The 53,568-nt window shown below is 65.3% G+C and carries 63 protein-coding genes and 1 tRNA gene (2 of these 64 cut by a window edge); 33 read left to right on the forward strand and 31 right to left on the reverse strand.

What is annotated here, in order from left to right; genetic code table 11:
- The 6 genes in view from bioB to ACYQ0L_RS00320 are tightly spaced (at most 3 nt apart) and all read left to right on the forward strand, a layout consistent with a single transcriptional unit that may run on beyond the window.
- A protein-coding gene (gene bioB, locus ACYQ0L_RS00295; protein WP_459786928.1) for a biotin synthase BioB crosses the window boundary here: on the forward strand, window positions 1-866 show its 3' portion. It extends 154 nt beyond the left edge of the window; only the last 866 of its 1,020 coding nucleotides appear in the window; its start codon lies beyond the left edge, outside the window; its stop codon occupies window positions 864-866.
- Window positions 863-1,699 carry an alpha/beta hydrolase gene (locus ACYQ0L_RS00300; RefSeq protein WP_459786929.1) on the forward strand — a complete coding sequence of 279 codons (837 nt, stop codon included), beginning with the start codon at window positions 863-865 and terminating at the stop codon, window positions 1,697-1,699. The genes bioB and ACYQ0L_RS00300 overlap by 4 nt, the downstream gene beginning before the upstream one ends.
- Window positions 1,700-1,702: 3 nt before the next feature.
- Entirely contained in the window at window positions 1,703-2,503 is an 801-nt protein-coding gene (locus ACYQ0L_RS00305; RefSeq protein ID WP_459786930.1) for a heme-dependent oxidative N-demethylase family protein, read from the forward strand.
- Window positions 2,500-2,883, forward strand: coding sequence for a lysozyme inhibitor LprI family protein (locus ACYQ0L_RS00310; RefSeq protein WP_459786931.1), 384 nt, complete (start codon window positions 2,500-2,502; stop codon window positions 2,881-2,883). The genes ACYQ0L_RS00305 and ACYQ0L_RS00310 overlap by 4 nt, the downstream gene beginning before the upstream one ends.
- Entirely contained in the window at window positions 2,883-4,919 is a 2,037-nt protein-coding gene (locus ACYQ0L_RS00315; protein ID WP_459786932.1) for an ATP-binding protein, read from the forward strand. Before ACYQ0L_RS00310 ends, ACYQ0L_RS00315 begins: the two co-directional genes overlap by 1 nt.
- Window positions 4,919-5,290 carry a tRNA-binding protein gene (locus ACYQ0L_RS00320; protein ID WP_459786933.1) on the forward strand — a complete coding sequence of 124 codons (372 nt, stop codon included), beginning with the start codon at window positions 4,919-4,921 and terminating at the stop codon, window positions 5,288-5,290. The genes ACYQ0L_RS00315 and ACYQ0L_RS00320 overlap by 1 nt, the downstream gene beginning before the upstream one ends.
- Window positions 5,291-5,319: 29 nt before the next feature.
- On the opposite strand, the gene ACYQ0L_RS00325 is transcribed toward ACYQ0L_RS00320, so the two are convergent.
- The 4 genes from ACYQ0L_RS00325 to ACYQ0L_RS00340 are packed head-to-tail and all read right to left on the reverse strand — an operon-like array spanning window position 5,320 to window position 8,032.
- Window positions 5,320-5,865 (reverse strand): chloramphenicol phosphotransferase CPT family protein, encoded by a 546-nt coding sequence (locus ACYQ0L_RS00325; RefSeq protein WP_459786934.1) that lies wholly within the window; start codon window positions 5,863-5,865, stop codon window positions 5,320-5,322.
- Window positions 5,866-5,871: 6 nt separating this feature from the next.
- The gene (locus ACYQ0L_RS00330) at window positions 5,872-6,342 is read right to left on the reverse strand and encodes a GNAT family N-acetyltransferase (protein ID WP_459786935.1); all 471 of its coding nucleotides are present in this window, start codon (window positions 6,340-6,342) and stop codon (window positions 5,872-5,874) included.
- A complete protein-coding gene (gene aroB, locus ACYQ0L_RS00335; protein WP_459786936.1) occupies window positions 6,342-7,472 on the reverse strand; it encodes a 3-dehydroquinate synthase in 1,131 nt (376 codons plus the stop codon). The genes ACYQ0L_RS00330 and aroB overlap by 1 nt, the downstream gene beginning before the upstream one ends.
- The gene (locus tag ACYQ0L_RS00340) at window positions 7,463-8,032 is read right to left on the reverse strand and encodes a shikimate kinase (protein ID WP_459786937.1); all 570 of its coding nucleotides are present in this window, start codon (window positions 8,030-8,032) and stop codon (window positions 7,463-7,465) included. Before ACYQ0L_RS00340 ends, aroB begins: the two co-directional genes overlap by 10 nt.
- A gap of 55 nt (window positions 8,033-8,087) precedes the next feature.
- On the opposite strand from ACYQ0L_RS00340, the gene ACYQ0L_RS00345 reads away from it, so the two are divergent.
- The 5 genes from ACYQ0L_RS00345 to ACYQ0L_RS00365 all read left to right on the forward strand — a co-directional run bounded on the left by ACYQ0L_RS00345 (window position 8,088) and on the right by ACYQ0L_RS00365 (window position 13,564).
- Window positions 8,088-8,240: a hypothetical protein gene (locus ACYQ0L_RS00345; RefSeq protein ID WP_459786938.1), complete on the forward strand. Its 153-nt coding sequence runs from the start codon at window positions 8,088-8,090 to the stop codon at window positions 8,238-8,240.
- Window positions 8,241-8,248: 8 nt separating this feature from the next.
- Window positions 8,249-10,093: a hypothetical protein gene (locus tag ACYQ0L_RS00350; protein ID WP_459786939.1), complete on the forward strand. Its 1,845-nt coding sequence runs from the start codon at window positions 8,249-8,251 to the stop codon at window positions 10,091-10,093.
- Between the two features lie 19 nt (window positions 10,094-10,112).
- Window positions 10,113-11,027, forward strand: a complete 915-nt coding sequence (locus ACYQ0L_RS00355; protein ID WP_459786940.1) for a tyrosine recombinase — start codon at window positions 10,113-10,115, stop codon at window positions 11,025-11,027.
- A complete protein-coding gene (locus ACYQ0L_RS00360; protein ID WP_459786941.1) occupies window positions 11,021-11,965 on the forward strand; it encodes an acetyl-CoA carboxylase carboxyltransferase subunit alpha in 945 nt (314 codons plus the stop codon). The genes ACYQ0L_RS00355 and ACYQ0L_RS00360 overlap by 7 nt, the downstream gene beginning before the upstream one ends.
- A 120-nt stretch (window positions 11,966-12,085) precedes the next feature.
- Window positions 12,086-13,564: a M48 family metalloprotease gene (locus tag ACYQ0L_RS00365; RefSeq protein WP_459786942.1), complete on the forward strand. Its 1,479-nt coding sequence runs from the start codon at window positions 12,086-12,088 to the stop codon at window positions 13,562-13,564.
- Between the two features lie 93 nt (window positions 13,565-13,657).
- On the opposite strand, the gene ACYQ0L_RS00370 is transcribed toward ACYQ0L_RS00365, so the two are convergent.
- Window positions 13,658-13,840, reverse strand: a complete 183-nt coding sequence (locus tag ACYQ0L_RS00370) for a Flp family type IVb pilin (RefSeq protein ID WP_459786943.1) — start codon at window positions 13,838-13,840, stop codon at window positions 13,658-13,660.
- A 117-nt stretch (window positions 13,841-13,957) separates the two neighbouring features.
- Window positions 13,958-14,140 (reverse strand): Flp family type IVb pilin, encoded by a 183-nt coding sequence (locus tag ACYQ0L_RS00375; RefSeq protein ID WP_459786944.1) that lies wholly within the window; start codon window positions 14,138-14,140, stop codon window positions 13,958-13,960.
- A gap of 106 nt (window positions 14,141-14,246) precedes the next feature.
- Between ACYQ0L_RS00375 and ACYQ0L_RS00380 the strand changes: the two genes are divergently transcribed.
- Together ACYQ0L_RS00380 and ACYQ0L_RS00385 are read left to right on the forward strand one after the other, a co-directional pair.
- Complete coding sequence (locus ACYQ0L_RS00380; RefSeq protein WP_459786945.1) at window positions 14,247-14,708, forward strand: NUDIX domain-containing protein; 462 nt, start codon at window positions 14,247-14,249, stop codon at window positions 14,706-14,708.
- Between the two features lie 87 nt (window positions 14,709-14,795).
- Window positions 14,796-14,872, forward strand: a tRNA-Arg gene (locus ACYQ0L_RS00385).
- Window positions 14,873-15,074: 202 nt separating this feature from the next.
- Here ACYQ0L_RS00385 and ACYQ0L_RS00390 read toward each other — a convergent pair.
- From ACYQ0L_RS00390 to ACYQ0L_RS00415, 6 genes are all read right to left on the reverse strand, one after another.
- A complete protein-coding gene (locus ACYQ0L_RS00390) occupies window positions 15,075-15,863 on the reverse strand; it encodes an NUDIX hydrolase (RefSeq protein WP_459786946.1) in 789 nt (262 codons plus the stop codon).
- Between the two features lie 227 nt (window positions 15,864-16,090).
- Window positions 16,091-16,420 carry a Grx4 family monothiol glutaredoxin gene (grxD, locus tag ACYQ0L_RS00395; protein ID WP_459786947.1) on the reverse strand — a complete coding sequence of 110 codons (330 nt, stop codon included), beginning with the start codon at window positions 16,418-16,420 and terminating at the stop codon, window positions 16,091-16,093.
- 37 nt (window positions 16,421-16,457) lie between these two features.
- Window positions 16,458-16,691: a BolA/IbaG family iron-sulfur metabolism protein gene (locus tag ACYQ0L_RS00400; RefSeq protein ID WP_459786948.1), complete on the reverse strand. Its 234-nt coding sequence runs from the start codon at window positions 16,689-16,691 to the stop codon at window positions 16,458-16,460.
- A 4-nt stretch (window positions 16,692-16,695) separates the two neighbouring features.
- Window positions 16,696-17,019, reverse strand: a complete 324-nt coding sequence (locus tag ACYQ0L_RS00405; RefSeq protein WP_459786949.1) for a DUF1476 domain-containing protein — start codon at window positions 17,017-17,019, stop codon at window positions 16,696-16,698.
- 78 nt (window positions 17,020-17,097) lie between these two features.
- Entirely contained in the window at window positions 17,098-18,099 is a 1,002-nt protein-coding gene (locus ACYQ0L_RS00410; protein ID WP_459786950.1) for an NADPH:quinone oxidoreductase family protein, read from the reverse strand.
- Between the two features lie 47 nt (window positions 18,100-18,146).
- Window positions 18,147-18,329: a hypothetical protein gene (locus ACYQ0L_RS00415; RefSeq protein ID WP_459786951.1), complete on the reverse strand. Its 183-nt coding sequence runs from the start codon at window positions 18,327-18,329 to the stop codon at window positions 18,147-18,149.
- A 119-nt stretch (window positions 18,330-18,448) separates the two neighbouring features.
- Here ACYQ0L_RS00415 and ACYQ0L_RS00420 point away from each other — a divergent pair, with 119 nt between their 5' ends.
- From ACYQ0L_RS00420 to ACYQ0L_RS00435, 4 genes are all read left to right on the forward strand, one after another.
- A complete protein-coding gene (locus tag ACYQ0L_RS00420) occupies window positions 18,449-18,874 on the forward strand; it encodes an acyl-CoA thioesterase (protein WP_459786952.1) in 426 nt (141 codons plus the stop codon).
- A 49-nt stretch (window positions 18,875-18,923) separates the two neighbouring features.
- Window positions 18,924-19,700, forward strand: a complete 777-nt coding sequence (locus tag ACYQ0L_RS00425) for a fatty acid desaturase (RefSeq protein WP_459786953.1) — start codon at window positions 18,924-18,926, stop codon at window positions 19,698-19,700.
- Window positions 19,697-20,215, forward strand: coding sequence for a sterol desaturase family protein (locus ACYQ0L_RS00430; protein WP_459786954.1), 519 nt, complete (start codon window positions 19,697-19,699; stop codon window positions 20,213-20,215). The genes ACYQ0L_RS00425 and ACYQ0L_RS00430 overlap by 4 nt, the downstream gene beginning before the upstream one ends.
- Before the next feature lie 214 nt (window positions 20,216-20,429).
- Complete coding sequence (locus ACYQ0L_RS00435) at window positions 20,430-21,158, forward strand: hypothetical protein (protein ID WP_459786955.1); 729 nt, start codon at window positions 20,430-20,432, stop codon at window positions 21,156-21,158.
- Window positions 21,159-21,168: 10 nt separating this feature from the next.
- Here the strand turns inward: ACYQ0L_RS00435 and ACYQ0L_RS00440 are convergent, their stop codons facing one another.
- From ACYQ0L_RS00440 to ACYQ0L_RS00485, 10 genes are all read right to left on the reverse strand, one after another.
- Window positions 21,169-21,576 carry a SufE family protein gene (locus ACYQ0L_RS00440; protein ID WP_459786956.1) on the reverse strand — a complete coding sequence of 136 codons (408 nt, stop codon included), beginning with the start codon at window positions 21,574-21,576 and terminating at the stop codon, window positions 21,169-21,171.
- A 223-nt stretch (window positions 21,577-21,799) separates the two neighbouring features.
- Window positions 21,800-22,033, reverse strand: coding sequence for a hypothetical protein (locus tag ACYQ0L_RS00445; RefSeq protein WP_459786957.1), 234 nt, complete (start codon window positions 22,031-22,033; stop codon window positions 21,800-21,802).
- 41 nt (window positions 22,034-22,074) lie between these two features.
- Window positions 22,075-22,371, reverse strand: coding sequence for a hypothetical protein (locus tag ACYQ0L_RS00450; RefSeq protein ID WP_459786958.1), 297 nt, complete (start codon window positions 22,369-22,371; stop codon window positions 22,075-22,077).
- On the reverse strand, window positions 22,371-22,676 hold the full coding sequence (locus ACYQ0L_RS00455; RefSeq protein ID WP_459786959.1) for a hypothetical protein: 306 nt from the start codon (window positions 22,674-22,676) through the stop codon (window positions 22,371-22,373). The genes ACYQ0L_RS00450 and ACYQ0L_RS00455 overlap by 1 nt, the downstream gene beginning before the upstream one ends.
- Window positions 22,676-23,020 (reverse strand): hypothetical protein, encoded by a 345-nt coding sequence (locus ACYQ0L_RS00460; RefSeq protein ID WP_459786960.1) that lies wholly within the window; start codon window positions 23,018-23,020, stop codon window positions 22,676-22,678. Before ACYQ0L_RS00460 ends, ACYQ0L_RS00455 begins: the two co-directional genes overlap by 1 nt.
- Window positions 23,017-23,328 (reverse strand): hypothetical protein, encoded by a 312-nt coding sequence (locus ACYQ0L_RS00465; RefSeq protein WP_459786961.1) that lies wholly within the window; start codon window positions 23,326-23,328, stop codon window positions 23,017-23,019. The genes ACYQ0L_RS00460 and ACYQ0L_RS00465 overlap by 4 nt, the downstream gene beginning before the upstream one ends.
- A gap of 27 nt (window positions 23,329-23,355) precedes the next feature.
- Window positions 23,356-23,736, reverse strand: a complete 381-nt coding sequence (pspC, locus tag ACYQ0L_RS00470; RefSeq protein WP_459786962.1) for an envelope stress response membrane protein PspC — start codon at window positions 23,734-23,736, stop codon at window positions 23,356-23,358.
- Window positions 23,733-24,044, reverse strand: coding sequence for an envelope stress response membrane protein PspB (gene pspB / locus ACYQ0L_RS00475; protein ID WP_459786963.1), 312 nt, complete (start codon window positions 24,042-24,044; stop codon window positions 23,733-23,735). The genes pspC and pspB overlap by 4 nt, the downstream gene beginning before the upstream one ends.
- A 3-nt stretch (window positions 24,045-24,047) precedes the next feature.
- A complete protein-coding gene (gene pspA, locus ACYQ0L_RS00480; protein WP_459786964.1) occupies window positions 24,048-24,935 on the reverse strand; it encodes a phage shock protein PspA in 888 nt (295 codons plus the stop codon).
- A complete protein-coding gene (locus ACYQ0L_RS00485; protein WP_459786965.1) occupies window positions 24,932-25,084 on the reverse strand; it encodes a hypothetical protein in 153 nt (50 codons plus the stop codon). Before ACYQ0L_RS00485 ends, pspA begins: the two co-directional genes overlap by 4 nt.
- A gap of 150 nt (window positions 25,085-25,234) precedes the next feature.
- Here ACYQ0L_RS00485 and pspF point away from each other — a divergent pair, with 150 nt between their 5' ends.
- The 4 genes from pspF (at window position 25,235) to ACYQ0L_RS00505 (ending at window position 30,001) form a co-directional block, all read left to right on the forward strand.
- The gene (gene pspF, locus ACYQ0L_RS00490; RefSeq protein WP_459787999.1) at window positions 25,235-26,275 is read left to right on the forward strand and encodes a phage shock protein operon transcriptional activator; all 1,041 of its coding nucleotides are present in this window, start codon (window positions 25,235-25,237) and stop codon (window positions 26,273-26,275) included.
- Between the two features lie 159 nt (window positions 26,276-26,434).
- Entirely contained in the window at window positions 26,435-27,898 is a 1,464-nt protein-coding gene (guaB, locus tag ACYQ0L_RS00495; RefSeq protein WP_459786966.1) for an IMP dehydrogenase, read from the forward strand.
- Between the two features lie 340 nt (window positions 27,899-28,238).
- Window positions 28,239-29,420: an RsmB/NOP family class I SAM-dependent RNA methyltransferase gene (locus ACYQ0L_RS00500; protein WP_459786967.1), complete on the forward strand. Its 1,182-nt coding sequence runs from the start codon at window positions 28,239-28,241 to the stop codon at window positions 29,418-29,420.
- 59 nt (window positions 29,421-29,479) lie between these two features.
- The gene (locus ACYQ0L_RS00505; RefSeq protein ID WP_459786968.1) at window positions 29,480-30,001 is read left to right on the forward strand and encodes a tetratricopeptide repeat protein; all 522 of its coding nucleotides are present in this window, start codon (window positions 29,480-29,482) and stop codon (window positions 29,999-30,001) included.
- A 37-nt stretch (window positions 30,002-30,038) separates the two neighbouring features.
- Here the strand turns inward: ACYQ0L_RS00505 and ACYQ0L_RS00510 are convergent, their stop codons facing one another.
- Window positions 30,039-30,536 (reverse strand): RNA pyrophosphohydrolase, encoded by a 498-nt coding sequence (locus ACYQ0L_RS00510; RefSeq protein WP_459786969.1) that lies wholly within the window; start codon window positions 30,534-30,536, stop codon window positions 30,039-30,041.
- Window positions 30,533-31,504, reverse strand: a complete 972-nt coding sequence (locus ACYQ0L_RS00515) for an alpha/beta hydrolase (RefSeq protein WP_459786970.1) — start codon at window positions 31,502-31,504, stop codon at window positions 30,533-30,535. Before ACYQ0L_RS00515 ends, ACYQ0L_RS00510 begins: the two co-directional genes overlap by 4 nt.
- A gap of 176 nt (window positions 31,505-31,680) precedes the next feature.
- Here ACYQ0L_RS00515 and ACYQ0L_RS00520 point away from each other — a divergent pair, with 176 nt between their 5' ends.
- Window positions 31,681-33,615 (forward strand): 2-oxoacid:acceptor oxidoreductase subunit alpha, encoded by a 1,935-nt coding sequence (locus ACYQ0L_RS00520; RefSeq protein WP_459786971.1) that lies wholly within the window; start codon window positions 31,681-31,683, stop codon window positions 33,613-33,615.
- Window positions 33,615-34,649: a 2-oxoacid:ferredoxin oxidoreductase subunit beta gene (locus tag ACYQ0L_RS00525; protein ID WP_459786972.1), complete on the forward strand. Its 1,035-nt coding sequence runs from the start codon at window positions 33,615-33,617 to the stop codon at window positions 34,647-34,649. Before ACYQ0L_RS00520 ends, ACYQ0L_RS00525 begins: the two co-directional genes overlap by 1 nt.
- Here the strand turns inward: ACYQ0L_RS00525 and ACYQ0L_RS00530 are convergent.
- Entirely contained in the window at window positions 34,646-35,275 is a 630-nt protein-coding gene (locus ACYQ0L_RS00530; RefSeq protein ID WP_459786973.1) for a phosphatase PAP2 family protein, read from the reverse strand. The genes ACYQ0L_RS00525 and ACYQ0L_RS00530 overlap by 4 nt on opposite strands.
- 185 nt (window positions 35,276-35,460) lie before the next feature.
- Here ACYQ0L_RS00530 and ACYQ0L_RS00535 point away from each other — a divergent pair, with 185 nt between their 5' ends.
- The 3 genes from ACYQ0L_RS00535 to ACYQ0L_RS00545 all read left to right on the forward strand — a co-directional run bounded on the left by ACYQ0L_RS00535 (window position 35,461) and on the right by ACYQ0L_RS00545 (window position 39,381).
- Entirely contained in the window at window positions 35,461-36,864 is a 1,404-nt protein-coding gene (locus ACYQ0L_RS00535; RefSeq protein ID WP_459786974.1) for a cryptochrome/photolyase family protein, read from the forward strand.
- A gap of 68 nt (window positions 36,865-36,932) precedes the next feature.
- Window positions 36,933-38,189: a class I SAM-dependent methyltransferase gene (locus tag ACYQ0L_RS00540; protein WP_459786975.1), complete on the forward strand. Its 1,257-nt coding sequence runs from the start codon at window positions 36,933-36,935 to the stop codon at window positions 38,187-38,189.
- Between the two features lies 1 nt (window position 38,190).
- Complete coding sequence (locus tag ACYQ0L_RS00545; protein ID WP_459786976.1) at window positions 38,191-39,381, forward strand: serine hydrolase domain-containing protein; 1,191 nt, start codon at window positions 38,191-38,193, stop codon at window positions 39,379-39,381.
- 4 nt (window positions 39,382-39,385) lie between these two features.
- Here the strand turns inward: ACYQ0L_RS00545 and ACYQ0L_RS00550 are convergent, their stop codons facing one another.
- The 3 genes from ACYQ0L_RS00550 to purF all read right to left on the reverse strand — a co-directional run bounded on the left by ACYQ0L_RS00550 (window position 39,386) and on the right by purF (window position 42,035).
- Window positions 39,386-39,745: a PilZ domain-containing protein gene (locus ACYQ0L_RS00550; protein ID WP_459786977.1), complete on the reverse strand. Its 360-nt coding sequence runs from the start codon at window positions 39,743-39,745 to the stop codon at window positions 39,386-39,388.
- An 87-nt stretch (window positions 39,746-39,832) separates the two neighbouring features.
- Window positions 39,833-40,546: an SDR family NAD(P)-dependent oxidoreductase gene (locus tag ACYQ0L_RS00555; RefSeq protein WP_459786978.1), complete on the reverse strand. Its 714-nt coding sequence runs from the start codon at window positions 40,544-40,546 to the stop codon at window positions 39,833-39,835.
- 1 nt (window position 40,547) lies between these two features.
- A complete protein-coding gene (gene purF, locus ACYQ0L_RS00560; RefSeq protein WP_459786979.1) occupies window positions 40,548-42,035 on the reverse strand; it encodes an amidophosphoribosyltransferase in 1,488 nt (495 codons plus the stop codon).
- 176 nt (window positions 42,036-42,211) lie between these two features.
- Here purF and ACYQ0L_RS00565 point away from each other — a divergent pair, with 176 nt between their 5' ends.
- The 7 genes from ACYQ0L_RS00565 to ACYQ0L_RS00595 all read left to right on the forward strand — a co-directional run bounded on the left by ACYQ0L_RS00565 (window position 42,212) and on the right by ACYQ0L_RS00595 (window position 50,347).
- Window positions 42,212-43,453, forward strand: coding sequence for a lipoprotein-releasing ABC transporter permease subunit (locus ACYQ0L_RS00565; protein ID WP_459786980.1), 1,242 nt, complete (start codon window positions 42,212-42,214; stop codon window positions 43,451-43,453).
- A complete protein-coding gene (locus tag ACYQ0L_RS00570) occupies window positions 43,446-44,144 on the forward strand; it encodes an ABC transporter ATP-binding protein (protein ID WP_459786981.1) in 699 nt (232 codons plus the stop codon). Before ACYQ0L_RS00565 ends, ACYQ0L_RS00570 begins: the two co-directional genes overlap by 8 nt.
- A gap of 64 nt (window positions 44,145-44,208) precedes the next feature.
- Window positions 44,209-44,481, forward strand: coding sequence for a hypothetical protein (locus ACYQ0L_RS00575; protein ID WP_459786982.1), 273 nt, complete (start codon window positions 44,209-44,211; stop codon window positions 44,479-44,481).
- Between the two features lie 33 nt (window positions 44,482-44,514).
- Entirely contained in the window at window positions 44,515-44,865 is a 351-nt protein-coding gene (locus ACYQ0L_RS00580; protein WP_459786983.1) for a hypothetical protein, read from the forward strand.
- A gap of 75 nt (window positions 44,866-44,940) precedes the next feature.
- Complete coding sequence (dnaE, locus tag ACYQ0L_RS00585; RefSeq protein WP_459786984.1) at window positions 44,941-48,411, forward strand: DNA polymerase III subunit alpha; 3,471 nt, start codon at window positions 44,941-44,943, stop codon at window positions 48,409-48,411.
- Window positions 48,412-48,489: 78 nt separating this feature from the next.
- On the forward strand, window positions 48,490-50,121 hold the full coding sequence (locus ACYQ0L_RS00590) for a long-chain fatty acid--CoA ligase (RefSeq protein WP_459786985.1): 1,632 nt from the start codon (window positions 48,490-48,492) through the stop codon (window positions 50,119-50,121).
- Window positions 50,122-50,140: 19 nt separating this feature from the next.
- A complete protein-coding gene (locus ACYQ0L_RS00595; protein WP_459786986.1) occupies window positions 50,141-50,347 on the forward strand; it encodes a hypothetical protein in 207 nt (68 codons plus the stop codon).
- A gap of 319 nt (window positions 50,348-50,666) precedes the next feature.
- Here ACYQ0L_RS00595 and ACYQ0L_RS00600 read toward each other — a convergent pair whose 3' ends face one another.
- The 3 genes from ACYQ0L_RS00600 to moaB all read right to left on the reverse strand — a co-directional run.
- Complete coding sequence (locus tag ACYQ0L_RS00600; RefSeq protein WP_459786987.1) at window positions 50,667-51,743, reverse strand: PA0069 family radical SAM protein; 1,077 nt, start codon at window positions 51,741-51,743, stop codon at window positions 50,667-50,669.
- A 593-nt stretch (window positions 51,744-52,336) separates the two neighbouring features.
- The gene (locus ACYQ0L_RS00605; protein ID WP_459786988.1) at window positions 52,337-53,371 is read right to left on the reverse strand and encodes a sodium:calcium antiporter; all 1,035 of its coding nucleotides are present in this window, start codon (window positions 53,369-53,371) and stop codon (window positions 52,337-52,339) included.
- 30 nt (window positions 53,372-53,401) lie between these two features.
- On the reverse strand, window positions 53,402-53,568 hold the end of the coding sequence (gene moaB / locus ACYQ0L_RS00610; protein ID WP_459786989.1) for a molybdenum cofactor biosynthesis protein B. 361 nt of this gene lie beyond the right edge of the window; 167 of the gene's 528 nt are visible here — the last part of the coding sequence; the start codon falls outside the window, past its right edge; the stop codon is at window positions 53,402-53,404.

Consider the following 53,568-nt stretch of genomic DNA (forward strand, 5'->3'; position numbering starts at 1 on the left):
GCGGGTGTCCGGAGGATTGCGGCTATTGCTCGCAGTCGGTGAAGGCCGATAGCGGCGTCGAGGCGACGAAGCTGATGGATGTGCGCGCCGTGCTGCAAACCGCGGCGCAGGCGAAGGATGCAGGCAGCCAGCGCTTCTGCATGGGTGCCGCATGGCGCAACCCCAAGGACCGCGACATGCCCGCGATTATCGAGATCGTGAAGGGCGTGCGCGAGATGGGGCTTGAGACCTGCATGACGCTGGGCATGCTGACGCCCGAACAGGCGGATATGCTGAAAGAGGCGGGGCTCGATTACTACAACCACAATGTCGACACCGGCCCGGAATATTACGAGCGCGTGATCTCGACCCGCAATTATCAGGACCGGCTCGATACGTTGCAGAACGTGCGCGATGCCGGGATCAACGTGTGTTCCGGCGGGATCGTGGGCATGGGCGAGACGCGCGAGGATCGCGTCGGCTTCGTCCACACGCTCGCCACGCTGGAAAAGCATCCTGAAAGCGTGCCGGTGAATGCGCTGGTCCCGGTCAAGGGCACGGTGCTCGGCGACATGTTGGCCGATACGCCGCTCGCCAAGATCGACGATATCGAATTCGTCCGCACGGTCGCGGTCGCGCGGATCACCATGCCGATGAGCATGGTGCGCCTCAGCGCGGGCCGCGAAAGCATGTCCGAGGCCACGCAGGCGCTGTGCTTCCTCGCGGGCGCGAACTCGATCTTCACCGGCGACAAGCTGCTGACCGCCCCCAATGCGGGCGACGACAGCGACGGCGCGCTGTTCGCAAAGCTCGGCTTGATGCCGTTGCAGGGCGCGGAACCGATGCGGGCCTGCGGACGTGAGCAGGACATGGAGCCTGCCGAATGAAAATGCTGTTCGCCATGATGGTGCTGGCGCTTTCGGCTCCTGCTCTCGCGCAGGAGCCTGCAAGCGCCGAACCGATCACCATCGGGGCGACGCATCTGATCGAATATATCGAAAGCGACCCACGTCAGATCAATGTCTACCTGCCCGATGGCTATGCGGACGGGACAGAGCCGTATCCGGTCCTCTATCTGATAGACGGCGGGCTCGATCAGGATTTCCTGCATGTCGCGGGCACCGCCGCGCTCAATGCTCTGTGGGGCCGCTCCCAGCCCGTGATCGTGGTCGGTATCCAGACCGATGATCGCCGCGCCGAGCTGATCGGCGACGAGGGCAATGCCGAGGAGCGCGAGCGTTTCCCCACCGCGGGTGATGCGGCGAAGTTTCGCGCCTTCATTCGCGACAAGGTAAAGCCGCTGGTCGAGGCGAACTATCGCACCGCCGGCGAAGATGCGGTGATGGGCGAATCGCTCGCCGGGCTGTTCATCGCGGAAACCTGGCTGGTCGAACCCGACCTGTTCGACAAATACGCCGCGATCGACCCGAGCCTGTGGTGGCACGACGTCGCACTCGGCAAATGGGCGGCTGCCGTGGTGAAAGACGGACGCGAGCGGGGACCGATCCTCCTCAGCTTCTCCAACGAAGGCCCGATGACCGAAAAGGGCACGCGGCTGGTGGCAGAGGCTGGCGGGGAGACAGCATGCCTGCTCCCCCGTAGCGACCTGACCCACGCCACCGCCTATCATGTGCTGACCCCGCAGGTGCTCCAATTCCTGTTCCCGACCGGTGCGGAGGTCGACGAGGAGTGGGGCTTCACCGTGGACTGCGCGAGCTAGGAATTGTCGCTTGGCTTCGCCGTCGACGAGTTGCTGCCTCACGCGCGTGGTGGCGGGAAACTCAAGATGGGGCTGGTGAAGCTGGGCGGGAACGAGTGGCTCCAGCCCGATCCCGACCTTGCCGCGCGTGCGGAAGGCTTCGCGGCGTTCCCCGACGGTATTCAGCTGACACCCGAGGGCGAGGCCGCAGGCCGCGAACTGGCCACCGGGCTCGGTGTCTCTGGCGGGCTGGTCGACGCTGCTCACGCGCATCACGAGGACATGTGCCTGCTCACGCGCCGCGATGGGGAGGAGTACTATCGCCTGGTCGGGGCGGCGGTCGCGTGGCCGTCCGACTGGACGCCCGCCGACAAGATCGGGCTCCCCTTGCGCGCGCTCCACGCGCCGATTCAGGGCTACGAGGAACAGCTCGCCAGCGGGGTCGACCGCTTCATGGGAAAGCTGCGGGCAGGGCCGATATATGGCCGCGCGAACTGGTTCATGGCCGCAACGCCCGACATGCGCTGGGTTGCCGAGCCGCCCGAACGGGCCTTCGCGCATGTCACGCAGGGCAATGCGGGGGAGACGCTGTTCGTCCGCTCCGAACGCCAGACGCTGCGCCGCCTGCCGCGCACGGGCGCGATTCTGTTCACCATCGGCATTTATGTCGCGCCGCTCGGCACGCTATCTCCCGCCAATACCGCGCGACTCGCCGATGCCACCGCAAGGCTGATCGCGGGAGAAAGCGAACGGCGGGGCACGGGGGCTTACGCTCATGCGTTAATCGGCTATGCGATGAAACGAAGAGAGGAGGCCGGATCATGATCCTGACCGCTTTGGCGCTGCTGGCCAGCGCGCAAGCCGCCGAGCCCAAGGTCGATTGCGATAACGCGATGACCCAGATGGCTATGAATATCTGCGCCGGTCGCGAGTACCAGGCGAGCGACCGCGAACTCAACGCGGTCTGGAAAAAGGCTGCTTCGCGCGCGAAGGAGACCGACAAGGCAGTTGGCGGGGGCACGCAGCACCGCGAGCTGCTGGCCGCGCAGCGCGCCTGGCTGACCTATCGCGACGCGCATTGTTCGTTCGAGGCCAACCAGTATCGCGGCGGTTCGATCATGCCGCTGATCCGCTCGACCTGCCTCACCGCGCTGACCGAGGCGCGCACCAAGCAACTACGTGAATATCTGGAGTTTCCGGGCTAGTGTTTTCCAAGATCCTGATTGCCAACCGCGGCGAGATTGCCTGCCGCGTCATCCAGACCTGCAAGCGGATGGGGATCGCCACCGTGGCGGTCTATTCCGATGCCGATGCCCGCGCGCCCTTCGTGAAGATGGCGGACGAGGCTTTGCATATCGGCCCCGCGCCGGCGGCCGAAAGCTACCTGCTGGCGGACAAGATCATCGAGGCGTGCAAGCAGACCGGGGCCGAAGCGGTCCATCCGGGCTATGGCTTCCTGTCAGAACGCGCGAGCTTCGTCGAAGCGCTGGACAAAGAAGGCATCGTCTTCATCGGCCCGCCGGCCAAGGCCATCGCCGCCATGGGCGACAAAATCGAATCGAAGAAACTGGCCAAGGAAGCGGGCGTGAACACCGTGCCGGGCTCCAAGGACGCGATCGATACCACCGAGGAAGCGCTCAAGATCTCGAACGAGATCGGCTATCCGGTGATGATGAAGGCGTCCGCCGGCGGCGGCGGCAAGGGCATGCGCCTCGCCTGGAACGACACTGATGTGGAAGAAGGCTTCGAGGCGACCAGGCGCGAAGGGCTTAACTCCTTCGGCGATGACCGCGTGTTTATCGAGAAGTTCATCGAAGACCCGCGCCATATCGAGATCCAGATCCTGGCCGACCGGCAGGGCAACACGCTCTATCTCAATGAGCGCGAATGCTCGATCCAGCGCCGCCACCAGAAGGTGGTCGAGGAAGCGCCGTCACCCTTCGTTACGCCCGAAATGCGCGAGGCGATGGGCGAGCAGGCGGTCGCGCTGTCGCAGGCGGTGGGGTACTTCTCCGCCGGGACGGTCGAACTTATCGTTAGCGGCGCGGACACGACGGGGGAGAGCTTCTACTTCCTCGAAATGAACACCCGCCTGCAGGTGGAACACCCGGTGACCGAGGCGATCACCGGTATCGATCTGGTCGAGTGGATGATCCGCGTGGCGGCGGGCGAGGAACTGCCCTTCAAGCAGGACGATATCGAGATCGACGGCTGGTCGATCGAAACCCGCGTCTATGCCGAAGACCCGTATCGCAATTTCCTGCCTTCGATCGGGCGGCTGGTCCGCTACGAACCGCCGGTTCCCGGCTGGACGGGCAACAGCGGCCCTGCCGGGCGGCGCGGCTACGAGATGGGCGGCGGCGGCATCCGCGTGGATGACGGCGTGTTCGAAGGCGGCGAAGTTTCGATATTCTACGACCCGATGATCGCCAAGCTGATCACCTGGGGGCCGACCCGCGATGCTGCGGCGGACCTGCAGGTCGAAGCGCTCGACGCATTCCGCATCGACGGTCCGGGCCACAATGTGGATTTCCTGTCCGCGATCATGCAGCACCCGCGCTTCCGCTCGGGCGAGCTGACCACCGGCTTCATCGCGGAAGAATATCCCGATGGCTTCCAGGGTGCGGCGGCGGATGAGGACCGGGTGCGGCTGGTCGCAGCGCTGATGGCGGGCGCGCAATGCTCGCTCATGGCGCACGAGGGGAGCATTTCGGGTCGGCTCGATGGCCCCCCCGAGGTGCCGTCCGACTGGGTCGTCAAAATAGACGGTCGCAAGTTCGAGGTGACGCTGGGCGAAGGCGGGGCAACCGTCGATGGCGAGTGGATCGCAGGCAAGACCGACTGGCAGCCGGGCATGGTGCTCGCCGCGGCAAGCGGGAACGGCGAGAATCTCGGCATCCAGCTGCGACGGGAAAGCAGCGCGATCTGGGCGCTGACCACGCGTGGCAAAACTCACAAGGGAATCGCGGTGCCCGCGCGGCTCGCCCCGCTGCTCGATCACATGATCGAGAAGGAACCGCCCGATCTTTCCAAGATGCTGATTTGCCCGATGCCGGGCCTGCTGGTGAAACTGCACGTGGCCGAGGGTGACGAGGTTCAGCCGGGTCAGCCGCTCGCCACGGTCGAGGCGATGAAGATGGAGAACATCCTGCGTGCCGAGAAGGAAGGCACGATTTCCTCGATCAACGCTGCGGAGGGCGACAGCCTTGCCGTGGACGAGGTGATCCTGGAGCTTGAATAGTGCACCTCTCGCATGAACCCGATACGCCTGCGGCTGAGGAAACCAGCTTCGACCAGTTCCTGAAGGTCGATATCCGCGTAGGCACGGTACTGGCGGCACATGAGTTTCCCGAAGCGCGCAAGCCTGCCTACAGGCTGGAGATCGACTTCGGGCCGACGATCGGCGTGAAGAAAACCAGCGCGCAGATCACCGCGAATTACTCCCGCGGGGAACTTGTCGGGCGGCAGGTCGCGGCGGTGGTCAACTTCCCGCCGCGGCAGATCGGCCCGGCGATGTCCGAAGTGCTGACGCTGGGCTTTGCGGACGATGCGGGGGAGGTCGTGCTGTTCTCGCCGGACAAGCCGGTGCCCGACGGGTCGCGGTTGTTTTAGCCACAGTAACGCTCGTAATGGCGGGGCCGCTAGGCAAGCGCGTCGAGGATTGCCTGAGCGCATTGCTCCGCTGAGCGCGCACCCGCATCGACCACCTGATCGTACTCGATCCCATTATGCAGGTGCCCGGCCTGTCCGCGGGCGAGGCCGATCAGGCGATCGCCCCGTTCGCGTTCGCGGCGCTCGATTTCGTCGAGGTGGGCAGTGACTTTCACTACGTGCACGCTGTGCCCCGCGAGCCGCTGCCGATAGTCGGTGATCGCGGGCGCCGTGCAAACCTCGTCTACCACGACATCGAAGCCCTTGTCGGCGAGATCGGCAATGGTCTTGCGCATCGTGGCGAGCAGCTTCGCGCCCAGGGGGCCGCTGGTAATCGCAACCACCGGTCCACCTTCTGCCTCGTCATGCTCGACCGGAAACCAGTCTGGTGCGAACTCGCGACCATCAGGCAGCATGGCAATGAAACCGTCCATCGAAAGATGCAGGAAATCAGCAAGGGCGGTCTTCTGTATCGCTTTCGCCAGAGTGGTCTTGCCCACGCTGCTGACGCCGTTGAGGATGATGACGGTCGCCATTTCCGATCACTCGGGTGATAGGTCGAGGTGCAGGCACTGGTTGAAATCGGTGTTGCTGTAGTCGGCAAATGCCTCGCCATTGCGAAAGCCGCGCGCACGATACAGCGCCAGCGCGGGTTCGAACATCGGCCCTCTGCCGGTTTCCAGGCTGAGCCGCACGATCCCTTCGCCGCGTGCGGTTTCGACAATTGCTTCCAGCAGCGCCCGCGCCAAACCCTGCCGTAAAGCGTCGGGACGGGTACGCATCGACTTAATCTCGGCATGATCGGGGGTGAGACGCTTGAGCGCGCCCATTCCGAGCAGCTCATCGCCGCGCCATGCGCCGAATATTGTGATGGCAGTATCGGCTAGGCCCGACAGGTCGAGCGCGAAGGCCTGCCCAGGCGGCGATCCGGCGCGCATCTGCCGGACGTGATCCAGCGCAAGCGCTCTAACCTGTGCGTTCTCGAGCGAGACTTCGCGAAGCTCGAGCGTCATCAATGCGCCTGCAACTGCTCGTCGAGGAATGCGGCGACCTCGGTCAGATCGACATCGCGCGCGACATAGGCCTCGCCGATGGAGCGCAGCAGGATGAAGGGCACGGTGCTCGCCTCGGCCTTCTTGTCGTTGCGCATGTGGTGGGCGAGGGCGGTGCCGTCGCAATCGAGGTTGAGCGCGGCGATCTCGGTTGGCAGGCCGGCGCGCGCGAGCGCGTCGGCGACCCTCTCGGCATCCCCCAGCGAGATCAGCTCGCGCCGGGCGGAGAAGCGCGCGGCCAGCACCATGCCAAGCGCCACCGCTTCGCCATGCAGCAGCTTGTCGGAAAAGCCCGTTTCCGCCTCCAGCGCATGGCCGAAGGTGTGACCGAGGTTGAGCAGCGCGCGGGCGTCCCTCGTTTCGCGCTCGTCCTCGGCGACGATCCGCGCTTTCATACCCACGCAATGCGCGATCACCGGCTCCAGCATGGCATCGTCGCACGCTATGATCGCACCGCTGGTCTCGTCGACCCGTGCGAAGAAATCCGCATCGCCGAGCAGGCCGTACTTGAACACTTCCGCCAGCCCGGCGCGCATCTCGCGCTGGGGCAGGGTGGCAAGGCAGGCAATGTCGGCCAGCACCAGCGCAGGCTGGTGGAATGCGCCGATCAGGTTCTTGCCCGCGCTCGCATTGATCGCGGTCTTCCCGCCGACGCTTGAATCGACCTGCGCCAGCAGCGTGGTCGGCAGCTGAACGAAGCCGCACCCGCGCTTCAGGATCGCGCAGGCGAAGCCGACCAGATCGCCGACCACCCCGCCGCCCAATGCGAAGACATGGTCCGAGCGGGTAATGCCGCGCTCCAGCAACCAGTCGGTCAGCTTTTCCAGCTCGGCCCAGCTCTTCGATCCTTCGCCCGGCGTCACCTCGTACCAGTCGATCGCATGCCCGGCAGAACGGAAGGATGCCTGCAGGCGTTCGCCCAGCAGCCGCTTCGCATTCGCGTCGGCCACCACAGGGATGGCGCGCTTGGCAAAGGGTTCGATAAAGGCGTGCGCCTCGCAATGTGCGATATCCAGCAATCCTGCGCCGACGCGCACCTGATAGCTGCGCCCGGCGAGCGCGACGTCCACCCTGGTAGGGGCTACAGCCATTGTTCGAGTCCTTCGATAATCGCCCATGCGGTACGTGTATGCGGGCCTTTCTGCCCCTCCACCCGGATCGGTGCCTCGCGGTAGAACGGCGTGCGCTCGCGTATCAGCCTGTCCAGAATCTTTGCGGGATCGCCATCGCGCAGCAGCGGGCGATGATCGCGCCGCCCGGTGCGCTCCACGAGAGTTTCGAGGTCGCAATCGATCCACACCGCAATCGCGCGGTCGAGGATCAGAGCGCGGGTCCCTGGATTTACGAAGGCCCCGCCGCCGGTTGCGATCACCCCGTGGCCTTCCTCTATCAAGCGGGCGATCACGCGGCGTTCACCGTCGCGAAAATAATCCTCGCCGAACTCGCTGAAGATCTCCGCGATGGAAAGCTTGGCCGCGTCTTCGATGGCGTCGTCGGTATCGATGAAGCTGCGCCCAAGGATCGTGGCGAGCCGCCGCCCGACGGTCGATTTGCCCGCCCCCATCAGGCCGACCAGCACGATCGGCCGATCCAGCCGCGCATTGATCGCGGCAAGGCGGGCCTCAGCGGCAGGGGAAGGCACGGGCTCCATTGCTCGGCGGCGTAGAGATGGGCTAGGGCGAAGGCAATAAAGGGTATCGGATCGCGTGCAGATAGAGATTTCAAGACCGGCGCTCCAGCGCATTGCGGTGGGCGTTCTGGTCGTCCTCCTCGTCCTCGCATGGGCGTGGTGGGATGGCGGGGAGGAACCGTTGCGTCCGATGTCGGAAACGATTGCCCTGCCGGAGGTGAGCGAATGAGCGTGCGGATGAAGGCAACTATGCTGGGCGGAGCGGCACTTGCAGTGCTGGCGGCGCCGATCGCCCTGGCGGCGGGCAATCCTGAATCGCTGCTGCCACCCTCCATGCAGGATCCGGCCCCCGCGCCGTCTCCCGCACCTGCGCCGAGCCCGGCCCCCACCGCCACCCCTGCGCCCACCGCATCCCCCGTGGTCCAGGAGACCGGCGATAATTCCGGGGCCGGAGATGCAGGATCGGGCGCGCCCGCGACATCGTCCGGCGGCCGCCTGCCGACGCTCGAAGAACTGGAAGCGCTCGATCCGGACGAACTGGACGAACTGCTCGGCCTCAAGCCCAAGTTCGACATTCCCGCAGCCCAACGCCGGAATACGACGCGGGTGGGCATTCTTGCGGAAGACGAGGGCGGCCTGCCTGCCGCCTCTCTCGCCCGCCAGCCACAGTCGCTGGTCCGCGCCGCGATCGCCGGTACGCAGGGGCGGCTCGTCTCGCGCTGGGGGCACATCGCGCTGCGCCGCGCGCTCGCCAGCCGCCTCGCACCCCCTTCGGGGATGAGCGGGACGGAGTTTGCGGCACTGCGCGCCCAATTGCTCAACCGGATGGGCGAGTTCGGCGCGGCCCGGGCGATCGCGCAGGATGTCGACGTCGACAGCTGGAACACCCGCCTCGCCAATGCGGCGGTCGACGCCTATATCGCGACCGGTGACATTGCCGGGGCATGTCCGCTCGCGGTGCTGCGCGGCGGCTATCGCGACGATACGCAGTGGCGCATGCTGCGCTCCATCTGCAGCGCCTATGGCGGCGAGACCGCGCGTGCCCGCAACGACCTGATCCGCCTGCGCGACCGCCTCGACGGCGAGGAAACGCAGGCCGTCGACGTGCTGCTGGCTCAGCGCTTCGCGGGGGCCGCCGGGCTCGGCAACAGTACGGTGACCATCGAATGGGACGATGTCGACGAGCTGACGCCGTGGCGGTACGGCCTTGCCACCGCGCTCGGCATCGACATCCCCGAACGGCTGATCGACGATGCAGGGCCATACTACCAGCGCGCCGCCGCCGCGCTGCCGTCGCTGCCGCTGTCGCAGCGCCTGACCGGCGCCCGCCGCGCCGCGCGCGAGGGGATATTCTCCTCTGCCGCGCTGATCGATCTCTATTCGCAGGCCTACGCGACGAGTGGGAACGAAGGTGCCATCGGGACCGATGCGAGCCTGCTGCGCACCGCCTATGTCGCCCCCGACGCTGCGGCGCGCCTCGGCGCGATCCGTTCGCTGTGGGGGGAGGGGGCGCAGATCCCCTACGACCGGCAGGTGCTGACCGCCTATGCCGCCGCGCGCATTCCGGCGAGCGATAGTTTTACCGCCGATGCCGGCCCGCTGATCGCCTCCATGCTGACTGCCGGGCTCGATCGCGATGCCGCGCGCTGGAGCGGTATCGTCGACGAAGGCGATGCAGGCTGGGGCCTGCTCGCGGTTGGCCTGCCGGGTGACGAGAATGTCTCCAACGGTGCGATCGATGCCTTCCGCGACAATGATTCGAGCACGGGCGGCCGCCGTACCGGCTTCCTGGTCGCCGGGCTGGCCGGGCTGGGCCGCCTGTCCGACGGGACGCGCAGCAACTGGGATCGTGAGCTGGCCCTCGATCTGGCGCGTGAAACCCGCTGGAGCGCGATGATCTCGCGCGCGGGCGAGGTGAACAATGCCGCGCTCGTGACCTTCCTGATGGGGCTGGGGATGCAGGGCGACGACTGGAACGGGATGACGCCGCGCCATCTCTACCACATCGTATCCGCGCTCCGCCGCAGCGGGATGGAGGCAGAAGCGCGCATGATCGCTGCGGAGGCGGTCGCGCGCGGGTAGCCTCGCCGCGCAATTCGACATGGCCGATGCGGCGATAGAGGATTTCTTGGCAGCACTGGCGGTGGATCGTGGGGCTGCGGAGAACACGCTGGCTGCCTATCGCCGCGATCTGGAAGGCGCTGGGCGAATCGTCGGCCCGCTCTCCGATGCGGCGCGGCACGATCTGGCGAAGCTCGGCCCCGCATGGGCCAGCCTTGCGCCGGCGACCGTTGCCCGCAAAAGCTCCGCCCTGCGGCAGTTCTTCGCCTTTCTTGAGGACGAGGGGGTGCGGTCCGACAATCCATCCGCCGCGCTGCCCAATCCCGCCAGGCGCCGTAACCTGCCCAAGGTGCTCGACCACGCGCAGATCGCCGCGCTGTTCGCGCAGGCCGAGAGCGAAGCGGAGGGCGAGGATCCCACTGCACTGCGACTGCTCGCGATGCTCGAACTGCTCTACGGCTCGGGCCTGCGCGCGACCGAACTGGTCGCCCTGCCGCTGGCCGCCGTGCCGCGCGACGCGCCGTTCCTGACCATTACCGGCAAGGGCGGCAAGGAACGGCTTGTGCCGATGGGCACGCGGGCGCGGGTGGCGGTCTCGCGCTGGCTCGCGGTGCGGCCCGAAGGCTCGCCGTGGCTGTTTCCATCGCGCGCGCGCCATCTCACGCGGATCAGGCTCTACCAGCTGATCAAGGCTCTGGCGGAGCGGGCAGGCGTGCCGCCCGACAGGATCAGCCCGCATGTCCTGCGCCACGCCTTCGCCACGCACCTGCTCGAAGGCGGGGCGGATCTGCGCGCCTTGCAGACGCTGCTGGGCCATGCGGACATCGCCACGACGCAGATCTACACCCATGTCGAGGCGGCGCGGCTGGTTGCGCTTGTCAACGAAAGGCACCCGCTTAGCGCGCAAGGCGACTTGCGCGAGCGGCAACAGCCGGATAGCGCGGACCAATGCTGACTTTTCTCGACTTCGAGAAGCCCGTGGCCCAGCTGCAGGCTCAGATCGCCGAATTGCGCGGTGCGCATGATAGCGACACGATCGACATCGCCGACGAACTGGCCAAGCTGGAGGCCAAGAGCGCAGACATGCTCAAGGGCCTCTACGCTTCGCTTTCGCCATGGCAGAAGACGCAGGTCGCGCGGCACCCGCAGCGGCCGCATTTTCGCGACTATGTTGAGCACGCCTTTACCGATTTCATGCCGCTGGGCGGGGATCGCTATTTCGGCGAGGACGAGGCGATCCTTGGCGGTTTCGCGACTCTGCGCGGCCGGCAGGTGATGCTGATCGGGCACGAGAAGGGGCACGACACGCAAAGTCGCCTCCGGCACAATTTCGGCATGGGCAAGCCCGAAGGCTATCGCAAGGCGATCCGCCTGATGGACCTTGCCGGGCGGTTCGGCCTGCCGGTAGTCACGCTGGTCGATACCTCGGGCGCGTTTCCGGGGATCGAGGCGGAAGAGCGCGGCCAGGCAGAGGCGATCGCCCGCTCGACCGAGGCGTGCCTTGCGCTGCCCGTCCCGATGGTCGCGACCATCGTGGGCGAGGGCGGCTCGGGCGGCGCGGTTGCCCTGGCGAGCGCGGAGCGCGTGCTGATGTTCGAACACGCCGTCTATTCGGTCATCTCGCCCGAAGGCTGTGCCTCGATCCTGTGGCGCACTGCAGAGAAGGCACCCGATGCGGCAGAGGCGATGAAGGTGACCGCGCAAGACCTGAAGGAACTCGGCGTGATCGACCGGATCGTGCCCGAGCCTGTCGGCGGCGCGCATCGCGATCCGCAGGCGGCGATCCGCTATCTTGCCGACACCATCGACGATGAATTGGGCCAGCTGGACGGGCAGGACAGCGTGCGCCTGCAGGAGCGGCGTGCAGAGCGCTACCTCGCCATCGGCGCCTGAGCGCGGCAGCTCTGCGAATCGGGAACCGCGCGCGGTATTGGCCTGTTGAGGGCCCATACCGCGAGTGGTGCATCGATTGCTTCCCCTCGCGCAAAAAACGCATCAGGGGAGTATTTCCGTATGAGCCGCCGCAAGATTCTCGCTTTCGCTTCGCCGCTCGCCCTCGCGCTGAGCCTTTCCGGCTGCGCCGCCGTAGGCGGGGGCAACATCCCGAGTGCGAATACCCCGATCACGCAGAACGAGGCGCAGCAGGGGCGCGAGTACCACTCGCAGATCCTGCAGGAATTCGGCGGCGCGATGCAGGGCAACACCGCCGGCTACGTGCGCGGCGTGGGCCAGAAGATCGCGGTCCAGTCGGGCCTTGCCAGCACGCCGGGCGCGTTCACCGTCTCGCTGCTCAACAGCTCGGTCAACAACGCCTTCGCGACCACTGGCGGGTACGTCTACACCACGCGCCAGTTGGTCACGCTGATGAATAACGAGGCAGAGCTTGCCGCCGTTCTCGGTCATGAGGTCGGCCACGTCGCCGCGCGCCACTCCCAGCGGCGCCAGCAGGCGCAGCAGCAGAACACACTGCTCGGCGCGGCTGGTGCGATCCTGTCTGGCATCCTGCTCGGCGACAGCCAGCTTGGCTCGACGCTGGGGCGCGCCGCGCTGCAAGGGTCGCAGCTGCTTACGCTGGGCTTCTCGCGCGATCAGGAGCGCGAGGCGGACGTCTTGGGTGTGCGCTATCTGTCGCAGGCAGGCTACGATCCGCAGGCGATGAGCACCGTCCTGGAAAGCCTTGCGCGCCAGTCTTCGCTCGACGCGCAGCTGCAGGGGCGCGACAATGCGAGCCTGCCCGAATGGGCGTCCACCCACCCCGATCCAGCAAGCCGCGTGCGCGAGACCGCCACGCTTGCGCAGGGGCGGCCCGGCACCACGCTCAACCGCGAGGTCTTCCTGCGCAATATCGACGGGTTGATCTATGGCGACGATCCCGAGCAGGGCATCGTCGAAGGACGGCAGTTCATTCATCCGCAGCTGCGCTTCGCCTTCACCGCGCCGCAGGGCTTCTATCTCGTCAACGGCACGCAGCAGGTGACGATCAACGGCCAGTCGGGCCAGGCGGAGCTGCGCGTCGCACAGTCGAGCGGCAGCCTGACGCAGTTCGTCAGCCAGGCATTCCAGTCGCTGTCGAGCCAGCAGCAGCGGATCAATCCGCAAATCCAGACCACAACCGTCAACGGCCTGCCTGCCGCGTACGGCACCGCGCGCGCCAATTCGGGCAACGGCCAGGTCGAGGTGATCGTCTTCGCCTATGATATGGGCGGTGGCCAGACCTACTACTACCAAGCGATCGCGCCGGCGGGCCGCGCGTCGGTGTTCACCCCGATGTTCAACTCGTTCCGCCGGATCAGCGCTGCCGAAGCGGACCAAGTCGTGCCGCGCGTGCTCGACGTCGTGACAGTTCAGCGTGGCGATACGGTTTCCTCGCTATCGCGCCGGATGGCCTATTCCAACGGTCAGGAAGCGCGTTTCCGGGTGCTCAACAGCCTCGACAGCAACGAAGGTCTGCAGGCGGGCCAGCAGGTCAAGATCGTGGTGCGCGGCCGATAGCCGTGGCTGCACGGTCTTGCGCACAAACAAAAACGGCGGGGATCGCTCCCCGCCGTTCTCAACTCGTGTAAGGGCTGTAGCCCAAACTAAGCCTTAATCTGTCGGAGCCTGGTTGTCGTTCAGTTCGTTCGACACGCCGTTGAACGTGTTTTCGAGCGAACCGCCGAGGCTGGTCATAGCGGTGATCGCTGCAACAGCGATAAGGGCGGCGATAAGGCCATACTCGATGGCCGTCGCGCCCTGTTCGTCGTTCAGCAGCTGCTTGAGGAATTTCATATTCGGTCTCCTGTTTCGTCTTCGTAACCCGGCTCCGTCCACGTCCCTTTGGAAAGAGCTACCGCCGGTTTAGGCTCCAAGAGTTGAGAATTCCCTAAACGCCGTGGGTGCAAGCCTTCAGGACCGCTCCACCGCTTGCTTCGAAGTCTCGCTTACCTTCTGCCAGACGTCGATAACGTTCTCGGCGAAGATCCCGATCGCGCCCACCATCGCGAGGAAGATGAGCGCAAGGATCAGGCCGTATTCAACGGCCACGGCCCCCGAATTGTCGTTGCAAAGTCTCGTCCAGATGCGTTTCATCGATGCCCCCTCAATTGCGGATCGCGATCCTGCCTCTCATAAGGAGACGCCATCGCGGCCATGTGTGGCCGATCAGGCTTAAGGACGCGTAAAGGCTGAAGTTCGAGTGGAAAATATTCCGACATACCTGCCCGTGGTGGCAGCCGCGATCGGGCCCGACGGCGCGGGGCAGTGGCTGATGCATCGCCGGCCGCAGGGCAAACAGCATGGCGGATTGTGGGAGTTTCCGGGCGGCAAGATCGACCCGGGGGAGGGTGCGCGCAGCGCGCTGGCACGCGAGATCGCGGAGGAATGCGGGATCGTGCTGGATACGGATGCCATGCGCGAAGCGGCCTTCGCTGCGGACGAGGCCTCGACCGCCGGGCTTGGTCGACCGATTCTGCTGCTGCTCTACGCCTGTGCCCGCTGGCAGGGGCAGGCGCGTTCGCTCGAGGGTGGAGAATGGCGCTGGTTCAGTCCTGACGAGATCATGGGGCTCGAAAAGCCCCCGCTCGACGGGCAACTGGCGGCGCAGGTCTTCGCAAAAGTGCACGTGCCGGGGCAGGAGCAGGCTGGGCAAAGCACCTAACTCCGCCATTCGGTGAGAAATCTCCCGGATTTGTCGATAAAGCCATTGCCAAGATTAAATGCCCTGCCTATGTGCGGCGCCTCACAAGCGCCCGTAGCTCAGCTGGATAGAGCACCAGACTACGAATCTGGGGGCCGGAGGTTCGAATCCTTCCGGGCGCGCCATTAAAAAGCCCCGGGCCCTCAAAGGGTGCCGGGGCTTTTTGATTGATGGCTCGCAGGAAACCCTCGGGCACCAAGCCGGGCGCAGCAGATTGGCCGCCCGCGCGCTCCCCCGCAGCTATTGAGGTCCCGCTATCGGGGCAGATCGCGGCATTGCGAACACAGGATTGGCGCGCGCTACGCCCGATGGTGTCTCTGGGCCCCGCTAGCCGCGTTTCGCGTCGTCCAGCAGCACGGAGGTGATCGGGTAGCCGCAGTCGTCCGGGATGCACAGGCTGCGCCCCACGGGCCGCTCCTCGATCCATGGCACGATCATGCGCACCGGAGTCTCTTCTGCATGCGTGCGTGCGGCGTCGAACGTCTCGAACTGCGCCAGCCTTTCGAGGTTGCGCAGGGTTGGGAAGATCACCTTGATCTCGCCGCGTTCCGACGCCGCGATGGCGTCCGCGGCGCCGATCCAGAAAAGCCGTGTGTTCTCGCCCGCATCGACTGCGATATCGACCGCGCCCGTGCCGAGATCGGCGAGATAGAAGCGCGTGTCGAAGATGCGGGGCAGCCGCTCTTTCTTGGGAAACCAGCGCGCGAAGGGTGTCAGATCGTCCAGCGCGAGCGTCCAGCCCATCCGGGCGAGCACCGGGGCCAGCGCTTCCTCGTGGAGCAGGATCTCGCGGGCCTCGGCGGCGCGCTGCGCGTCGATATCTCCGCGCAGACCGAGCGCGAGACCGGTTTCTTCGAGCGTTTCACGGATCGCGGCGACGCGATGGGCGGCCTCGTCGATGTCCGGCACATCCAGACACGCTGCGAGTTCGCGGTCGCCCGGATCGACCCGGCCGCCGGGGAACACCGCCATGCCGCCTGCAAAGGCAAGCGAGCGATTGCGGACCTGCATTAAAATCTGGGAAGGGCCGCCATCGGGTGCGTGGCGGAAAATGACGACCGTGGCGGCGGGAATACCCTCGCGGTGATCGTCCTCATGCTGTTCGTACGCCGTCATGCCGATCGACCTGGCCTGCTGTCGGGAATTTTTACAACGGCGAAAGGGCGCCCCCGGCTGTTAACCAGACCGAGGCGCGCAGTCCGGTCGTTCCGCAAAACTGGCACGGGGGATGCATGGAAGTCTGCGTCCCTGACTTTCGTCAAGAGGCGGAGCCAAAAGGTCTCCTGGCTCCGCCTCCCCGAAAGTTTTTCAAACCGGCGCAACGTCCCACCCGCGTCGGTCGATCAGTCGGCGGTCTTCACGCCTTTGTCGGTGAACATCTGCTGGAGTTCGCCCGCTTCGAACATCTCGGTCATAATGTCCGAACCGCCGACGAATTCACCCTTCACGTAAAGCTGGGGGATGGTCGGCCAGTCGGAAAAAGCCTTGATGCCCTGACGAACCTCCATGTCCTGCAGCACGTCGACGCTTTCATAGGTCACGCCGCAATGGTCGAGGATGTGAACCGCCCGGCTGGAAAAGCCGCACTGCGGGAAAAGCGGGGTGCCCTTCATGAACAGGACGACCTCGTTTTCGCCGACGATGCCGGAAATGCGTTCTTTGGTATCTGCCATTTTGAATAAACCGCCGTTTGCTTTTAGCTCTTCAAGGTCACTTGGGAGCCTCGGTGGTAAGTTGCAAGGCGTGCAGCACGCCGCCCATCTTCCCGTCGAGCGCTTCGTACACCATCTTGTGCTGCTGAACGCGGCTCTTTCCTGCGAATTGTGGGGCGCTGACCTTGGCAGCCCAGTGGTCGTTGTCCCCCGCGAGATCGCGCATTTCGACCTCGGCCCCGGGCAGGGCCTCCTTGATCATCGCCTCGATTTCTTCTGCCTTCATCGGCATGGAATTATGCCCCGCCGATGAGCTGGCGACGAGCCTCGATCTCGCATTCGGCAAGCTTGGCCCGCACTGCGGCTTCGTCCACATCGCAGCTGGCGGCGGTGAGATCGCCCAGCACCTTGCGGATCACGTCCTCGTCGCCCGCTTCCTCGAAATCGGCCTGGACCACCGCCTTGCGGTAGCTGTCGGTCTCTTCTTCGGTCAGGTTCATGAGGTCTGCCGCCCATTCGCCGAGCAGGCGATTGCGCCGCGCTGCCACCTTGAAAGCGGTCTCCTCGTCGAACGCGTACTTTGCTTCTTCGCCCCGTTCGCGGTCCTTGAAGCTGGTCATATCGGTTGCTGCCTTTCGAATGCGCTGGATTTGTGCACCGCAGATAGGGCGGTCGGCCCCATGCGGCAAGCGAGGTGCCTACTTGTCCATCTTCACCACCAGCTTGCCCACCGCCTGGCGTTTCTCCAGCTTCTCGATCGCGGTGTGGGCCTCGTCGATGCCGAAGGTTTCGCTGATCTGCGGGCCGATCTTGCCGTCCTTCCAGAACTCGAACAGCTCGGCGATGTTCTGCGCATTGCGCTGCGGTTCGCGCGCGGCGAAGGCGCCCCAGAAGACGCCGCGAATATCGCAGCTTTTCAGCAGCGTGAGGTTGAGCGGCATCTTGGCGATTCCGGCCGGGAAGCCGATCACCAGGAAGCGGCCTTCCCACGCGATGGAGCGCAGGGCGGGTTCGGAATAGTCGCCGCCGACGATATCGACCACGATGTCTGCCCCGTTGGAGCCGACGGCGGCCTTGAAATCGCCTGCCAGCGTCTTGGACTGGTCCTTGTCGAAGGGCGCGCGCGGATAGACCACCGTCTCGTCCGCGCCCGCTTCCTTCGCGACCTTCGCCTTCTCCTCGCTGGAGACTGCCGCGACGACCTTCGCGCCATAGGCCCTGGCGAGCTCGATCGAGGCGAGGCCGACGCCGCCCGCCGCGCCCAGCACCAGCACCGTGTCGCCGGGCTTGATGTCCCCGCGATCCTTGAGCGCGTGAATCATCGTGCCGTAGGTCATCAGCAGGGCGGAGGATTCGACAAGGTCGATCCCCTCGGGCACCTTGAACAGCTTGCCGGCCTCGACCGTCACCTGCTCGCGCAGGCCACCGCTGCCGATCCCGGCCAGCACGCGGTCACCGACCTTCCAGCCGTCCACGCCGTCTCCGATGGCGGAAATCGTGCCCGAAATCTCGCCGCCGGGCGAATAGGGTCGCTCTGGCTTGAACTGGTAGAGATCGCGAATCATCAGCGTGTCGGGGAAGTTGATCGCGCAGGCGGCCACATCCACCACCACTTCGCCCGTGCCGGGGCTCGGCGCATCGATCTGTTCCACCACGAGCGTTTCGGGCCCGCCCACTTCCTTGGTCAGCACGGCTTTCATCGGGCTAGTCTCCCACTTGTTTTGTGTGTTGTCGGTTGGTTTTCGTATCAGTCCGTCTGCGGGTCTTCGCCCGAGGGGATCGGGGGCAGCTGCCTGGGCTCGTCCTTGTCGGTATCGACCGACTTGCGACGCTTGCCTGCGTAGAGAAGGGCTGCGGCAATGGCGGCCGAGCCGATGGCTGCGCCGGTCGCGATGGCGACTCCGGAAAGGGTGGTCTTGTTCTTGCTCATGCCTGTTCTAGTGCATGGCGCGCGAAATCGTTGCAAGATGGTGCGGGTTGCGAGGGAAAATCGTGCCGAGCCCGCGAACGGTCATGGAATTGTAAGAGCTTCGGTGCTAACTTACACACATGTCAGCTAAACCTTTTGCGCATCCGATCGATATCCAGCCCGACGATATCGACTTCATGGGGCACGTGAACAACGCGCGCTACCTGGGCTGGGTTCAGGACGCGGTGCTGGCGCACTGGAAGAAGTTCGCCCCGGCAGAAGCGGTGGCCGAGCGCGCTTGGGTCGCGCTCAAGCACGAGATTACCTACCGCAAGCCCGCCTTTCTCGAAGACGCGATCATCGCCCGCACGGTGCTGGAGAGCACCAGGGGCGCACGTGCCTTCTATCACACGGTGATCGAGCGGGGCGGCGAAGTGCTGGCCGAGGTGAAATCGAGCTGGTGCTGCATCGATGCGACCAGCCTGCGCCCTGCGCGGATCGGCGAGGAAATCGCGAAGCATTTCTTCGCCCGTCCCGACGAGCGGAGCGCAGCGGGCGAGGATTGATCGCGCGAGCCGCTTTCACTGGCCCCCGGCGCGGTCTACACTGGTAGCCATGTCGCGCCCCGCCGATTCAATCTTTCAGCCGCTGGTCGGCCTGAGCCTTGCTGCGGCCATCCTTGCCGGATGGCTCGGCCTGCTGGGTTTTGCGCTGTTCGTGTTCGAGCTGGACTGGGCCACGTTCCCGCTCGCTCTCGCGATGGTGGCGGCGCTGTGCTGGCTGCAGGTCGGCATGTTCATCGTCAGCCACGATGCCATGCACGGCTCGCTCGTGCCCGGCGTGCCGCGGGCGAACGCCCTCGTGGGAACGGTGCTGCTGTTCCTCTATGCCGGTTTTTCCTATGATAAGCTGCGCGCGGCGCACTTCGCGCACCACAAGGCGCCGGGCACCGCACATGACCCGGATTTCGCGGCCGATCATCCGCGCGCCTTCCTGCGCTGGTACGGCGTGTTCCTCGCGCGCTATTTCGGCCCGCTCTCTTTCGTCTATGTGCTTTCCATGGTGACCGCGCTCACGTTTGTGTTGGGCGCGCCCTACGGCAAGGTCCTGCTGTTCTATGCCCTGCCGGCGATCGCATCCTCGCTGCAGCTGTTCTATTTCGGCACCTACCGGCCGCATCGCCATGCGGCGGACGCCTTTGCCGACCGGCATAATGCCCGCAGTGACGATTTCGGCACGCTGGCGAGCTTTCTCACCTGCTTCCATTTCGGCTATCACCTAGAACATCACCATCATCCCCACCTGCCGTGGTGGGCACTGCCCACCGCCCGCAGGTCGGCAAGGGCAAGCGCGCACGAGGCGCGTAAAATCGAGGAAGGAGCCGGGGCATGAGCCTGTGGCAGATCGTCGCCATCATCGCCGCGACATTCATCGGCATGGAATTCTACGCCTGGGCGATGCACAAATACGTGATGCACGGCTTCGGCTGGGGCTGGCATCGCGACCATCACGAACCGCATGACAACCGGTTCGAGAAGAACGACCTCTACGCACTGGTCGGCGCGGCCATCAGCATCGCGCTGTTCACGATCGGCAGTCCCTATGTCATGGGCGACGCCGCGTGGGAGCCGGCGTTCTGGATCGGCCTCGGCGTGATGCTGTACGGGGTGATTTACTCGCTGATCCACGACGGGCTGATCCACCAGCGCTACTTCCGATGGGTGCCCAAGCGCGGTTATGCCAAGCGGCTGGTGCAGGCGCACAAGCTCCACCACGCGACCATCGGGAAAGAGGGTGGGGTGAGCTTCGGCTTCGTGTGGGCGCACGATCCCGCCAAGCTGAAGGCGGAGCTGAAGCGCCAGCGCGAGGCGGGCATCGCCGTGGTACGCGAGAGCGCTGGGGCCTAGGCTGGCCTGAGCCGCTGCGATCCGCGCGGCGCGCTGACCCAATCGTGCAAGCACGCCTGCGCGGCTTGCCCCACCGGCGCAGCGAACCTATCCCATAAACTCCGGCTCGCGGCTTGCGCCCGCACCACTTGCCCGAGGCCCGTTGCCCCAAGCAGAGTCCCTTCACGATCGCTCTTTGTTGCAGCCCTCTCGTAGCGAGCGCGGACGGCGGCTTGTGGGGCTTGTCGCTGCGCTGCTGATCGAGGCGATCCTGCTGATCGTTCTCCTGACACTGAATATCCGGAACGATCCCCCGGCAGTACCGGGCAGCCTCACCGTGGTCGATCTGAAGGCGCGGAACGAGCCTGCGGAAGAACCTGAGCAGGCCGAGCCGGAGCCCAGCGACACCGCACAACCGGTCGAGCAGCAACAGGACACGCCCGATCCGCAGATCGACCGTTCGGAGGCTGTGCCGCCCGATCTCGTGCAGCCACCACCACCGGCGACACAGCCGCTGCCGCAACCCATCATCGAGACGCCGTTCGAGCTGCCTTCGTCGAGGAGCCCTGCGCCGGCGCCGCAGCCTCAGGCTCCCAAGCAGGTCTACGGCCCGGTCGACACCGGATCGCGTTCGCGCGTCGCGGATTCCGAAGTGGTCGGCACCGCGCCCGACGGCCAGCCGCTTTACGCGGCGCGCTGGTACCGAGAACCCGGCAAGAGCGAGCTTGCGGGCTATCTTTCTACCGCAAACGGTCCGGGGTGGGGCCTGATCGCGTGCAAGACCGCGCCGCAGTTCCGTGTGGTCGATTGCGTGCCGATCGCCGAATATCCGCAAGGGTCGATGATGAACCGCGCGATTCTGGCTGCCGCCTGGCAGTTCCGCGTTCGCCCGCCTTCGTTAGGCGGCAAGCCACAGGTCGGCAGCTGGGTGCGGATCAGGATCGACTATACGAGCCAGCGGTAACCCTGGCGGACTAGCCGCGCGCGATCCGGGCGGCGTGTTCCTTCACCAGCGCGATCATGTTGGGCACGCCTTGGGTGCGATTGCTGGAAAGCTGGTTCTTCAGATCGAAGGGTTCGAGGGCGCCCACCACATCCATCTGCGCCACGTCTTCGGCGGGCCGGTCCTGCACGGCGGCGATGACCAGCGCGACGATGCCCTTGGTAATTGCGGCGTTGCTGTCGGCGAGGAAGTGGAGCTTCTCGCCTTCTCCGGTCGGGTAGACCCACACCGCCGCCGAGCAGCCGCGAACCAGCGTGGCGTCGGTCTTGAGCGCGTCGGGCATGTCTTCAAGCTCGCGCCCCAGCTCGATCAGCAGGCGATAGCGTTCGTCGCCTTCGAGGAATTCGTATTCTTCGCGGATATCATCGAGTGTGCGCATGGTCGCGATGTAGCACCAAACCTTCTCCCCTCAAGGGGAGAGGGGCAACTCGACCCGAGAGCCCGCCCTCGCGCGTCAAGGTCATAGTAGATCACGTAGAACCACGAGAGAAAGCCGTGGACGATCGCTCAGACGATCAAGTGGTGCTGCGACCATGAAATCGCGACGGCAATGGCGCTGCCAAGTCCGATGCCGGCTTGCGCCGCCTGGCTGCGCGCACCGCTCACAGATCGACACCGTTGGCGATGGCTTCCAGCTTGCGGATGCGTTCGCGCAGGTCCGCCATGGCGATGCGACCTGTGCCGCGCGTCTCCTCGCTGTCATTCCGGCCGTTGGACAGCGCTTCGAGTTCGCGCCGCTTGAAGGCCAGCCAGCCTTCCCACGCGCGCAGCAGCGCGGCGGCGACCAGCGCGAGGCCGAGAAGCGATGTGGCGGCAATGACGAGTGTCGGCTCCATAACTATCGGTCTCCCCTTTGCGTGGGCCCGTCTTCGGGCGATCAGTCCCGATCTTCGCGCAGGGCGTCGATCTCGGCGGAAATACGTGCCCGTTCCTGGGCGGACGTGGTGTTCTTGTCGTAGGCGATGCGTTCGAGCACGGCGATCCGCTCCTTCAGCGCTTCGATCTCGCGTTCGGCCTCGGCGTCGCGCTTGGGTTCTGGATCGGGCTGCGGGGGAAGGGCGCGTCCGGCGGGCCGGCCATCATCCTCGACCCGCTCCGAACCGAAGCGCCCGCGGAGCAAGCTGGCCGCCGCCACGATCAGCACGATCAGGACGAGGGCATTCCAGAAGCTCATCAGTTGGGCTCCTGCTTCTCGCGCAGGGTCTCGATCTCGTGGGTCAGGCTGTAGCCGCTATCGGTCACGATCCGCTCGACATTGCCGAGCCGGTCCTTGATCGATCCCAGTTCGGCGCGCAGCTGCGCGTTTTCCTGCATCAGCAGCTTCACGCGCTCCTTGTCCTCGCTGGGATAGAGCGCCTTGCCCCAGCCGCTTTCGAGCGGGTAGCCGTGCTTGATCCGCATCCAGGTGGTGAGCACCCAGCCTGCCACGCCGGCGAGGCCGACGAGGGCGATCACTTCCGAAGTCATTTCGAACGGCATCACACGGTTTCCTTTTTACCAGTATCGATCGGCATGCCGCTGCTTTCATCGCGGCGCAGCGCCTGGATCTCGTCCGACAGCGAATAGCGGCGCTCGGTCACGATTCTCTCGAGGACCTTCAGCCGGTCGGCGTGATCGTCGAGGCGCTGCACCAGGCTGGCGTTCTCCGCCCGGAGCGCTTCGGTCTCGGCGGACTTGTCGGCGCGGCTGGTCTTGCCGCCCCATTCGTCTTCGAGGTCGTAACCGTGCTTGGCGCGGATCCAGTTGTTGATCAGCCAGCCTGCGGTGCAGATCGCGATGATGGCGACAATCATGCCGGGCCCGCTTAGGAAGTCTTCCATCATGCACGCTCCCGCGAGCCGGAGGTCAGCGGAACGCCGCTGTCGCGATCCTCTATCGAGCGCGTGTCACGCAGCGCTTCGATCTGGGTGGCGACGTCGTATCCGCGATCGGTCACGATCCGTTCGAGCACCTGGACCCGGTCTTCGAGCCGCTGGATCTGGCTGGCGTACTGCGCGGCCTTTTCGGCTGTGTTCGCGGCGGTCGTTTCCAACCCCATCTCGGCCAGCTTCTGCTGGTGCTTCGTCCAGATCGCGACGATCGGGATCAAGAGCGCGAAGATCGGGATCAATAGGGCAAGTATGCCTTCCATCGTAAATTCTCCCCTCGTGTTTCGGTATCAGCGCAGGCGTTCGATCTCGGCGTCGAGGCGCGGGTTGGAGCTGACATAGTGCTCCTCCACATTCGCCAGTCTGCGGTCGATCTCGCGCAGCTTGCCGCGGATTTCCCGCGCGGTGCGCTTCGGATTGGCCCGTACGCCCTGCCAGTATTTCTGCTCGCGCTTGTCTTCGGTGTAGAGGTGCGATGGCTTCTTGTTCAGCAGCATCCCCATGATGAAATAGGCAGGCAGGATCAGGCCGCCGGTCATCCAGATCGCGAACAGCGCGCCCAGTCGCCACCAGAGAACCTCGATCCCGGTATAGTCGGCGAGGCCTGCGCACACGCCCATCAGCTTGCCGTTCTGCTCGTCCTTGTAGAGCGTGGTGCGGGGCGTGTTCATGCGCGGGTTTCCTTCTTCTTCTGGGCGAGCAGGGCTTCCAGCTCTGCCAGTTCCTCGTTGTCGGCCTTGTTGTCGGCGATCAGGCGGGCGGGTTTGAAATCGGCGTGGTCGTGGGCGACCAGCCGCTCGACCGTGTCCATGCGGTCGTCTAGGCGCTTGGTGAGCGCATAAAGTTCTTCGAGCAGGGCTTCGTCATCGCTGGTGATGCCGCCGCCGGCGGTTTTCCACTTAGTGACGTAGTGGAAGATAAGCCACGGCAGACCGATGAACAGAATGCCAACGACAAGAACTGCTACCATCTCTTCCATGGCTTATTCCCCCTTCTTCGCGTCGTCGGCTCCCCTGCCGAGCGCGCGTTTCATTTCTTCCAGTTCCTCGTCGACCTTGTCCGATCCTGCGAGGGCGGCGATTTCGTCGGACAGCGACAGCTTGCCGCTCGCGCTTTCCATCTTGAGCTGGTCGGCACGCCCTTCGGCGTAATCGACCCGGCGTTCGAGCGCATCAAAGCGGGTGAGCGCTTCGTCGACCCGTTCGGTCGTCATCAGGCTGCGCAGCTTCACGCGGTTTTCCGCGCTTTCGAGGCGGGCGGCGATCTGCGACTGGCGGCTGCGCGCTTCGCGCAGGCGGCTCTGCAGCTTGTGGATGTCTTCCTCGTAGGCCCGTAGCGAATCGTCGAGCACGCTGATTTCCGCCTTGAGCTGCTCGCTCATGTCGGCGGCCTTCTTCTTCTCGACCAGCGCGCCGCGGGCCAGGTCCTCGCGGTCCTTGGACAGCGCCAGCTGCGCCTTTTCGGCCCAGTCGGCCTGCAGCTTGTCGAGCTTGACCGTGTGGCGGTGCATTTCCTTCTGGTCGGCAATGGTGCGCGCGGCACTGGCGCGGACCTCGACCAGGGTTTCCTCCATCTCGAGGATGATCATCCGGATCATCTTCGAAGGGTCGTCCGCCTTGTCGAGCATCTCGTTGAAATTGGCCGCGATGATGTCGCGGGTGCGGCTGAAAATTCCCATCAAGGGTGCTCCATAGGTAATGAAATCGTTGAGCTTCTCGTTGACCTTATCAGGGTTCGCCCACTCGGCGGCGCGTTTTGCGCCCGTCGGGTCGCTCTGCGTCGGGGTCGGGCTGCGCCGCAGCCGTTCGACCTCGTTGTCGAGGCGCGAGAGGCGGCTGTTGCGGCCGGGTGTGTTGCTATGGTCGGTCATGCGATTTCGGTTACCTGTAGCATAATCGGGCTATCCGATTGAGCGCCATCGGCAGACAGCGGATTCATTGCGACGAGCGCACCCAGAGCGAGGATCGTGACCAGCACGGCCTTGCTGAAAAGGCGCTTGGGATAGGCTTGATCGTGCATCGTTTTCCTCCTCGTTCGTTCTTGCCCTCAACATTGCAACCCGCGTGCCAAACTGGAAGAATGCAGGTTTTCCGCGGGTTTGGAGAAATTCGACCAACTGCATGTTGGGAATAATTGCCAAGGCTTGGGGTGCAGTCCTATATTCCGGGTATGGAGCGGGACAATCAGTTCGTCGGGCAATCGCTCGCCTTCCTCGACGCGGTCGAGCGGACCAGCCGTGCAGCGGCCTTACAGCGCCCTGTGCTCGTCATCGGGGAGCGGGGAACGGGCAAGGAACTGATTGCCGAACGTCTCCATCGCCTGTCCCCCCGCTGGGGCGAGCCGCTGATCACCATGAACTGCGCCGCGCTGCCCGAGACCCTGATCGAGGCGGAACTGTTCGGGCACGAGGCGGGCGCCTTTACCGGCGCGACCCGCACGCGCGAGGGGCGGTTCGAGGAGGCCGATGGCGGCACGCTGTTTCTTGACGAACTCGCGACGCTGTCGATGGCCGCGCAGGAGCGGCTGCTGCGCGCGGTCGAATATGGCGAGGTCACCCGAATCGGATCCAGCCGCCCGATGCGGGTCGATTGCCGGATCGTGGCTGCCACCAACGAGGATTTGCCCGCCAAGGCGGAGCGGGGCGAGTTCCGGTCCGACCTGCTCGACCGGCTGAGCTTCGAGGTCATCACCCTCCCGCCCCTGCGCGCGCGCGAGGGCGATATCGAGGTGCTGGTCGACTATTTCGGGCGTCGCATGGCCGCCGAGCTGGGATGGTCTGCATGGCCCGGCTTTGCCGAGCATGTCGCGACGCAGCTGGAGGAATATGCCTGGCCGGGCAATGTGCGCGAACTGCGCAATGTGATCGAGCGGGCGATCTACCGCTGGGACGACCCGGAGCGGCCCATCGGCCATATCGTGTTCGACCCGTTCGACAGCCCTTGGAAACCCGAAAGCGCACCGGGCCGCCCGACCGGCGGTAACAGTGGGCAGAAGGCCGAAGGCCAGAGCGCCGCGCCCGCGCAGCGGCTCGATTTCGAGGATGTCGCGGACCTGCGCGCTGCGGTCGACAGTCACGAACGGGCGATCGTGGAGCATGCGCTGGGCAAGCACCGCTGGAACCAGCGGCAGACCGCCAAGGCGCTTGGATTAAGCTACGACCAGCTGCGCCACTGCATCAAGAAACACGGCCTGATGGAAGAGGGCGCCTGATCGAAGGGGAATAGCGTGCCACACCCTCTGGCGGAGCGGGCCGAGGCTCGCTAAGGGCCGCCTGCAAGACAGTGGTTTCAATCGACCGCGGTTGTCCGAGTCGCACGGTGAACACCTGGCTGGAAAATCGCGAACCCTCTTGCTGAAAGGTGCCCCCCCGTGGCCTTCAAGGAAATCCCCCTCGCTCTCACCTTCGACGACGTTCTGCTGCGCCCCGCGGACAGCGAAGTGCTGCCCAGCATGGCCGACACGCGCACACGCCTGACGCGGGAAATCGCGCTCAACATACCGATCATTTCGGCGGCGATGGACACGGTGACCGAGGCGGACATGGCCATCGCGATGGCGCAGCTGGGCGGCATCGGCGTGCTTCACCGCAACCTCGATGTGGAAGAACAGGTCGCCGCGGTGCGCGCGGTGAAGCGCTATGAAAGCGGGATGGTGGTCAACCCCATCACCATCGGCCCCGATGCGACTCTGGGCGAGGCGCAGGAGCTGATGACAGCCAACCGGATCAGCGGCATTCCCGTTACCGATCGCGGCGGTAAGCTGGTCGGCATCCTGACCAACCGCGATGTCCGCTTCGCCGAAAATCCGCGCCAACCGGTGCGCGAACTGATGACGACCGACAATCTCGCCACCGTGCCGCTGGGTACGGGCGAGGAAGAGGCGCGGCGGATGCTCCACCAGCGGCGGATAGAGAAGCTGCTCGTGGTGGACGAGGATTTCCGCTGCATCGGCCTGATCACGGTCAAGGACATCGAAAAGGCGGTCAACCATCCCACCGCGACCAAGGATGCTGCGGGACGCCTCCGCGTGGCTGCCGCCACGACCACTGGCGACAAGGGCTTCGACCGGACCCGGGCACTGATCGACGCGGAAGTCGATGTCGTCATCATCGATACCGCGCATGGCCATAACCGCGATGTGCTCAAGGCCGTGGAGCGCGCGAAGACCATTTCCAATTCGGTGCAGGTCATCGCGGGCAACGTGGCGACCGCCGAGGCGACCCGTGCATTGATCGATGCCGGGGCAGACGCCGTGAAGGTTGGCATCGGGCCGGGCTCGATCTGCACCACCCGCGTCGTGGCGGGCGTTGGCGTGCCGCAGCTGACCGCGATCATGGACGCGGCCGAAGAGGCCGAGAAGTCGGGCGTTCCGGTAATTGGCGACGGCGGCCTGCGGACCAGCGGCGACGCGGCGAAGGCACTGGCGGCAGGCGCGAGCTGCGTGATGGTCGGTTCGATGCTCGCCGGCACCGAGGAAGCGCCGGGCGAAACCTTCATCTACCAGGGCCGCAGCTTCAAAAGCTATCGCGGCATGGGCTCGGTCAGCGCAATGGCGCGCGGCAGCGCGGATCGCTATTTCCAGCAGGACGTGTCCGCGATGAAACTGGTGCCCGAGGGGATCGAGGGACAGGTGCCGTTCAAGGGCCCGGCCAGCGCGGTGATCCACCAGCTCGTCGGCGGGATCAAGGCGGCGATGGGCTATACCGGCAGCCCGACGATCGAGGATCTGCGTAAAGGCGCACAGTTCGTCCGCATCACCAATGCCGGGCTGACCGAAAGCCACGTCCACGACGTCGCGATCACGCGCGAGGCGCCCAACTACCCCTCGCGGTAAGAGGGGGCGGCACCCTTTCTTCAAATCGTCATCCCCGCGAAGGCCGGGATCCAGATGCCATATCCGGTCCGGCCCTCGGACGCCATCTGGGCCCCTGCCTGCGCAGGGGCGACGGAGTGCAGTGACGAGGGAGCGCGATTCCCGCCCGCGTGGGAATGACGGGGGGCTGCGTGACGAGAGCGGTTTCCTACACGGCGTCCGCGTGCCATGCCGCGCGCATGAAATTCCTCTCGAACATCCCCCATCCGCACCGCGAAAACCCCCTTCGCGGCCCCGGCGATCTTTCTCTCCTGGACACTGTGTCAGGTGTGTCAGGCGAAGCGCGCCAAGGGGTCCGGACGTGAAGCCCGCGGCGCGCGTTCAGGCCGCGATCGGGATCCTCGATCGCGTGATCGAAGCGGCGAAGGGGCAGGGCGCGCCGGCGGACCGGATCATCGCCGACTGGGCCAAGGCGAACCGCTATGCCGGATCGAAGGACCGGCGCGCGGTGCGCGAGCTGGCTTACGAGGCGATCCGCCATTGTGGCGAAGTGCCTGCCTCGGGCCGCGCGGCGATGCTCGCGCTGGCGCAGGGGGACGAGGCTCTGGCCGCGCTGTTCGACGGATCGCAATACGGGCCGGAGCCGGTGAGCGCGGGCGAGCCCGTCGCCGAATCGGGACTTGCGCCCGAATGGCTGGTCGAACAGCTGGCGGCCGCCGGTGTCGAGGGAGAGGAAGCCGCCGCCCTCATGGGCCGCGCCCCGCTCGATATCCGTGTCAATGCGCTGAAGGCGGATCGTGCCAGCCTCGACCTGCCCGTACAGGGCGAGCCGCTCGCCGCGCCGCACGCGCTGCGGTTCGAGGGTGGAACGCAGGCCGACCAGTGGGATGCCTACCGCGAAGGCCGGATCGAAGTGCAGGACCATGGCAGCCAGCTGGTGTGTCTTGCCGCAGCCGTGCGCCCGGGCGAGACGGTAATCGACCTGTGCGCGGGCGCAGGCGGCAAGACGCTGGCTCTGGCGGCGGCGATGGAGAATCGCGGCCGCCTGATCGCCTCGGATACGGACAAGCGCCGCCTGTCGCAGTTGGCTCCGCGCGCCGAGCGGGCGGGGGTGACGATCGTGGATCAGCGCCTGCTCGACCCGGGGCGGGAAATGGAGGCGCTCGGCGCTCTCGAAGCGCAGGCCGACTGCGTGCTGATCGACGCGCCATGTTCGGGCGTCGGCACCTGGCGCCGCAAGCCCGAGGCCAAGTGGCGGCTGACCGCAGAGCGGCTGGCGCGCTTCGCCGCCACGCAGGAATACCTGCTGTCGCTCGGCGCCCGGCTGGTGAAGCCCGGCGGGCGGCTGGTCTTCGTCACTTGCTCGTTGCTGGATGAGGAAGGGGCGGATCGCTTCTCGCGCTTCCTAGAACACAATGCGGGCTGGCAGGCCGACAGGCCCGAACTGCCGCTGGGCAGGGCGCGCGGGCAGGGGGTCCGTCTCTCGCCGTTTCACGACGGTACGGACGGATTTTTCGTCGCGCGTGGTCGTTTGCCGTGTTAGCCTGAACCCCTATGGACGTTTCGGCCCAAAACCTCCTGGCTTCCTCGAAGGACATGATCATGCGTTTCGCTCCCGCCGCCGCCGCCCTTTCGCTGCTGGTCGCGGTCTCGTCGAGCGTGGGATCGGCGCAGGACGCTCCGGTCGATCCGCGGGCCGGCACTCTGATCGCGCAGGGCGACGCGGCGCTCGAAGCAGGCCAGCCGCAGCGCGCGATCGATGCGTTCGAGGCGGCCTTCGCGATCGATCCGCAATACACGCCGATCCTGCTGTCGCTGGCCGAGGCCGCGCGGCGCGAGGGATTGCAGGGCAAGGCGATCCGTTACTACCGTGAAGCGTTGACGCGCGATCCCGGCAATTACGCAGCGATCGCGGGCGAAGGCGCGGCGCTGGTCGAAAGGGGCGCGGTCGAGCGTGCGCGGCGCAATCTGGCGCAGCTGGAGTCGCTGTGCGGCTCGAACTGCGCCGAAACCCGCTCGCTCGCGGTGGCGATCGATCAGGGGCCGCGCAACGACAACGTGATGACCGCCGAAGCGGTGATGCCCGATGCCGTTGTGACGCAGAACCTCTCCGACCAGAACTGAGGGTTGCGATTGAGCGGCTCCCCGCTCAACTACAACCTCAGATGAGGTCGGCGAACTCGGCGACGACCGAACGGTAGACCCGCTTCTTGAACGGCACGATCAGGTCGGGCACGGTGCTGGCGGTGACCCAGCGGAATTCGCAGAATTCGGGGACTTCGTGCGCTTCGAGGTTCACGTCCGCGTCGGTCCCTTCGAAGCGGGCGAGGAACCAGTCCTGCTCCTGCCCACGGTAGTTGCCGCCCCAAAGCTTGCCGATCAGTTCTTCCGGCAGGTCGTAGCGCAGCGGTTCGGCGGTCTGGCCGATGACCGCGACCTTGTCTGCGGTGATGCCCGTCTCTTCCCGCAACTCACGCAGCGCCGCGTCCTTGGGGTCTTCGCCGGGATCGATGCCACCCTGCGGCATCTGCCAGAAGTCGCCTTCCTTGTTGTCGATCCGCCGCCCGACGAACACCTCGCCCGCGTGGTTGACCAGCATTACGCCGACGCAGGGGCGGTAGCCGAGTCCGCTGATGTCACGATCCTTGGTCATGGTCATTTCTGTCGTTCCAATGCTGCCCCCACCGCATCGATGAAGGTTTCGACGTCGGCCTGCCCACTTGGAATGGCTTTCCGCATGGTGAAGAACCCGTGAATAATGCCCGGAAACTCAAGATAGGTAACCTCGGTTCCATCCTTCACTATAGACGCTGCATAGCTGCGACCGGAATCGCGCAGCGGGTCCAGCCCGGCGGTGCAAAGGACGGTCGGCGGCGCGTTGCTGCAATCCCCCAGCATCGGCAGGTTGCGCGGGCTCTGCGGGTCCGCCGCGTAGCTCTTGGTGAACCACGCCATGGTGTCACCGGTCAGGAAATAGCCGTCCTTGAACTGGCGGAAACTCTCATGCTGCCCGGCCTCGTCCGCCACCGGATAGATCGGTGCCTGCACCAGGACCGGGACATCCGCCGGCTCGTCGCGCAGCGCATTGGTGATGACGATCGTCAGATTGCCGCCCGCACTGTCGCCAGTGACGACCAGCCCGGTGACCTCGCGCCCCAGCTCTTGGGGCGACGACGCGAGCCAGCGCGCCGCTGCCTCGCAGTCGTCGGGCGCGGCGGGGAAGGGGTGTTCGGGCGCCAGCCGATAATCGACCGAGAGCACCGGAAGATCGAGCCGATGAGCGAACTCGGTACACAGCGAATGGTACACTTCGAGATCGCCGATGACGAAGCCACCGCCATGGAGGAACAGCACCGCCGGTCCGGCCTCGCGCGACTCGCGCGTGTCGTAGAAGCGACAGGGAATATCGCCTGCCGGGCCGGGTACGCTCACGTCCTTCACGACCGCCATCTCGCGCGCCTGCGCTTCGCCGATGTGCGCCATCGCGCGCATGCCTTCGCGTCCTGCGACCGCACCCGCTTCCTCCACCGGAGGTCGGTTCATCGCCTTCAGCATGTCGAGCAGGGCGCGCGTGTCGGGCCGCACGAAAGGTTCGCCATCGGCATGGGTGCTGGGAGCGTCGGCCATGGTCGTATCCTTCGATCAATCGGGCCGGGCTGGATAGGCTTTCGCACATGAACCTGTCCACCGATCTGCTTACCCCGGACTAGAAAAACTTGATTGCTCGGCTGCGGACGGCCACGTAGGCGGCGGTTCAAGGCGCGTCTCCAAAGCGCCACGAAGACCCGAAGGATTGTTAGATAATGGCGACTCAAGCGCCTCCCGCTTCCACCCCCACGCAAACCGACGCTCCCGATGCGATCGTGGTCCGCTTCGCCGGCGACTCCGGCGATGGCATGCAGCTCACCGGCGGACAGTTCACGCTGTCGACCGCGCTGGCGGGCAACGACCTTGCGACCTTCCCGGACTTCCCGGCGGAGATCCGCGCGCCGCAGGGCACGCTGTTCGGCGTCTCCGCCTTTCAGATCAATTTCGGCAGTCGTGCGATCAACACCGCCGGCGACGCGCCGGATGTTCTGGTCGCGATGAACCCGGCGGCGCTCAAGGTGAACCTTGCGGCGCTGAAGCCCGGCGGGCTGGTGATTGCGGACACGGGCGAGTTCACGAAGCGGAATCTCGACAAGGCGAAGTACGATGCGAACCCGCTCGAGGACGATAGCCTCGCGCCGTTCGATGTACTGGCATTCGACATCAGCGCGCGTACGCTGGAAGCTGTGGAGCCCTTCGGCCTCGGCAAGAAGGATGGCCTGCGCTGCAAGAACATGTGGACGCTTGGCCTCGCGCTGTGGATGTTCGATCGTCCGCGCGAACCGCTGCACGACTGGCTGAACAAGAAGTTCGCCAAGGCCCCAGATATCGCGGCGGCCAACATCGCCGCGCTGGACGCAGGACACGCCTATGGCGAAACCGCCGAGCTTTCGGCACCGCTCAAGCAGGTCCATCTGCCGCCGGCGCCTTCGGAGCCGGGGCTGTATCGCACGATTACCGGTGCTGAAGCGATCTCGCTCGGCCTCGTGGCGGGCGCGCAGTTGGCGGAACTGCCGATGTTCTTCGGCGGCTACCCGATCACGCCTGCCTCGGCGATCCTGCATCACCTCGCGCGGCTCAAGGAATACGGCGTTACCACCTTCCAGGCGGAAGACGAGATTGCCGCCGTGTGCGCCGCGATCGGTGCAAGCTACGCGGGCCAGCTGGGCGTAACCTCGTCCTCCGGCCCCGGCATCGCGCTCAAGACAGAGGCGCTGGGCCTCGGCATAATGACCGAACTGCCGCTGGTGGTGGTCAATTCGCAGCGCGGTGGCCCGTCCACCGGCCTGCCGACCAAGACCGAGCAGAGCGACCTCTATCAGGCGGTCTATGGCCGCAACGGCGATGCACCGATGCCGGTGATCGCCGCACGCTCGCCTGCCGACGCCTTCGAGGTCGCCATCGAGGCCTGTCGCATCGCGACGCAGTACATGACGCCGGTGATGCTGCTGACCGATGGCTACATCGCCAATGCGGCCGAGCCGTGGAAGGTGCCGGATCCGGAAGGCTTCACGCCGTTCCCCGCCAAATTCCTGGAAGAACCGCGCGGCGAAGAACTGCTGCCTTACAAGCGTGACGAGAAGGGTTCGCGCCCGTGGATCAAGCCCGGCACGCCCGGCATGATGCACCGCATCGGCGGGATCGAGAAGGACGCCAATACCGGCAACATCTCTTACGATCCGGCCAACCACCAGCACATGACCGATACGCGCAAGAACAAGATCGCGAATATCGAGGTGCCCGATCAGGAAGTTGCGTGGGGCGAGCAGACCGGCAAGCTGGCGGTGGTCGGTTGGGGTTCGACCTACGGCCCGATCAAGCAAGCGGTGCGCCGCAGCATCGACAAGGGCTGCTCGGTCTCGCACATCCACATCCGTCACATCTGGCCGCTGCCCAAGAACCTCGGCGAGCTGCTCAGCGGGTTCGAGCGCGTGCTGGTGCCCGAGATGAACACCGGCCAGCTCAAGACCGTGCTGCGCGACCAGCTGCTGGTCGATGCGGAAAGCCTGACCAAGACCAGCGGCCAGCCGTTCCAGATTGCCGAACTTGAAGAGGCGATCTGCGCCTATTTCGATGGTGTCCAAGGCAACGAGGGCGGCGAAGTGCAGGCAAACGACCAACAGCTGCCGAGCCCGGTGGAGAGCGAATAATGAACGCACCCGTTAAAATCGAAACCACGCTCAAGGACTGGGAAACCGACCAGGAGGTTCGCTGGTGCCCGGGTTGCGGGGACTATGCGATCCTGAAGGCTGTGCAGCGCACGCTGCCGCAGTTGGGCTCCGATCCAGCGAACACCGTGTTCATCTCCGGCATCGGCTGCTCCAGCCGTTTCCCCTATTATATCGAGAGCTACGGCTTCCACACGATCCACGGCCGCGCGCCCGCGGTGGCGACGGGTGTGAAGCTCGCCAATCCGGACCTCGACGTCTGGCTGGTCACCGGCGATGGCGATGGCCTGTCGATCGGTGGCAACCACATGATGCATGTGCTTCGCCGCAACGTGAACATGCAGATCATGCTGTTCAACAACGAGATCTACGGCCTCACCAAGGGCCAGTACTCGCCCACCAGCCGCGAAGGCACGCGGACGCCGACCAGTCCGATCGGATCGGTCGACCATCCCGCCAACCCGTGCGCCTTCGCGCTGGGCAGCGGCGCGCGCTTCGTCGGGCGCGGAATCGACGTGTCGAAGAACCTGCCCGATGTCCTCAAGGCGGCGCACGCCCACCAGGGCGCGGCGTTCGTCGAGATTTTCCAGAACTGCATCGTCTACAACAAGGACGTGTTCGACGCCTTTGCTGCGCCCAAGGGTGCGGAAGGCCAGCAGTTATGGCTCGCCGATGGAGAGCCGATGCTGTTCGACAAGGGTACTAAGGGCCTCGCGTTCGATCCTGAAAAGCTCACCTTCACCGTGGTCGATGTCGTCGATGGCGACTGGCAGGCGGCGGGGGTGCGTGTCCACGACGTCAAAAACCGCGTCATGGCACACATGCTGGCCGAGTTGCCCTTCGACCCGTTCCCGATGCCGCTCGGTGTGCTCTACGACGATCCGGCGCCGACCTATGAAAGCGCGGTGATTGCGGAGCGTGAAGCTTCGGTCAGCGGCAAGGAAGCGAACCTCGCCAAACTGCTTAGCGGTGGCCAGACGTGGACTGTCGACGGGTCGGCGCAAGACCCGGTCTAGCGGTGTTCCAGCGGATCGAGCCGGTGCGCGGTTTGGCTGTCGGCCGCGCGTTTGGCAGGCTCGTATAGCAGCGCGGCGGCGGTGAAGGCCCACGCCGCGCCTCCGCTCCACCCGGCGACCACGTCGCTGGGGAAGTGCACCCCCAGCATCACCCGGCTCCACGCGATCATGATCGAGATGACGATCGCACTGCCGATCAGCGTGTAGCGAACCGTGTGCCTGCTGCTGAGCGAAGCAAAGGCAAGCGCCATGCCTATATAGATCATCGCCGAGGTGAAGCTGTGCCCGCTCGGGAAGCTGTAGCCCGCTGCCTCGGTCAGGTGAGGGACGAGAGTAGGGCGCTCGCGCCCGACCAGCAGCTTCATGACCGCGTTGAGACCCCAGCCGAGCAATACGGTTATCGTGAAGAGCATCGCCTCGCGGCGCAGGCGCAGGAAGACGAGTGCGATTACCGCAGCGCCTGCCGCTAGCGTCGAGAGAAGAAACCCGCCCAGTGCTGTAATATCGCGCACGGCTTCTTGCAGCATGTTCCCGCCCAGAGGATGGAAGTCCACTCCCGATCGGTAGAGCAGCAGGCCGGATTCATCGAAGCTTTGTGAATGGTCCTGCGTAACGAGCCAGATCATTCCCCCCCAGATTGCCCATAGCACGCCCGCGGCGACGAGCGCCTTTCCCCGATCGATCGTGAACCCGCGAGCGGGAAGCGAGATGGTTTCGGCGGGAAGGGGGGCTTTGGGCTCGGTTGTGTCCGTGCCGCGTGTTTGGTCCATGCAATTCGGAACAGCCCGTTTCGAATGAGGTTCCTTAGCGCATGGCGTCTCCTCAAATAGTATGGCTCCGGCGCGATCTGCGGCTGGCCGATAATCCCGCTCTTTATGCCGCCGCGCAGGCAGGGCCGATCATCCCCGTTTTCATCCTCGACGACGAACGGCCAGGGAACCGCACATATGGCGGTGCGTCGCGCTGGTGGCTGCACCACTCCCTCGAAAGCCTCGCCACGAGCTTCGGACGCCATAACGCGACGCTGATCCTGCGGCGCGGCGACAGCGCGGCCATCCTCGCCGATCTCGCCGCGAAGACCGGCGCGAGCGCGGTTCACGCCAACCGCCATTACGAACCGTGGTGGCGCCAGGCGCAGGGCGATCTGAAGAAGGCAGTGCCCGAAGGCTGCGAGCTGGAGCTGCATGACGGCAATTACCTCATGCCGCCGGGCACCGCGACCACGGGCTCGGGCGACCCTTACAAGATATACACGCCATTTTCCCGCACGATACGCGACCTGATGCCGGCGCGTGACGAACTGCCCGCGCCCGAGACGATTTCCCAGCCCGGCGACTTGCCGCCGAGCGACGATCTCGCCGATTGGGGCCTGCTGCCCACCAAGCCCGACTGGTCCACGAAGATGGCGAAGTTCTGGGAGATTGGAGAAGAGGCTGCACACGAACGTCTCGGCTGGTGGGCGGATCACGTCGCCGAGTACGAGGACGGGCGCAACCTGCCGAGCGAGGATCAGACCTCGCAGATGTCGCCCCACCTCCACTGGGGCGAGATTTCCCCGATCCAGATCTGGCATCGCATGAAGGACAAGCGCAGCGATGGCTGGCGGACCTTCGAGGGCGAGCTGATCTGGCGCGATTATGCGCAGAACATCCTCTGCCAGTTCCCCCGTTACCCCGAGGAGACCTACCGCGACGCGATCGACGACGCGAAGCTGTGGCGCAATCCCAATCGCGGGCATGTGATCGAGGAAGAGCTGGAGGCCTGGCAGATGGGCCGTACCGGTTACCCCATCGTCGATGCCGGTATGCGGCAGCTGTGGGCGATCGGCTGGATGCACAATCGCGTGCGGATGATCGCCGCCAGCTTTCTCATCAAGCACCTGCTGATCGACTGGCGCCATGGCGAGCGCTGGTTCTGGGATACGCTGGTCGATGCCGACTACGCCAGCAACGGCACCAACTGGCAGTGGGTCGCCGGCACGGGGGTGGACAGCAACATGTTTCCCCGGATCATGGCTCCGCTCAGCCAGTCGGAGAAATTCGATGCGGCGGGCTATATCCGCGAATGGGTGCCTGAACTGGCCGACCTCCCGGATGACGAGATCCACGATCCGTCGGATACATGTCGCCCCGCCGACTACCCGGAGAAGATGATCGGCCACAAGGAAGCGCGCGAGCGGGCGCTGGCAGCCTATCGCGAGATGAAAGACGGCTGACGGCTGGCGCGCACGGTCGCTGGCGGGGGGTTGTCCGGGCCAGGTCCGCGCGCCATAAGCGAGCCCGCATGGGGGTGACCGGCCAATCTCGCGGCGGCGATCTGTTAGCCGCATCCGAGCGCTTCGCGCGTCATCGAGGCCTGTTTTCCCGCCTGCTCGCCCCCGGTTTCCACAAACTGCTCGACCGGCTCGATTCCGGGATCGTCAAAGGCTCGGTGCGCGCTCGCCTGCCCGACGGAAGCACGCGCCTGCTCGGCGGGCAGGGCCCCGGGTTCGAGGCCGAGGTTACGGTGCACAACTGGCGCGCGCTGGTGCGGATGGCGACCGGTGGATCGGTCGGCTGGTATCAGGCATGGGAAGCCGGCGAATGGAGCAGTCCCGATCCGGTGCCGCTGTTTGCGGTCTGCATGGACAATGCGCAGACACTCGGCGATTCGGCGCGGGCCAAGGGCGGGTGGAAGCGCGCTCTGCGGGCAGCGCATAACCGGCATCGCAACACAAAAGCCGGTGCGGCGAAGAACATCGCCGCGCATTACGACCTCGGCAATGATTTCTACGCCACCTGGCTCGGCGAGACGATGAGCTATTCTTCCGCGCTGTTCGATCAGTCCGATGCTCCGCCGACCCTCGATATGGCACAGCGCGCCAAGATGGCGGCGATCCTCGATCGGCTGGAGCTGTCGCCCGGCGACAGCCTGCTGGAGATCGGCTGCGGGTGGGGCACGCTCGCCAGTGCGGCGGCGGATCGCGGGGCGCAGGTCGATGCGATCAGCCTGTCCGAACAGCAGCTTGCCTGGGCCCGCCGTCAGGGCGAGGGCGATGCCCGTTTCCTGAAGCAGGATTATCGCGACACGAGCGGTCAGTACGACGCGATCGCGAGCGTCGAGATGGTCGAGGCCTTGGGCCGCGAATACTGGCCGACCTTCATGGATTGTGTCGCGCGCAACCTGAAACCCGGCGGGCGCGCGGCGATCCAGTTTATCTCGATGCGCGACGAATTGTTCGACGCCTATGCCGAGAGCGCGGACTTCATCCAGGCGTACGTGTTCCCGGGCGGCCTGCTGATCCGCGCGTCCGAATTCCGCAGCCTTGCCGAGCAGCGTGGCCTCGCATGGCATGATGAGAAGCGGTTCGGGCTGGACTACGCCGAGACGCTTAAAATCTGGCGGCAGAACTTCGAACGCGCAGTGCGCGACGGGCTGTTGCCGGCCGGTTTCGACGCGCGGTTCAAGGCGCTCTGGCGCTATTACCTGATGTATTGCGAGGGCGGTTTCAGGGGGGGCGGCATAGACGTCCACCAGGTGACCCTCATCAAGGAGACGTGATGTGAAGACCTGTCTTGCCCTGCTGGGTGCACTTGCCTTGCCGCTGGCCGGGTGCGCGACTGCTCCGGCCGAAGATACGCCCGGTGTAACCGCCAGCATGCCGAGCGATCCGCTGCCGGTGGTGGGGGCGGAGGTGCTTTTCTGGGACGACGCCACCCGATCGGCCCGTTTCCGCTCGATGGAAACCTTCTTCCCCGGACAGGAGGTCGCTCCGCCGCAAAGCCCGCGTGCATTGCCCGCGGGCAAACCGCTGCCCGATGCGCTGCAGGCCTCGATCCGCAGCTACATGGCGTCGCAGCACGCCGCGGGCGTGATCGTCCTGCAGGACGGGCGGGTCCGGTTCGAGGAATATGCGCTGGGTTTCGGGCCCGAGCAGCGCTGGACCAGCTTCTCGGTCGCCAAGAGCTTCACCTCCACGCTGCTCGGCGCGGCGATCAGGGATGGTCATATCGACAGCCTCGGCGATCCCGTGTCGAAATACATCCCCGGTCTCGCGGGCAGCGCGTACGACGATGTCACGGTCGAACAGCTCGCGACCATGACCTCGGGCGTCAAATGGAACGAGGACTACACCGATCCCAATTCGGACGTGGCGAAGATGTTCAACGTCACCCCCGAACCCGGGCAGGACCAGGTTGTCGAATATATGAAGACCCTCCCGCGCGAGGCACCTGCGGGCGACAAGTGGGTGTACAAGACGGGTGAGACCAACCTGATCGGCGTCTTGGTCGAAAATGCGGTTGGCGAAACGCTGGCCGAATATGCCAAGCGCAAGATCGTCGATCCGGCCGGGTTTGCGCAGCCTCTGTTCTGGCAGACCGATCTTTCCCAGCGCAGTGTGGGCGGCTGCTGTCTTTCGGTATCGCTTCCCGACTATGCGCGCTTCGGCCAGTTCGTGCTGGAAGGCGGCAGAGGCGTCGTGCCGGAGGGGTGGTTTGGCGACGCGGGCTCCCCCCAGGTCGAGTTCGGCAATGGCTTTGGCTACGGCTACCAGTGGTGGACCTATCCCAACACCGCGCCCGGTCCGGTCGCGGGTCCGTTCGGCGCGCAAGGCATTTTCGGGCAGTCGATCACGCTGGCGCCCGAGAAGGATCTGGTCGTTGCGATCGTATCCAACTGGCCCAAGGCCACGGGGTCCGATCTCACCGGCCCGCGCTTCAAGCTCTTTACGCAGATTTACGCCGGGCTTTAGCGCGTCACAGCAGGCAGGAGCGCGTGACCCCTCCGCCGAGCGGGCTTTCCCACTTGGCGAGCAGATCGTCGAGCACGCGCTGTTCGATGAGAGTGTCGAACGCCGCCCCTGCGATGGAGCGATCCCACCAGACCACCCGGCTCGCGATCGGCTGGAGGCCCGGAAGGGTCAGCCAGCAGACCCGGCCGGCGTTGAGTCGCCCGATCGACGACGCGCTGAAGCCGGCGATCGACAGGTCGTGGACTACCGTCTTGAAAGTACCGCCTTCGCTGATCCGCAACTGGGCGGGAATCACGATTTTCGTGCGCGGCACGCAGCGGCTTTCCTGCGCCGCATTGGCGTAGGACGTCTGGGTTTTGAGCATCAATTGCGATCCCGTCCGAGTCATTTGACGGGACGATAATCGCTTGTCGCGGCTTGCCCGGACATGACCGGGAATGCCTAAGCGCGATTAACCAATTCTTTCGCGGTGGCCGCTCTCGAAATCCTCGCCCAGCAAAGCCGCGATACGGGTCGCAACCTCTTCCGGCGGCTTGACCGTCTGCGGGTCTTCGCCGGGATAGGCCTTGGCGCGCATCTGCGTGCGGGTCGCGCCGGGATCGACGATGGCGACCCGGATGGATCCGGTATTGGCAACCTCCAGCGCATAGCATTCGAGCAGATTGTCGAACGCGGCCTTGGTCGATGCATAGGCAGACCAGTAGGCCCGCGGGCTCTCGCCCACGCTGCTCGTCAGGCCGACGACCCGGGCAGCATCGGCGCGCTTGAGCAGCGGGTGCAGGCCGGCGATCAGCGCCTGCGTCGCCAGCAGATTGATCGTAACCGCGGTGTTGAATTGCTTGGAGTCGATCTGCGTCACCGGGGTCAGCGTCGGCAGGTAGGCTGCGCTCATAACGAGGAAGTCGAGCGCATCCCAGCGGCTGGCAATCGCCTGCGCGAGGCGGGCGACCCCGTCGTTCTCGGTCAGATCGACCGGTGCGATGGTCGCGGTGCCGCCGGCCTGGTGAATTTCGTCCTCGACACGCTCGAGCGCGGCATCGTCGCGCGCGGTCAGGATGACATGCGCACCCTTGGCTGCGAGCGCCTTCGCGATTGCCGCGCCGATACCGCGCGAAGCTCCGGTGACAAGGGCAACGCGCCCTTCGAATGGCTTGGTTTCCGACATATCAGGCAGGCTCGTCGACGGTCTTGTTGACTGGGAAGGACAGCTGTGCGGAGCTTTGCTCGCGCCGCGAGAAATCGGTCAGGCGCGTGGGGTAGTCCCCGGTGAAGCAGGCATCGCAGAACTGCGGGCAGTTTTTCTCGCGCGCCTCCTGGCCGACGGCGCGATAGAGGCCGTCGATCGACACGAAGGCGAGGCTGTCCGCCTTGATGAACTCGCGCATCGGTTCGAGCTCCATGCGCGCGGCGAGCAGCTTCGAACGCTCGGGCGTATCGACCCCGTAGTAGCAGCTATGCGCAGTCGGCGGGCTGGCGACGCGGAAGTGCACTTCGGTCGCGCCGGCATCGCGCATCATCTCCACGATCTTCATGCTGGTCGTCCCGCGCACGATCGAATCGTCGATCAGCACGATCCGCTTGCCTTCGACCAGGCCGCGATTGGCGTTGTGCTTGCGACGGACGCCCGAGTGGCGCGCGCCGTCCGATGGCTGGATGAATGTGCGGCCGACATAGTGGCTGCGGATGATGCCCAGTTCGAAAGGCAGACCCGATTCCTGAGCATAACCGATCGCGGCAGGCACCCCGCTGTCGGGCACGGGCACGACGAGATCCGCCTCGCACGGCGCCTCGATCGCAAGCTGGGTGCCGATCGACTTGCGCGCTTCGTAGACCGAACGGCCGCCGAAAATCGAATCGGGGCGGCTGAAATAGACGTGTTCGAAGATGCACGGCCGCGCCGGGGCGTTGCCGAAGGGACGGTGCGAGCGGATCGTGCCGTCGAAATCGACCTCGATCAGCTCGCCGGGCTCGACCTCGCGTTCGAACTGGGCGCCGACCACGTCGAAGGCGACCGTTTCGCTGGCGAAAACAACCGCATCGCCCATCCTGCCCATCTGCAATGGACGAATGCCGAGGGGATCGCGGCACGCAGCCATGCCGCGTGGCGTCATCACGATGATCGCGTAGGCCCCTTCGACCAGCCGCAGCGCGTCGGTCAGCTTGTCCAGCATCGTGGGATAGCGGCTGGTGGCGACCAGATGGATGATGACTTCTGTATCGCTGGTCGACTGGAAGATCGCGCCCTTGCCGACGAGCTCTTCGCGCAGCGTGGCCGCGTTGGACATGTTGCCGTTGTGCGCGATGGAGAAGCCGCCGGTCGAAAGCTCGGCATACAGGGGCTGCACGTTGCGCAGGCCCGAACCGCCGGTGGTGGAGTAGCGCACGTGGCCCGAGGCCATGAAGCCGGGCAGCTCGGCGATGCTCTCCGCGCTGGAGAAATTCTCCGCGACATGGCCGAGGCCGCGACGCGTATAGAACTGCGTGCCGTCAAAACTGGTGATACCGGCGGCCTCCTGGCCGCGGTGCTGGAGGGCATGCAGGCCGAGAGCGGTGGTTGCCGCCGCTTCGCTGCCTGCGTTGATCGCGCCGAACACGCCGCACTCTTCGTGCAGTGTGTCGCCGTTCTCGTCTTCGAAAGGATGGAGAAGGTTCATGGGGTGGGGCGCCCGGCTAGCTCTGGGGGAGTCGGATGCCCCATTGGCGGTGTGACAGATGAATTACAAGGGTTGAGGGGGCGCCCGGGTGGTTTGAAGGTCCGCGCGCTTTTCATTGCGCAGCAAGGCTCGGCCCCCTAACGCGCGGCACCGGGAATTCAAAAATGGACCGCTCCTTGTTTCTCAGCCCTTTCGAATGGACTATCGCGAAGCGTTATCTCTGGCCCGGCAAGGGCGAGGGGTTCATCAAGCTGGTTGCAGGAATTTCCATCGGCGTTGTCATGCTCTCGGTCGCCATGCTGGTGATTGTGATGAGCGTGATGAACGGCTTCCGCGCCGAACTGCTCGACAAGATCGTGGGGCTCAACGGCCATGCGGTCGTCCAGGCCTATGGCGGCAAGCTCGACAATTGGGAGAGCATACTCGCCGAGATTAAGGAGACGCCCGGTGTCGTCGACGCATCGCCCCTGATCGATAAGCCGCTGCTGGTCACCTTCAACGGCCGGGTCGAGGGGGTGATCGTACGCGGCAATACGCAGGCCGATATTGATGCCCTGTCCGAACAGGTCGTGGCGGGCGATATCTCGGCGCTCAAGCCCGGGGCCGACCAGGTGGCCATCGGCGCCCGGCTGGCCGAGAATATCGGAGCGCGGCTGGGCGATACCATCACCATCGTCAATCCGGCCGGGCGCACGACCCCCTTCGGCACGATGTATCGCGAGGTCGGCTACGAGGTCGGCGCGATCTTCGAAATCGGCCTGTACGATTACGACGGTGCCTTCGTCGTCATGCCGATCCCGCAGGCGCAGACCCTGCTGCTGACCGGTGACACCATCGAGATGATCGAGGTGACGACCGAGGACGCCGACCGCGCCGCAGAGATCATGGCCCCGATCGAGCAGCGGTTGCGAGGCATTGCCGTGGTCAACACCTGGCAGCAGATGAATGCGTCGATCTTCGAAGCCCTGCAGGTGGAGCGGGTGGCGATGTTCTTCGCGCTCAGCTTCATGGTGCTGGTCGCCGCGTTCAACATCCTGTCCAGCCTCGTGATGCTGGTGCGCGCCAAGACCCGCGACATCGCGATCATGCGCACGATGGGCGCGGGGCGGCAGTCGATCCTCAAGATCTTCGTCACCACAGGCTTCACGGTCGGCGCGATCGGCACGCTTGCCGGCCTCGCGCTGGGCGGCCTCGTGCTGACCTTCCGCCAGCCGATCCTCGGGGTGATCAGCTGGGCGACCGGGCAGGACCTGTGGAACCCGGAGGTGCGCTTCCTGACCGAACTGCCCTCCAAGACCGACCCGTGGGAAATCTTCGGCATCGTCGCGCTGGCTCTGATCCTCAGCTTCCTCGCGACGCTCTATCCCGCATTCAAGGCGGCCAATACCGATCCCGTGCAGGTGCTTCGCTATGAATAGTGCTCCCCAGCCAAATGGTGTGCAGCCGGTCGTCGAGCTGCGCGGCGTCACCCGCAGTTTCGAACAGGGCGGGGTGCGGATCGACGTTCTGCGCGGTGTCGACCTGAAGGTCATGCCGGGAGAGATCGTGGCGCTGCTCGGCCCGTCGGGTTCGGGCAAGTCGACCATGCTCCAGGCGGTCGGCTTGCTCGAAGGCGGGTTCGGCGGCACGATCGTGATCGCCGGGCAGGCAGCGGAGAAATCGGACAGCCAGCAGCGAACCGCCCTGCGGCGCGAGCATCTGGGCTTCGTGTACCAGTTCCACCACCTGCTGCCCGATTTCAACGCGGTCGAAAACGTCGTCCTCCCGCAACTCGTCGGCGGAGTCGCGCGCGATACGGCGGAAGAACGCGCGAAAGACCTGCTCGGCGCGCTCGGCCTCGAACATCGGCTGGAGCACCGACCGAGCCAGCTTTCGGGTGGGGAGCAACAGCGCGTGGCCGTGGCCCGGGCGCTCGCCAACAATCCCAAGCTGGTCCTCGCGGACGAGCCGACGGGCAATCTCGACGAAGCGACGTCGGAACGGGTGCTGGCCCAGTTTCTCGAGCTCGTGCGCGGGCAGGGCAGCGCCGCGCTGATCGCGACCCATAACGAGCGGCTGGCCGCGAAGATGGACCGCGTCCACCGCCTGCGCGACGGTGTACTGGAATAACCGCACCGACCGCGGACCCGCCTGCGTGGTCCTGCGTTGAAGGGCAAAGACTAGGAGCAAGAACATGAGCGACCATCCCACGACCTACAATGCCGAGGAAGCAGAAGGCGGGATCGCATGGGACGACCGTGCGGAAATCCACATCAAGGACGACGGCCGCGGCCTGCTCGACGGGTCGAAGGGCATCCACGACGGCACCTTCCTCGAAATGGTCCGGCTGATGATGGCGATGGATCCGGAAAAGCGCCACGACCATGTTATCCAGAAGCTGGGCGACCGGATGTTTCCCGCCAGCGAAGTGGAAGCCATCGCCGCACGCTCGGATTATCCGGGCTGAGCCGCATAGCGAACCGGGCGGTCATGGTGCGCGATGCTTGAATCGATCAACGAATGGATTCTCGCCCAGGGCGCGCAGTACAACGTCAATCCGTACATCTTCGTCGCGATCTATGTCGGCGCGATTCCCTTCTTCTTCGCGTCGATCGCATGGCTGGTGAAGCGCGCGCGGGCCGGACGCTCGACCGTGCTGCCGACGATGCTGGCGGGCTTCTTCTTCGTGTCGGCCTATCTCTACCTCGCGCTGTTCGGGCAGGATATTCCGGTCTGGGTGTGGATCTTCCTCGCCGCGCTGATCGTGTACGGGGCGTGGTCGCAGGTGCGCGAAACGCGCCGGAAGATCGCGGCGGCGAAGGCGGAGGAGGGCGCGCCGCCCGCGCTTTGAAATCGTCCACCGCTTTTCCCCGCCGGGATGTCCGCGCTCGCTTGAACGGACCACGCGCGTTGCTAGCTTGATCCCATGGCCTTCGCCCCCTTCGTACCGTTGCGCGTCCTGTCCGCCTATTCGATGCTCGAAGGGGCGATCGAACCCAAGGCGATCGCCAAGCTGGCGACCGAACGCGGCTTCCCCGCCATCGCGATGTGCGACCGCAATGGCCTCTACGGCAGCGTGCCTTTCGCCAATGCCTGCATCGATAACGGCGTCCAGCCGATCGTCGGCGCGCTGTTGGGCGTGGCGCGGCCCGGGAGCGAGGCGATCGACCACCTGCCGCTGTTCGTGCAGGATGATGCGGGCTGGCTAAACCTGTGCAAGCTCGTCAGCGCGGCGCACCTCGACCGCCCGCTGGAGCAGATCCCGCACGTCGCGCTCGATGCGCTGGACGGGCATACGGATGGGCTGATCGCGCTGACCGGCGCGAGCGAGGGGGCGGTCACGCAACTCCTCGCCGAAGGACAGCGCGACCATGCGGAACGCTATCTCGACCGGCTCGAAGGGCTTTTCCCGGACCGGCTCTATATCGAGCTTGCCCGGCGCGGCGAAGCGACCGAGGTCGCGGCGGAAGAGGCGCTGATCGACCTTGCCTTTGCGCGCGATCTACCGCTGGTCGCGACCAATCCCGCCAATTTCGCCGAGCCCCATTTCTACAAGGCGCACGATGCGATGCTGTGCATCGCGAACAGCCGCAAGCTGTGGGAAGAGGATCGTCCGCGCTCGGCCAAGGCGGCTTACGTCAAGTCCGCGCCGATGATGCAGGAGCTGTTCGCGGACCTGCCCGAAGCGCTTTCCAACACGCTCGTCATCGCGCGGCGCTGCGCCTTTGCGCCGCCCGAACGCGCGCCCATCCTGCCCAGTCTCGCCGGCGATATCGAGGGCGAGGTGCGCATGCTGGCCGATGATGCACGGCGCGGCCTCGATGCGCGGCTGTCGGTTTATGAAGATCTCTCCGAAGAGGACCGGCAGGTCTATTACGACCGGCTCGACAAGGAAGTCGGGATCATCACCAACATGGGCTTTCCCGGCTACTTCCTGATCGTTGCCGACTTCATCAAGTGGGCCAAGGATCAGGGCATTCCGGTGGGGCCGGGGCGCGGTTCGGGCGCAGGCTCGCTCGTCGCGTGGGCGCTGACGATCACCGATCTCGACCCCATCCGGCTCGGCCTGCTCTTCGAACGCTTCCTCAACCCGGAACGCGTTTCGATGCCCGACTTCGATATCGACTTCTGCGAAACCCGGCGCGGCGAAGTGATCCGCTATGTCCAGCGCAAGTACGGGGCCGACAAGGTCGCGCAGATCATCACCTTCGGCAAGATGAAGGCCCGCGCCGTGCTGCGCGATTGCGGGCGCATCCTCGACATGAGCTACGGCCAGGTCGACCGGCTGTGCAAGATGGTGCCCAACCATCCGACCGACCCGTGGAGCCTGCCCCGCGCGCTCAATGGCGCGGCCGAGTTCAAGGGCGAATACGCCAACGACAACGAGGTGAAGACCCTCGTCGACCTCGCGATGCAGCTCGAGGGCCTGCCGCGCAATTCCTCAACCCATGCCGCGGGTGTGGTGATCGGCGACCGCCCGCTGGCGGAGCTGGTGCCGCTCTATCGCGATCCGCGCTCGGACATGCCGGTGACGCAGTTCGACATGAAGGTGGTCGAAGGCGCGGGGCTGGTGAAGTTCGACTTCCTCGGCCTGAAGACCCTGTCGGTGCTGCAGAAGGCGGTCGACCTGCTGGGCAAGCGCGGCATCCAGTGCGATCTCGGCACGATAAGCTGGGACGACAAGGCGGTCTACGACCTCATGCAGCGGGGCGACACGGTCGGCGTGTTCCAGCTGGAATCGGAAGGCATGCGCCGGACGCTGACCGCGGTGAAGCCGACCAAGTTCGAAGACATCATCGCGCTCGTCTCGCTCTATCGGCCTGGCCCGATGGACAACATCCCGCTGTTCGGGAAGCGCAAGGCGGGGATCGAGCCGATCGAGTACCCGCATCCGAAGCTCGCGGAGATCCTGGAAGAGACTTACGGCATCTTCGTCTACCAGGAACAGGTGATGCAGGCCGCGCAAATCTTGGCGGGCTACAGCCTCGGTGACGCCGACTTGCTGCGCCGCGCGATGGGCAAGAAGGTCCAGGCGGAGATGGACAAGCAGCGCGGACGCTTTGTCGAAGGTTGCAAGAAGGTCTCCGACATCGAGGCGCAGCAGGCGAACGAACTGTTCGACTTGATCGACAAGTTCGCCGGCTACGGCTTCAACAAGTCGCACGCTGCCGCTTATGCGCTGCTCGCCTACCAGACCGCGTGGCTGAAGGCGCATTATCCGGAAGAATTCTACGCTGCCGCGATGTGCTTCGACATGGACCAGTCGGAAAAGCTGGCGCTGTTCGTGGACGATGCGCGCCGCAACGAGATCGAGGTGGCGCCGCCCGATCTCAACCGCTCCGTAGCCGAGTTCACGGTGGAGCGGACGGACGAAGGCTATGCCGTACGCTACGGCCTCGCTGGGCTGCGCAATGTGGGCGAAAAGGCGATGGAAGCGGTCGTCGCCGAGCGCGAGGCGCATGGCTGGTTCGAAAGCCTCGACGATTTCTTCGGCCGCCTGCCGAAGGGGGCGATGAATTCGCGCCAGCTCGAAGCGCTGATCGCGGCGGGCGCGTTCGACCATCTCGAGCCCAATCGCGGCAAGCTTACAGAGAATGTGGATCTGCTGCTGGCAGTGGCGGATGCTGCCATCCGCGAACGCAGCAGCGGGCAGGAGGGCCTGTTCGGCGGAGACGATACGCCGGGCGAGCGCATGCGAATGAAGGAGGCGGACGACTGGCCGCGCGCCGAACGCATGGCGAAGGAGCGCGAGACCTTTGGCTTCTACTTTTCCGCCCACCCGATCGAAGGCTTCCGCGACGTCGCCAGCGCCAATGGCGCGCGCAGCTATGCATCGCTGATGGAGGGCGGCGGACCGGCCGGCGAGGGGCGCAGCCGCGCTGTGATCGCCGCCATGGTCGAAGGCGCGAAGCGGGGCCAGACCCGCCGGGGCAAGGATTTCATCCGGGCGGACTTTTCCGATACGTCGGGCCAATTCAGCGCCGCGTGTTTCGAGGAAAGCCTCGTCTCCCAGTTCACCAAGTGGGCGCAGGAAAGCACCTGCGTGCTGCTGACCGTAGAGCTGGATTCGCCTTCGCCGGACGAGCCGCCACGCATTACCATCCGCGGCGCACGCCCGCTCGCCCAGATCGAGGGCGGGCAGCGGATGCTCCTGACGCTCGATGTCGAGACAGAAGCTGCACTGGGCGAACTCGCACTCGCTCTTCAGCCGGGGCCGCCCGGGCACGGCGAAGTGCGTGTCGCGCTCGATCTCGGCACGCAGGAGCGTCCGGTCCTGCGGCTAGGCCATGATTACAAGGTCGATGGCAAACTTGCCGAGGCGCTCTCCCGGATAGAGGGGCTCTACAATATCGCCCTCGTCCCGAAGACCGGCCCGAAGCTGCACCGCGCGGCCTGATTTTTCCCCCTCCGCACTTGCGGCGAGGGCTCAACCTGCGCATTCTCTCCGCAAAAGACACGATAAGAGAGAGGATTTATGCTCGGAGCGATGCAAGACTGGGATCTGCTGGTCACCCATGTGATCGACCATGCGGCCCGCGAAACGCCCAATCGCGAAATCGTAACCCATTGGGCGGACGGCAGCGAAACCCGGACCGACTGGGCAGGCATTCGCCGCGATGCGCTCAAGATGGCCCAGGCGCTCGAAGCGCTCGGCATCAAGAAGGGCGACCGGGTGGCAAGCCTTGCGATGAACCACGCGCGCCATCTGGTCAGCTGGTACGGTGTCGCCGGGATGGGCGGCGTGCTGCACACGATCAACCCGCGCCTGTTCGAGGACCAGCTGGAATTCATCGCGAACCACGCCGAGGATCGCGTGCTGATCTACGATGCAGCCTTCCAGCCGATCGTCGACCAGATGAAGGACCGCTGGACCAGTATCGAGCACTACATCTGCTATGACCCGGCCGAAGGCGCGGATGTGCAGAGCTTCGAGGACTGGATCGGCGCGCAAAGCGGCGATTACCAGTGGGCCAGCGTCGATGAGCGTGACCCGTGCATGCTGTGCTACACCAGCGGGACGACCGGCAATCCCAAGGGCGTGCTGTACGAACACCGCTCCACCGTCCTGCACGCGATGGCAGCGATCCAGCCGCCCGCGTTCAACTTCGACGCAAGTTCGGTCATGCTGCCGGTGGTCCCGATGTTCCATGCGGCCAGCTGGGGCCTGCCCTTCGCGGGCGGCATGGCGGGCATCAAGTTCGTGTTCTCCGCGATCAACGATCCTGGCGTGCTGTGCGATCTGATGGATCGCGAGGGCGTGACCGACAGCGCCGGCGTGCCCACCGTCTGGCTCGCGACCTTCCAGCACTGCGACGCGAACGACCGGCCGCTGCCCAAGCTGCGTGCGGCGACCATCGGCGGATCGGCCGCGCCCAAGTTCATGATCCGGCGCCTGATGGAGGCGGGAATCCGGGTGCAACATGCCTGGGGCATGACCGAAACCTCGCCCATCGGCACGCTCGGCGGGCCGACCTGGGACTGGGACAGCCTCACGCTCGACCAGAAGGTGGACAAGGCCGCGATGCAGGGCCGCCCCGTGTTCGGGGTGGAGCTGCGCACGGTCGACCTCGACGATCCGGCCAAGGTCCTGCCGCGCGACGGCGAAGCCTCGGGCGCGCTCCAGATCCGCGGTCCGTGGGTCATCCGCCGCTACTTCAAGGCGGAGGAGGACGCCCTGACCGCCGACGGCTGGTTCAACACCGGCGACGTCGCGATCCTGCACCCCGATGGCACGATGCAGATTACCGACCGCACGAAGGACGTCATCAAGTCGGGCGGCGAATGGATCAGCTCGGTCGAGCTGGAGAATGCGGCTGCGGGCCATCCCGCGATCGCCGAGGCTGCGGCGATCGGCATGTACCATCCCAAGTGGGACGAGCGCCCGGTACTCTTCTGCATCCGGAAGGAAGGGCATGATTGCACCGCGCAGGACGTGATCGACTACCTGGAGGATCACGTCGCTAAGTGGTGGCTGCCCGATGCAGTCGAGTTCGTCGACGACATCCCGCACACCGCCACCGGCAAGATCAGCAAGAAAGACCTGCGCGACCGCTTCGCCGATTACCAATTGCCCGAAGCGCAGGGCGTGCTGGCGTCGGCATCCTGAAGCGGGCAGGGGCGGGGGCGTGACGCTGCGGCACGGATTTGCGATCATGATCGGGATCGGCCTCGCGATGGCCGTGTTCCTGATCATGACGCTGGCGTTGACCGCAGTGCGCGGCTCCGACTTCCTCTCCCCCACCGTGATGAGCATCGTCGGGCTCGGCTGCCTGCTGATGGTCGCGCGGCCCGCATGGGCGATCGCCGGACGATTCTTCCCCGACGGGGAGTGACGTCGGAACGGCCGATGTCACTCCGAGCTGCTAGGAGCGCGCAGGATCGAGCTTCCGCTGAGCGGATCACGCGCTGCCCTGACACACCTGACACACTGTCTAAGGCTTAAAAGGCTCCGGCCGGGAAACGCGAAAAACGGCGACAACCGACACTGTCAAAGAGCGGGTCGGGTTATAGCCGGCCCGCGCTCTGTAGGACAGCGTGCCAAGCTCTTGGAAACCGGCGCTTCGCAACCTGCCAAAGTCGATAGCTGTTCTGCATGCACGCTGCACGGACGGCCGCGACCAGTTGTCGCGATGCCCTGTCGAGCCAACCAGCCTATAACAGCCGCATCTGCCCATCCACCATCGGCGCCCGGAACTGCGAGCAGTCGAGTTCGAACTTCGCCTTGCCATCGCCGATCCCGGCACGCTTGCAGGCCACGCGAAAGCGGGCCCGGAACAGGTCCGCCCACACGCCGCTGGGTCTCAGACGACTGAAAAAGCCGGGGTCGTTATCCTTCCCGTCGCGGATCGAGCGGACGATGGACATCACCTTGTCCTTGCGATCGGGGAAATGGGTGTCGAGCCATTCGCGGAACAGCGGCGCGACCTCGTGCGGCAGGCGCAGTGGGATCCACCCGGCGGAGGTCACGCCCAGCTCAGCCGCGCGCGCAACGATGCCTTCCATCGCGTCGTCGGTGATCGCGGGGATGACCGGCGCGATCGAGCAATGGGTCGGCACGCCGGCATGCGTGAGCGTACCCAGCGCGGCGAGCCGCTTGGTCGGGGAAGGCGCGCGCGGTTCGACCAGGCGGGACAGTGCCGGGTCGAGTGAGGTGACCGAAATCGCCACTGCAATCAGGTCTTTACGCGCCATTTCTTCGAGAATGTCGAGATCGGCCAGCACCCGGTCGGACTTGGTGGTGATGGTCACCGGATGGCGCGCATCGAGGCACACTTCCAGCATCGCGCGGGTGATGCGGTACTGGCCCTCGATCGGCTGATAGGGATCGGTGTTGGTCCCCATCGCGATCGGGCGTGGCTGGTAGCCTGGCTTGGCCAGCGTTTCGGCAAGCAGCTTCGCCGCGTCCGGCTTGGCAAACAGCTTGCTCTCGAAATCGAGCCCGGGGGAAAGGTCGAGGTAAGCGTGTGTGGGTCGCGCGAAGCAGTAAATGCAGCCATGCTCGCATCCCCGGTAGGCGTTGACCGATCGGTCGAAGCCGATGTCGGGCGACTGGTTGAAGCTGAGGATCGAGCGCGGATGCTCCACGGTCACTTCGGTGCGCAGCTTGGGGGCAGGGCCATCGAGCGTTTCGGCCACATCGCGCCAGTCGCCATCCGCCTCACGCACGGCGAGGCCGAAGCGGGCGGATACGTCGCCGCTCTGTGCCCCTCTGCCTTTGACCCGTTCCATACGCAGGAACATAGAGGGAACAGATGCGCAAGTCGACCCGGATTTTTGATGGCTTCCGCAATCTGCGGGTCACGCGTCAGCTCCCAGGCTTTCGCGTGAGTCGGTTCGATGTCTCACTTTGGGTGGCAAGCGGACATCGGTTGAGTCCCGTCACACGCCCCCGCCCGACATGACCACGAACCATACAAAAGCAAGAAGGACGGCTAACATCCATGCTGTGGAAGCTTGGACAGCCCAGCCTAAACGGCGGAAAACGAAAAGGGCTACTCCGGGCAAGACCGCCCCAACCACAAAAAAGCCGAGAGATCCGTATCTATACCAAAGCTCTTGTTCGGCACAGGAATACGGTCCCTGCCCAAAGCTTAGTGCGAGAAGACCCATGAGCAGAGCGTTGACGCCAAGCGACAACCAAGCGCAGCCAATGTTGTGCGCGAGGTTCTGCTCATTTGCTTCCTTAGGGGTCATTCGCTGAGACTGATCGAAATCTCGAACGTCCGCAACGGGGTCGTGAGCGTACTGGCAGCTTTCGGGGCGAGCTGCCTCATAACCAGACTCTCGAAAAACGCCCGCAAGCCCAAACCATCGCGGGCAATTCAGCCCAGCGCCACCTGCAGGCTCGCCGCGCCCAGCCACAGCGCCAGCAGGAGGACCGATTCCCAACCGATCCCGCCGGGGCCCTGCTTCTCGCGGCGCAGCAGGCCCAGCAGCAGTACGCCGGTCATCAGGCAGACCAGCGCCATCCAGAACAGTGTGCGCTCTCCGATCGCGTGATAGATCGAGCCGTCGCGGTAGGCGATATCGCTAGCGGAGACGAACAGCGCATCGAACATGTTGCCGCCGATGATACCGCCGATCGCAAGTTGCAGCGCGCCGCGCCGCACGGCTGCGATGGTGGTCACCAGTTCGGGAAGCGAGGTGACGATCGCGGTGCCCAGCGCACCGACCACGCCCTGCGAAATGCCCAGCTCGCTGCTCAGCGCCAGGCCGCTTTCGCCGACCACCCAGCCGCATGCGCCCACGATCAGCACCAGTCCGGCGAACAGGCTGGCGAGCAGCGGGGTGGAGCGCGGGTCGTTCTCGATATCGTCGGCCTCGACGCGCAGGCCCGGCGTTTCCTTGGGCTGCCACATCGGTTCCTGCCGGATCGAATGCGCGTTGTGCAGGCCGATCAGATAGACCGCGATCATCATCGGGCTGACCGGGTGAATGCCGAAAAACGCGACCTGCGGCGCGGCGTAGGCCATGATCGGCATGACCGAGAGGATGATGAGCACGGTCGCCTGACCAAGGTTCACCGTGCTTGCGCCCGCGTGCTCCAGATTGATATGGCGATAGAATATGTCCGCCAGCGCTAGGAACATCGTCTGCGCGGCGATCCCTCCCATGGCGTTGGACACCGCAAGCTCGGGCGCGCCGCCTGCTGCGGTGGTGATCGAGGTGACGATGCCCGAAATGCTCGTGCCCGCGCCCAGCAGGACCGCGCCGATCAACGCTTCGCCGAGGCCCGTGCGATCGGCCAGCACGTCTGCGATGGCGGCCATCTTGCTGCCGAAATACGCGATAAACAGCGCGCTCGCGACGAACAGAGCGCCGAGCCACGGGAGGGGGAGGGTCTGGATATCGGGCATGGGGCTTGTCTGAAGAGCGCCCCCTTGCGCCTATCGTTCCAGCAGGCGCGGCATCAGCTCGACGAAGTTGCAGGGCCGGTGACGGCTGTCGAGCTGGTCCTTGAGGATCTTGTCCCACCCGTCCTTCACCGCGCCATTGCTGCCGGGCAGGGCGAAGATGAAGGTGTCGCCCGCGAGCACCGCGCAGGCGCGGCTCT

The sequence above is a fragment of the Alteriqipengyuania triglochinis genome (genome assembly GCF_054655655.1).

Bases quoted from the DNA above. Each gene is read 5' to 3' on its own strand.
- ACYQ0L_RS00390 (WP_459786946.1), bottom strand. From the start codon at position 15,863: ATGACGGCGTACGAACAGCATGAGGACGATCACCGCGAGGGTATTCCC.
- ACYQ0L_RS00515 (WP_459786970.1), bottom strand. From the start codon at position 31,504: ATGGCCGACGCTCCCAGCACCCATGCCGATGGCGAACCTTTCGTGCGG.
- grxD (WP_459786947.1), bottom strand. From the start codon at position 16,420: ATGGCAGATACCAAAGAACGCATTTCCGGCATCGTCGGCGAAAACGAG.
- ACYQ0L_RS00445 (WP_459786957.1), bottom strand. From the start codon at position 22,033: ATGGAGCCGACACTCGTCATTGCCGCCACATCGCTTCTCGGCCTCGCG.
- ACYQ0L_RS00540 (WP_459786975.1), top strand. From the start codon at position 36,933: ATGGGGGTGACCGGCCAATCTCGCGGCGGCGATCTGTTAGCCGCATCC.
- ACYQ0L_RS00310 (WP_459786931.1), top strand. From the start codon at position 2,500: ATGATCCTGACCGCTTTGGCGCTGCTGGCCAGCGCGCAAGCCGCCGAG.
- ACYQ0L_RS00510 (WP_459786969.1), bottom strand. From the start codon at position 30,536: ATGACCATGACCAAGGATCGTGACATCAGCGGACTCGGCTACCGCCCC.
- ACYQ0L_RS00375 (WP_459786944.1), bottom strand. From the start codon at position 14,140: ATGAAACGCATCTGGACGAGACTTTGCAACGACAATTCGGGGGCCGTG.
- ACYQ0L_RS00450 (WP_459786958.1), bottom strand. From the start codon at position 22,371: ATGAGCTTCTGGAATGCCCTCGTCCTGATCGTGCTGATCGTGGCGGCG.
- ACYQ0L_RS00580 (WP_459786983.1), top strand. From the start codon at position 44,515: ATGCTTGAATCGATCAACGAATGGATTCTCGCCCAGGGCGCGCAGTAC.
- ACYQ0L_RS00350 (WP_459786939.1), top strand. From the start codon at position 8,249: ATGAAGGCAACTATGCTGGGCGGAGCGGCACTTGCAGTGCTGGCGGCG.
- ACYQ0L_RS00300 (WP_459786929.1), top strand. From the start codon at position 863: ATGAAAATGCTGTTCGCCATGATGGTGCTGGCGCTTTCGGCTCCTGCT.
- ACYQ0L_RS00455 (WP_459786959.1), bottom strand. From the start codon at position 22,676: ATGCCGTTCGAAATGACTTCGGAAGTGATCGCCCTCGTCGGCCTCGCC.
- ACYQ0L_RS00355 (WP_459786940.1), top strand. From the start codon at position 10,113: ATGGCCGATGCGGCGATAGAGGATTTCTTGGCAGCACTGGCGGTGGAT.
- ACYQ0L_RS00600 (WP_459786987.1), bottom strand. From the start codon at position 51,743: ATGGAACGGGTCAAAGGCAGAGGGGCACAGAGCGGCGACGTATCCGCC.
- ACYQ0L_RS00325 (WP_459786934.1), bottom strand. From the start codon at position 5,865: ATGGCGACCGTCATCATCCTCAACGGCGTCAGCAGCGTGGGCAAGACC.
- ACYQ0L_RS00550 (WP_459786977.1), bottom strand. From the start codon at position 39,745: ATGCTCAAAACCCAGACGTCCTACGCCAATGCGGCGCAGGAAAGCCGC.
- ACYQ0L_RS00370 (WP_459786943.1), bottom strand. From the start codon at position 13,840: ATGAAATTCCTCAAGCAGCTGCTGAACGACGAACAGGGCGCGACGGCC.
- ACYQ0L_RS00400 (WP_459786948.1), bottom strand. From the start codon at position 16,691: ATGCCGATGAAGGCAGAAGAAATCGAGGCGATGATCAAGGAGGCCCTG.
- ACYQ0L_RS00430 (WP_459786954.1), top strand. From the start codon at position 19,697: ATGAGCCTGTGGCAGATCGTCGCCATCATCGCCGCGACATTCATCGGC.
- ACYQ0L_RS00530 (WP_459786973.1), bottom strand. From the start codon at position 35,275: ATGATCTGGCTCGTTACGCAGGACCATTCACAAAGCTTCGATGAATCC.
- ACYQ0L_RS00535 (WP_459786974.1), top strand. From the start codon at position 35,461: ATGGCGTCTCCTCAAATAGTATGGCTCCGGCGCGATCTGCGGCTGGCC.
- ACYQ0L_RS00425 (WP_459786953.1), top strand. From the start codon at position 18,924: ATGTCGCGCCCCGCCGATTCAATCTTTCAGCCGCTGGTCGGCCTGAGC.
- ACYQ0L_RS00420 (WP_459786952.1), top strand. From the start codon at position 18,449: ATGTCAGCTAAACCTTTTGCGCATCCGATCGATATCCAGCCCGACGAT.
- ACYQ0L_RS00465 (WP_459786961.1), bottom strand. From the start codon at position 23,328: ATGGAAGGCATACTTGCCCTATTGATCCCGATCTTCGCGCTCTTGATC.
- ACYQ0L_RS00460 (WP_459786960.1), bottom strand. From the start codon at position 23,020: ATGATGGAAGACTTCCTAAGCGGGCCCGGCATGATTGTCGCCATCATC.
- ACYQ0L_RS00485 (WP_459786965.1), bottom strand. From the start codon at position 25,084: ATGCACGATCAAGCCTATCCCAAGCGCCTTTTCAGCAAGGCCGTGCTG.
- ACYQ0L_RS00575 (WP_459786982.1), top strand. From the start codon at position 44,209: ATGAGCGACCATCCCACGACCTACAATGCCGAGGAAGCAGAAGGCGGG.
- ACYQ0L_RS00405 (WP_459786949.1), bottom strand. From the start codon at position 17,019: ATGACCAGCTTCAAGGACCGCGAACGGGGCGAAGAAGCAAAGTACGCG.
- ACYQ0L_RS00365 (WP_459786942.1), top strand. From the start codon at position 12,086: ATGAGCCGCCGCAAGATTCTCGCTTTCGCTTCGCCGCTCGCCCTCGCG.
- ACYQ0L_RS00340 (WP_459786937.1), bottom strand. From the start codon at position 8,032: ATGGAGCCCGTGCCTTCCCCTGCCGCTGAGGCCCGCCTTGCCGCGATC.
- aroB (WP_459786936.1), bottom strand. From the start codon at position 7,472: ATGGCTGTAGCCCCTACCAGGGTGGACGTCGCGCTCGCCGGGCGCAGC.
- ACYQ0L_RS00590 (WP_459786985.1), top strand. From the start codon at position 48,490: ATGCTCGGAGCGATGCAAGACTGGGATCTGCTGGTCACCCATGTGATC.
- ACYQ0L_RS00410 (WP_459786950.1), bottom strand. From the start codon at position 18,099: ATGAAAGCCGTGCTGACCAAGGAAGTGGGCGGGCCCGAAACGCTCGTG.
- purF (WP_459786979.1), bottom strand. From the start codon at position 42,035: ATGAACCTTCTCCATCCTTTCGAAGACGAGAACGGCGACACACTGCAC.
- ACYQ0L_RS00605 (WP_459786988.1), bottom strand. From the start codon at position 53,371: ATGCCCGATATCCAGACCCTCCCCCTCCCGTGGCTCGGCGCTCTGTTC.
- ACYQ0L_RS00555 (WP_459786978.1), bottom strand. From the start codon at position 40,546: ATGTCGGAAACCAAGCCATTCGAAGGGCGCGTTGCCCTTGTCACCGGA.
- ACYQ0L_RS00570 (WP_459786981.1), top strand. From the start codon at position 43,446: ATGAATAGTGCTCCCCAGCCAAATGGTGTGCAGCCGGTCGTCGAGCTG.
- pspC (WP_459786962.1), bottom strand. From the start codon at position 23,736: ATGAACACGCCCCGCACCACGCTCTACAAGGACGAGCAGAACGGCAAG.
- pspB (WP_459786963.1), bottom strand. From the start codon at position 24,044: ATGGAAGAGATGGTAGCAGTTCTTGTCGTTGGCATTCTGTTCATCGGT.
- pspA (WP_459786964.1), bottom strand. From the start codon at position 24,935: ATGACCGACCATAGCAACACACCCGGCCGCAACAGCCGCCTCTCGCGC.
- ACYQ0L_RS00415 (WP_459786951.1), bottom strand. From the start codon at position 18,329: ATGAGCAAGAACAAGACCACCCTTTCCGGAGTCGCCATCGCGACCGGC.
- ACYQ0L_RS00520 (WP_459786971.1), top strand. From the start codon at position 31,681: ATGGCGACTCAAGCGCCTCCCGCTTCCACCCCCACGCAAACCGACGCT.
- dnaE (WP_459786984.1), top strand. From the start codon at position 44,941: ATGGCCTTCGCCCCCTTCGTACCGTTGCGCGTCCTGTCCGCCTATTCG.
- ACYQ0L_RS00525 (WP_459786972.1), top strand. From the start codon at position 33,615: ATGAACGCACCCGTTAAAATCGAAACCACGCTCAAGGACTGGGAAACC.
- ACYQ0L_RS00505 (WP_459786968.1), top strand. From the start codon at position 29,480: ATGCGTTTCGCTCCCGCCGCCGCCGCCCTTTCGCTGCTGGTCGCGGTC.
- pspF (WP_459787999.1), top strand. From the start codon at position 25,235: ATGGAGCGGGACAATCAGTTCGTCGGGCAATCGCTCGCCTTCCTCGAC.
- ACYQ0L_RS00440 (WP_459786956.1), bottom strand. From the start codon at position 21,576: ATGCGCACACTCGATGATATCCGCGAAGAATACGAATTCCTCGAAGGC.
- ACYQ0L_RS00330 (WP_459786935.1), bottom strand. From the start codon at position 6,342: ATGACGCTCGAGCTTCGCGAAGTCTCGCTCGAGAACGCACAGGTTAGA.
- ACYQ0L_RS00360 (WP_459786941.1), top strand. From the start codon at position 11,021: ATGCTGACTTTTCTCGACTTCGAGAAGCCCGTGGCCCAGCTGCAGGCT.